Here is a 57,671-nt window from a genome sequence, read left to right on the forward strand (position 1 = left end):
TGGCTATTATCCGGCGTGATGCCGGCGGCGATAGCCGGATGAAGGGGATAAACGGCGGTAAGGTAAATTAAAAGATAACTCGTGGCCCTGACCAACGGGGTGCTGCGCTTATCCATCGTACTCTCTCTTTTCTTAAGTTAATCGGGCTTCGGTGATGAAACGGTAATCTTTCCATAGAAAATATTGATAATTTGATAGTGATATAAGCAAACTATTCTAATGTGTGATTAATTTATTGTCTGAATGGATAGTGCGAAATGTGATCAAGAACGAGTTATTTAATCCTGATAATGGGGAATGCGATGTATTAAATGCTAGGAAGTGGCGATAAGGATGGAAATACTCTTTTTTTACATCAATAACAATCCTTTTAATTTTTTAATGGTATTACATCCCAATCCAGCAGGTGTGGGGCATTCTGCTTATGTATTTGGAGATGTTTTTAAATGGGTTGGTCAGTATTCTTTGCGCTTTGATGTTTCATAGAGTGTGTTCTGTTGCAGATAGAAAACCTTTTAATATTCCCGGATGATGTTGGTTAGACGTCCATGTCTGGATTGGTATGAGATCAATAGCAATGACGTTTGCGGTTACACACCCTGTCATCACTTTGGTTGTTCCGGCCATACGATATCAGGAGCAATTGAGCAATCCACCCGACTGAGCAACACCCTGTATTTACGCCATTCAGTTAGTGTGGTTTGTTCTTTATCCGTAGCAATATCTAAATCAACGGCGTCCTGTAACGGTGCGATAGTATTTGTGGCCTGTGACATCAGATGCTGCTTCTTTCGTTCTGCCGAACGTTGCAGTTCTTTTTGAGATGGTGGCGGAATATCACCCCATGTGGGTAACCCATCAGAGCCGGCAATACGGCGCTTTCCTACCGGTGGACTATTCGACGCGAATTCTAAATAAATTTTCTCACTTATCTCAATACCATCTTCAGGCCATGAGTCAGAAGCCATATATCGTTGTTTTAGTTCAACCGGATAAAATGAATTTGATTTTGGGCTATAAATATACCTCATTTAATACCCCACAACATAAATCATAGGTCGATATTGACGATTATATGCACCAGTTGCAACTAATTGCAGCTCCACAGTGACTGATGCTTTATCCCAATCAATAACTTGCCAAAAACCGTCAGAATAGACGTCGTATTTAGGTATTTTGGTTGACACCTGAACATTTAAAATACCTGTTGGAAAAGTTATTGGTAACGGAACCTGCATTGAAAGTTCTGCTGTCGCGATTTCACCTGTCGTCCATGCCGTAATGACCCCTGTGTTATGATCTTGAATCCATCCCGCAGTTTCCAAAAGTGTTGAATCTCTAACCAATTGGCTAACCCACCCACCCCATGTGTTTCCCTTATCCCAAGATTGCCGAACGACTTCTTGTCCATGATGAGATGTGTAACGCTGGAAAATAACGTTACCTCCGTTCAATGCTTCCAAAATTCCATCTCCGTATAAATACCCTGTGGAAAGCAGCGGAAAATCTGGGACAGAAGACGGATTTGAAACAGTTACGTTATAGAATCCACTCAAGACATAATCACTAAACCGGTTACCGTTTCCAATGGTTCCCAAACTGGTAACATTCATTGCTCCGATGTCAGCAGCATTCAAAGAGACATCATTAGTCAGTGCTCTTCCATTAATTTTCCTGCTATCAGGCACCGAATTTTTCGCCAGTTCCACAGTTTCCCGTAACCCGAGATTCTTCACAAACTCCGCTTTATCAGGAACATCCGCCCCGTTCTGCTTTTTCTCCAAGAAATTAGAATTATTTTTGAGGGCGTTTTGATTAGCTGTATTTGCCAGATCATATGCTACTTTCACTGCTTTAGATGTTGCCGCATGAGTTTCACTATCACTAAAGACATCATTACTTAGAGTAACAAACCCTCTATCGTCCAATGTTGCGTAAGGGTGGTTCCTGCTTTGTACGTGCTCTTCAATCGCGCTTTTGATTGAATCTCTAACATATTCAGGTGTTGGTACTACTACTAAATTATCTTCTAAGGTTTTTATTTCAGTTTTTTTATCTTGAGTGCTCATATTTATTCCCTCATTTAATCAACAATACACATTGCTAAGTAACATGAAGGCGGGGGGATACTTCTCCGCCTGTAAACATCAATAAAATTGGTTTATCAACACTGGAGAGTACGACTTAACTAAATTTAGTTGGTTAACATTTGGTGAGCTGTATGTTTCGATAACAGAATGACATAAAATAACATATGGTCAAACATAATTTCTTATCTCAGTTTATTGATACACCTATCCGTTAAACTCATTCAACAGTGGTGCTTATGGACAAGTTAAGAGCAATCAACGAGTTTGAAGGCCATCTTAAAAGCCCCCTGATTAACCGAACGACCCGAAGCATGCATATAACCGCAAGCAGCAGGAATTATCATCATCAAGTGTGCAACATCCTGGACGAGCTTGAGCATGCTAACTTATCAGTTATGGAAACTTCTTACACTCTGACAGGCACGATAAAAGTGAGTATTCCAATATCTATAGGGTTAAAGGTATTAAATCCACTGATATGTTAGTTTATGCATGCTCACAAAGCCCTATCGGGCTTTTCACCTAAAAATAGAGGTTCCCCAAGGCTGATTAATAAAATAGGCCAACAAATAAAATTCTGACAAGCACCGTAACTTGATACACTTGAACGATGACTACTATTACTATTATCAAATTTTAAGGAATAACATGTCGTTATATCAGGACCACCAAGCTCTTGAGCAGCTTACACTCGGCAAAACTACTTTATATCGTGACCAATATGATGCCAGCTTATTACAAGCTATACCCCGTAATATGAACCGTGAACCACTGAAAATTTTCCCTGACAATTTGCCGTTTCACGGCGCTGATATCTGGACACTATATGAGCTGTCATGGCTGAATAGCCGTGGTCTGCCGCAAGTTGCTGTCGGGCATGTTAGTTTAAATGCAGTAAGTAAAAACCTGATTGAATCTAAAAGTTTTAAGCTCTATCTGAACAGTTTTAACCAGACTCGTTTTGAAAGCTGGCAAGCCGTCGAAGAAACACTACAGCGCGATCTGGCTGCTTGTGCTGAGGGCAAGGTGGAAGTGACACTTCATCATCTAGATCATTTTAATAACCAACCCATCGCCGCTTTTACCGGTGAATGTATTGATGATCAGGATATTGAAGTGACTGAATATAATTTCAACCGTCATTATCTGCAAGGTGCAGCACAAGGCCCGCAAGTGGAAGAAGTTTTGGTTAGCCATCTGCTGAAATCTAATTGCCTGATCACCCATCAACCTGACTGGGGATCTGTCCAGATCCACTACCAAGGGCCAAAAATCAATCGAGAAGCACTGTTACGTTACTTAATATCATTCCGGCATCACAATGAATTTCACGAGCAATGTGTCGAACGTATCTTCAACGATTTACAACAGTTATGTGCACCCGAAAAGCTCTCAGTCTACGCACGTTATACCCGTCGCGGGGGATTAGATATCAACCCGTGGCGTACAAATAGTGCAAACTTTGCTCCAGCAACAGGCAGATTGGCACGTCAATAAATCCGTTTTAAATCTGCTTTCCTAAGCGCAATTTGTGAAAAATAAGCTGAAATAGGGCATGTAATACATTCAGTTTAGTGATATTGATATGTAATCCATACACGGTATACAAGGAGTCATTCTTGATCACACATATCAACCCACTCGGCTCGATGGATTTATTATCTCAACTTGAAGTAGATATGCTAAAGAGTACCGCAAAAAGTGATCTGTATCGCCTGTTCCGTAATTGCTCACTGGCCGTACTCAATTCAGGTAGCCAAACCGATAATAGTAAAGAGCTGCTCTCTAAATACACCGATTTTGAGATTAACGTATTGCGCCGTGAGCGCGGGGTAAAACTGGAACTGGTGGATCCACCAGAAGACGCATTCGTTGATGGAAAAATTATTCATTCACTACAAGCTAACCTGTTCGCAGTGCTGCGGGATATCTTGTTTGTTCATACACAGATTACCGATCCAGGACAACAAGATTATTCCGATTCAGAGAATAGCGCACACATCACCAACAGAATATTCTCTATTCTGCGCCACGCCAGAGCGCTGCATACCGATGAAGATCTCAATATGATCGTCTGTTGGGGAGGCCACTCCATTACTAAACAAGAGTATCAATATGGCCGTAAAGTCGGTAATCAGCTTGGGTTACGTGGACTGAATATCTGTACCGGCTGTGGCCCCGGAGCAATGGAAGCACCGATGAAAGGTGCAGCTGTCGGCCATGCCCAACAGAATTATAAAAATAGCCGTTTTATTGGTATTACCGAACCATCAATCATTGCGGCTGAACCCCCAAATCCATTAGTGAACGAGCTGATTATCATGCCAGACATCGAAAAACGTCTGGAAGCTTTTGTTCGTATTGCTCATGGTATCGTTATTTTCCCAGGGGGTGTCGGTACAGCAGAAGAATTGCTTTATTTGCTAGGTATTCTGATGAATCCAGAAAATCAGGAGCAAATACTGCCGTTGATTCTTACCGGACCGAAGGAGAGTGAGAACTATTTCCAAGTTCTGGACGAATTTATTGTTCATACATTGGGCAAAGAGACACGACGCTATTATCACATCATCATTGATAATGCGCCTGAAGTTGCCAGAATAATGAAAAAAGCGATGCCATTAGTGAGAGATAACCGCCACAGTACCGGTGATGCATACAGTTTTAATTGGTCAATGAAGATCAATTATGATTTGCAACAACCGTTTGAACCATCACATGAAAACATGGCTAATCTCAATCTCTATCCTGATCAGTCATCTGAAAAACTGGCGGCGTCATTGCGCCGGGCTTTTTCCGGAATTGTTGCAGGCAATGTAAAAGAGGTGGGTATTCAATCGATTGAAAAACACGGCCCATTCAAAATCCACGGTGATGCTAAGATAATGCGCCATATGGATAAGCTACTGAAAGACTTTGTGGAACAGCACCGAATGAAACTACCAGGAGGTACTGCCTACGAACCTTGCTACGAAATCATCAAATAAAATTACCTGAAAAAATATCCACGCTCCACGGATGGAGCATTATGTTATTTAAAGTGATCCCATATGATACACCTTCTTATTGTTGATGCTCTTAACCTTATCCGACGCATTCATGCTGTGCAGAGCAGCCCATGCATTCCTGCTTGTGAACATGCGCTAAGGCAACTTATCCAACATTCTCATCCCACACATGCCGTCGCAGTATTCGATGAAGAGAATCGCAGTCACAGTTGGCGTCACCAGATATTACCTGACTACAAAGCTGGCCGTTCGCCCATGCCTGACAATCTGCAACAAGAAATGCCGCAAATCAGAGCATCATTTGAGCAACAAGGGGTCACCTGCTGGCATGCCAAAGGGCATGAAGCTGATGATCTGGCAGCAACACTAGCCGTAAAAGTGACTTCTGTTGGTCACAACGTAACGATTGTTTCTACTGATAAAGGTTATTGCCAATTACTTTCACCGAATATCCGTATCCGTGACTACTTCCAGAAACGCTGGTTGGATATGCCCTTTGTTCAACAAGAGTTTGGCGTTTTACCAAAGCAACTACCTGATTATTGGGGTCTGGCAGGGATAAGCAGCAGTAAAATCCCAGGAATTCAGGGGATCGGGCCTAAAACCGCCGCCACTTTACTGCAACAGGCCGGTACACTAGATAACCTCTTTCAGCACCTCGACCAACAACCCGATAAATGGCGCAATAAACTAGAGTCAAATCAAGAAATGGCATTTATCAGCCGGGAAGTTGCGTCATTACGTACCGATCTGGCTTTAAATGGTAATTTGCAACAACTCCGGCTGACAACAGCAACCTAACGAAAATACTTCGCTATCTTATCCAGATGTTCGCCTTTTAATTCTCCGGCCTCACTAAGCAGGCCGATCCAAGCCTTAATACAATTATATTTTGCTTGTGAGAGATCACGTCGAGCAGTATATAACTGCTGTTCAGCATTCAAGACATCCACATTAACCCGCTGCCCAAGCGCAACACTTTTACTGGTTGCGTCTACCTGCAAGCTAGCTGATTCAACCGCCATTTCATAAGCACTAATTCGTTTTTCACTATTTAAATACTGATTATAATTGCGGCGTAGCGCATTAAGGATTTCTCCAGCCTGAGCATCAAGATCATATTTAGTCCTGCCATAGTGGGCCGCCGCCTGACGTACAGAGGCCGACGTAGCACCACCATTATAGATATTCATGCTCATCCGCAAGCCAATGGTATCGGTTCGATACTTTTGATCTATGGTATTATCGCTGCTGGATTCGTTTTCAGAATGGGAAGCGTAGAACTCCAGCCTGGGTAAATGGCCCGCCCGATTACGTTGCACTTCATGGTACGCAGCTTTCACTTCCTGACGCGAAGCAGCCAAAACCGGATTGTTGGCTAATGCCAATGTTTCCCACGCCTCATAACGTTCAGGCGACAATCTCAATATCTGGAATCGCTTTTTATCTGATAACCGTTGCACCGGTAAATCAATAGGGAGAGGAGTACCCACAATTAGCTGTAAGCTTCGGATTGCCGCATCCAAATCGTCTTTGGCCGCTATCTCATCGGCAATCGCCTGACTGTAACGGGATTGTGTTTCCACCACATCAGTACGTGTCCCTTCACCAGAAGTAAACAATTTCTTATTCAGTTCCAGTTGCTTTTCATAAGCCATTTTCTGCCGTATGACTAAATCAATCTGATCCTGAGCATAAGCCACATCCACGTAAGCATTGACTACCCGAACAGCCAACTGCTGAAAATTCGCCCGAAAACGCTCATTGCTCATCAAAGTGTGAGCTTGGCTGGCTTTATAGCGAGCCCATATTTCAAAATCGATCAACGGCTGAGTCAACACAACAGCCGCGTTATAACTGCTATATTGGCGATCCCGGCTGCTAGTTGTCTTCCTACCCCAGAAGTCAGACCCAACAGATTCCATATGTTGCCAATTCCGTGGTGAATTTTGGTAAGACATTATTACTTTAGGTAACAAGTCTGCTCTGCCGATTTTTTCGTACTCCTCACCACCTTCCCGCTCTTTCACTGCGGCAAGGAAAGTAGGATCATTTTCCAATGCCAGCGCATAGGCTTCAGTCAAACTCAATGCCCATGTAGGAAAAGAGAACAGACCGACGCAGAAGAAAATCAGCAAACTCATTGATAAAGAAGCATTATTCAGTTTCATAATCACTCCTCTATCAACGATGTTGAAGCCCGATCCCACAATGGCTTAAACAGATAACTTAATAGAGAACGGGAGCCCGTTTTGACAAAGACCTCAACCGGCATCCCTGGCCTGATATCCAACCCTTTCAGTTTTTCCATTCCCTCTGGAGAGACAATCACTCTCATCTGATAATAAGGTTGGCTGGTTGCTGGATCGACCAACCTATCCGCGGAAATCACGGCAACTTTTCCTTCAACTTTTGGCGTTCGATTCTGGTTAAAAGCGGTGAACATCAGATCCACATTCAACCCTTTACTAATCTTATCCGCCAAATTAACCGCAACACGAGTTTCCACTTCAAGCGCCATCTGGTCCGGCAGAATTTCCATTAGTTTTTCGCCGGGAGCAACAACCCCACCTTGGGTAAAAATATTTAACCCCACAACAGTGCCATCAACCGGCGCAACAATTGAGGTATGAGTCAGTTCAAACTGGGCTGTATCTAGCTTATTTCTATATTCACTGGCAGAGACCTGTACCTCTGCTAATTGCGTGCGCACTTCCCGCTGATAGTCTGCTTTGCGCTGAATAATACGCTGCTGTGTTTCCTGTAATTGTTTTTCAAGCTGACCCGCTCGTCCTTCCATTTCCGCTATGCCGCTGTTGAGTTCAGCCTGTTCACGCAGAAGTTCCAGATAACGATTTCGCGGAAAATAGCCCTCATCCGCTAAAGATTTCAGATTAGTTATTTGCTCTTTAAGCGCCGCCTGCTGCATGCGTTTGCTGAAAAAAGAAGATTTCAGCCCTTTAATTTGGAAATTTATTCCTTCGACAGACTGCTCAAGCCCTCCCAAGTCGCTTCTCAGCACTTCACGGCGTGATACAAAAAGTTGTTTTTGCAGTTCGATTATCTCATTTACCCGTGGTTCAGATTGTAATTGCTGTAATATGTCGGGGAAAATTAACGCGTCATCACCATGCTGCTCAGCTAATAAACGGGCTTCCGTTGCCAGCGTGGTATACAGTTGATCCTGAAGTACATCGACCTGTGCTTTTGCCTGCACCTGACTGAGCTGGACGAGTATCTGACCCGCTTTTATTATTTCTCCTTCAACAACCTTAATCTGGCTGATGATACCGCTTGCCGGGGCCTGAACTGTTTTACGATTACCATCCACAACCACCACACCGGAAGATGCAACCCCTTTATCCAACGGTGCGAACGCGGCCCAAATGAGAAACCCCAGGATCCCCACACCAATCACTAACCATCCTAGTCGTAAAAAACGCCTTTCTTCCAAAGGCAACAATCCTTTTTCATCTCTTACCGGCGTAATCTGATCAGACATATCCACTCCCGGACAGAAATCTCCGTCTCAGCTATTTGATATTATTATAATTAAATGCACATTTACCTATGATGCCCGTGCGACTGCCTTAGTCGCAGAATGTTCCTGACTATCATTCCTTTGCGATAAAGCGGTCATCACTTGCTGAGATGAACCGAACATCTTCATTTTCCCCTGAACCAGCAGCAATATTTTGTTTGTCTGTGATAACAATGAGGTGCGATGAGTAATCACAATCACGGTCTTTCCTTGTGCCTTTAACTGAGAAATCGCCTCATTCAATGCTCTTTCTCCTGCCTCATCCAGGCTGGAATTAGGCTCATCCAACACGACCAATGACGGCTCGTCATATAGCGCACGAGCAAGGCCAATTCGCTGTTTCTGTCCACCAGATAATCCAACGCCTCCAGCACCAATCACGGTGTCATAGCCCTTATCAAGAGCTAATATCAGCTCATGAACGCCCGCTTTCTTCGCCGCCTGTACCACCTTTTCTGGCTCAACTTCATTAAAACGAGCAATATTTTCAGCGATAGTGCCACCAAACAACTCAATATCTTGCGGTAAATAACCGATTGAGGAGCCCAGTTCATCTTTATTCCACTGATAAATATCTGCATTATCCAGACGAACAACGCCTTCCTGTGTCGGCCATATTCCGACCAATAACCGGGCAAGAGTCGATTTCCCAGACGCACTGGGACCAATTAATCCCATCACCTCACCGGCATCCAACGAAAAGCTAATATCCTGTAAAACAACCTTACTGTTTCTTCCCGGAGGTGCCGCGGAAACTTTATCCACGGCTAAATTGCCTTTTGGCGCAGGCAATGACATGCCCGGTTTGCGTTCCGGTTGCTGTTCCAACAGGTTAGTTAACCGTTGCCATGACAAACGAGCACCACTCCAGCCTTTCCAGGCTTGAATCAGTTGTTCAATCGGTGAAAGCGCACGTCCCATCAAAATTGAAGCCGCAATCATCATGCCCGGCGTAATATGCCCACCAATCGCTAACCAGCCCCCTAATCCCAAGATCAGTGACTGCAAGGCCAAACGCACTGTTTTAGTGACTGAATTAATCACTGAAGCCCGCTCACTAGCAATGCGCTGGAAATCCAGGAAACGCTCATGTAATCCAAACCATCTCCGACGTAGCACTGGCAACATACCTAACGCCTCTATGACTTCGGCATTACGTAAATTAGTGCTAGCAAGACTTGCTGAACGTAGAGAGAGTTTACTGGCTTCGGATAACGGCTGATTTGATAACCACTGATTCAACACAGCCAAGGCAATCAATACCAGTGCACCTCCCAGTGACAACAGACCAAGCCAGGGGTTAAAAAGAAAAATAACGAGCAGATAGATTGGAAACCAAGGGGCATCAAAGAAGGCAAACAAGGCGTTACCCGTCAAGAACTGGCGGATATTTGCCAAGTCATTGAGCATCTGACCGGCATCAGTAGTGCCATTTTTTAGATTCGATTCATAAGATGCGGTATAAACCCGGTTATTCAGCTTCATATCAAGCTGGCTACCAATACGGATGACAATCATGCTACGGATATATTCCAGCATTCCCATCATGGTAAACATGCCGAGGGTAATCAGAGTCAACATCAGCAAAGTGATTTCATTGCCCGACGGCAATACTCTGTCATAAACCTGCAACATATAAACAGACGGAACTAACATCAGCAGGTTAATAAAGGCAGTGAACAGCCCGATAGTCCAGAATACCCGGCTACGAGCACGAATGACATCAGTAATTTCATCCTTCGGGAGCAGTAATTTCACACTATTTCCTTATTTTTATTTTTTTAAAAATATAACTATCTGATGTTAATGTTTCCTTTATTATTCATTTTTCTTATTAGTCTTATTGGGCTTCATCATTAATTCCCGACCATCGGCAAAGCGGGCAAACCAACCATCTGGCTCATGAGCAAAGAAAGCTAAACCACTCCCCTGTTCATCAGTAATCGTGAGGCCGTCAGGTGTTGGCCGCCAACCGGCAGGCACTTCGCCAAACATATACGCCAAACAATCGTTATCACCATTAAGTGACCAAATTGATCCCTCTGGTAAGGGGTGTTCGGTCAATGACACATCACATTGTTGATGTTTATCCGACAGTTGCCACACGCCTTTCAATTCACTAGCGTGTGGGAGATCAAGGCTACTTGCCATACTTCCTCCGATAATGCTGAATGTAAGAGCAACAAAGAATGCAAATTTCAGATACCTAACCGCAAAAACCATGCCGCCTCCAAACAAATAACCGCATCCAAGTTAGATGCGGTTGTGTTGTTGTGTTATGAAAGGATGAAATCAGACTCTAATATTGGCTCGCCAACAATCTTTACCCAAAAATCATCGTAGGAAAATTTATCGCCCAAATTAATGGCGAAATCATTCACCTTATCAACAGTGTTATAACGAAGCACAGCTTCTCCGACGGCACCGGTGAATTCCTCTACAAACTTAACGCCACCCTTCCCGGCTTCACCCAGATCGAACAGTGACACATCAATCTTGTCTTCACCGGAAACAAAGTCATGGATCCAATCACGCTCAAGAGGAGGTGATTCCTTGGCACTCAGGTAGACAAAGGTATCTTTGCCTTCCCCGCCCCAAAGATTATCTGCTCCCAAGCCACCGTAAATGATGTCATCACCCGCTCCACCCTTCAGAGTGTTGGCGGCATCATTCCCGATTAAAACATCATTACCACTGCCACCAATCGCATTTTCAATCGTGACACCACGGGCAATAGAGACGTTTCCTTTCAGCCCACCAACATCAGAGAAAGACGCTTCATTCAGATTGATACGTTGATCCTGAGTAAAACCAGAGAAATCAAACGTATCATTACCACCTGTATCCCAAGCGGTGAACAACAGTTTGCTGTTCTCATCTTTTGCGGTATAGAAGTCACGATCTGTGTTGGAATTAAAACCATATACTGTGTCATCGGCACGGATTGTATTATTCGCGCCATATACCGCCTGAATGGCAGCAATATCGTTAAGTAATGGTGCGGAAGAATAAATACCTTTAAAGTCCTGACCGGTATTTTTCTCACTAAAATAACTCATGACGGTATAAGCACGGCTATCTTCAAAATAAGTAGCGCTGTTCTTATAAGTTGGGCTTACATCGTCAGACGCATTATAATCAGCCGGATGTTGCAACCCCAGAGTATGGCCAATCTCATGAGTAAACGTTTGACGGCCATAACCATTCACGTCGATATCGTTGTTTGAGAAAGTACGGCTTTTTGCGTTATACCAAGTGCCTAACTGCGTCTTCTCTGGCCTTGGCAGATAAGCAAACGCATAACTCCCAGTCAAACTCACATCAAAGAACCCAAAGGTGACATTTGCCTCTTTGACATCAGTGGTTTCAACAAAATTAATATTAGCAACATCAGCCCAAGATTGTATTGACAGTTTTGCAGCAGCTTTTTGCTCATCATTAAATGCTGAAAATTCAGAAATATGCCACGGCATATTATCCGGCTTACTCTCCAGAAAAGTATACTTTAATTGGAAAGCTTTAGATTTATCGTCGTCCTGATGCCCCCAACGATAATCACCCCGGATTAATTCTTTAGCAGCGTCTTTACTGGGCTCATGCTCAACGACAATATTAGAATCCTTACCTGGTATATAAGCCTGTAACCATTTCAGCAACTCATTTGCTTTTTCTGAACCGCTAACGTCTTCCGAGTATGAAATTTTCTTCTTTAAAGACATATATTTCTCCATAAATTCAGGACTTAGATGTAAAATTCTTCTTATTTAATTAAATACAAGTCAATAAAACCTGAAAAACCTGAAAACAACAGACCGCCCCTGGTCATACAAATTAACAACTAAAATCCCTTTCACATAAACGTAACACTAAAGTTAATTATGTAAAAAGCAATTAACATATTTTTTTAATATAAACGTGATAAAAATAACATAAAACAAATAAACGATTGTTTTATATAACATAACTATTTAAGACGAAAAAAATACCGCTAATTTCTTAGTGGTATTTTCTTACGAATTAATTATCGATTATTTAACTATCTATGAAGTAAACTTTAAAAAATTTATAGCATTATTATTGATAATTTTAATCAGAAATTATCCCAAGCCGTTATATGAATAGACAAAATCAGAATAATCAAACCGCCTTAGACTGCAAGATTGAACGATATGACACATATGGAAAGGCTCTAAACCAGTAAACACCCCATATATTAATAACAACTTAATTAAATCAATAAAAAACATATATTATAGAATAGTTAATATTTATTTTATTCTAAAACACTCCGCACCAATATAATAAAATTATATTGGTAATTTTGAATATTAAAATAATAATATCAACATAGCTGATTAACTCACAAATATATTAAATCTAAAACAGCAATTTAAATCTATATAATATAAATATTACTCACATTTAATATCACAATTAAATTTCATTACTTAAAACCTTAATTAAACTAATTAAGAAAACAATCTCTTTCATTATTTCCATTTTATAATCTTAATTTATTGAATTATTTCACATTAATTTTACTTTTAATTAAACGATTATAATAATATATTTATTCTGCCATTTACCTTAAGTCAAGTACAAAGTCAACAATTTTACGACATAAATCATACAATATTCATTGTCACAGTAAATCATAATCACCTCACATGTAATACTTTCTTAGCTGAAAAAAACGCCTCAGAATATAGCTGAGGCGATTTAGGAAATCTTATTTTTTGCGTTATTCCAGCATGATGATGAACAACAGTGAATCAGTCATCATTCCGGCTAGCTGCATAAGCAGACCAAATACGACGAACATGAACCGTTATTTCTTCCCTGTCATGATAAAGGTGTTTTGCCTGAATTTGTGCATTTATACCACCCTCTTTTAATTGCAGGTTCATTTTCTGCAAATTATGAGCAACTTCTTCATAACGCTTTTTCATGGGTAATTTAAGATTAAAAATAGCTTCCCTGCACCAACCATTAACCAACCAATCTGCCATTAATTGCGTCACTTTTGCTGGTTTTTCCACCATGTCGCATACCAGCCAATAAATGTTTCTTGTCGAAGGCTCAAACTTAAAACCATCAACTTTATGATGCTTAACCTGACCGGTATCCATCAAGCTTTGCGCCATTGGTCCATTATCCACCGCATGAACCATCATACTACGTTTCACCAGTTGGTAAGTCCAACCACCAGGGCATGCACCTAAATCAACCGCATACAAACCGCTAGCCAACCGCTCTTCCCATTCGTCATATGGGATAAAAACATGAAAGGCTTCTTCCAGTTTTAATGTTGAACGACTTGGTGCATCCGAAGGAAATTTCAACCGAGGAATACCCATATAAAATGGCGAATTATTGTTACTGTAAGAATAACCGACATAACAGCAACCCGGAGCGATAAAGAAAACGTGTATCACCGGGCGGTTAACATTTTCCCGAATCTGCAAGATCTTTTCCTGACGCATGGCATTACGCAGCGGAACAGTAAATTTTCGACAGAATTTCAGTAACTCTTTACTTTCATTAGTATCAGGCACCTCAACCCGTAACTCACCTGCACGCTCAATGACACCATGCAGCATACCTACAATCGGGCTTATCCGATCTTCAGGAGGTAAATCTCGCAATAATTCACCCACGACCAGCATCTGGCGGGCAAAAATCAGCTCCCGAAATGGAATATCACGAATCAGCCGATCGGCATCTTCATATTGATAACACTCAAACAGGACATAACCACTGTTGTCTTTCACCCGGGCAAAACCGTAAATCTCTTTTTGACCCGCTTTATCGGTGATTTCTGCCGCACACTCTTTTTCAAAACCAGGGCGGCAATATAAAGCAATTTTATTCATGGCGAAGCGCCGATTTCCTTAGACGCAAAGCGCCAATTAATACTAAAAACCAGCCGATAAGAAAGCTGAACCCTCCAACTGGCGTAATATAAGCGAAGAATTTAATCTGTAATAAGGCCATACAATAGAGACTGCCACTAAACAACAAAATACCTACCGCAAAAAAGACGCCGCTCCAGTAAAACCAGAGCACAACTTTACGCATTAGCATGGCAGACATCGCCATCATTGCCAGAGTGTGAATACCCTGATATTGCAGACCGAGATCAATCCAACTTATCTGATATTTTTCCATCATCGGAGATAATAAATGTGACCCTACAGCACCAAACGCCACATAGAAAAACCCACTGAAACCAGCAAAGATAAGCATTAAGCGACTATTCACTGTTATCTTCCTTTTTCATATTCTATACCCGTCATCTTTCAAGTTGCCTCTTTGTTGGCTGCACTCACTCACCCCGGTCACATAGTTATCTATGCTCCCGGGGATTCGCTCCCTTGCCGTCGCGATGCATCTTGAAATCCATAGGGTATATCTGAGAGCTCTTATAGCTCGAATGCCTTATTCCGCTCTTACTCATTGGTAATAAAGCCCAATTTCTCCTGCTCACTCGCTGCCTGTGCCAAAACCCATTGTCTGAATGCGGCAATTTTCCCCAATTCAGCCTGATTGTCATGACAAACAAGGTAAAATGCATTCTTACTCACTAACACATCATTAAATGGGCAAACCAAGCGCCCCGCATCAATTTCAGTCCGAGCCATGACATTATTTGCCAATGCAATACCTTGCCCATGAACAGCGGCCTGGATCACCATTGCACTATGGCTAAATATCGGTCCTTGCTGAACGTTTATCTGCTGCTGCATATCAAGCTGGCGCACATACGCTTGCCAGTCACGACGAGAAGAATCGTGTAACAACGTATGACGCGCCAAATCCGCGGGGGTCTTCAAAGGATTTTCGCCAGTCAGTAACGAAGGAGAACAAACAGGAAGCAAATATTCCGCGTAAAGACGATCAGTGCGTAACCCCGGCCAATTTCCACGACCATAAAATATGGCAACATCGACATCATCAGCAAGCTTATCTTCTTCTCTGTCTACCGCCTGTATCCTGACATCAATGCCTGGATAAGCTAAATTAAAGCTGGACAGCCTTGGAACCAACCACTGGATAGCAAAACTAGGTGAAAGGCTAACCGTCAAAGCACCTTTGGCACTTCTAGCTTGAAGTTTACGTGTTGCTTCATTTATCGCCGTGAATATCTCTTTAATGTCCAGATAGTAGCTTTGACCTTCTTCAGTCAACAATAGTGATCGATTGCGACGACGAAACAGCTTCAACCCAAGAAAATCCTCCAGACTTTTCATCTGGTGGCTAACTGCGGCCTGCGTCACAAATAACTCTTCAGCCGCCTTAGTAAAACTTAAATGGCGCGCTGCGGCATCAAAAACCCGCAACGCATTAAGTGGAGGTAAACGTTTGGACATGTGAGCCCTTATGTAATGTTGGCGATACCGGTAACTCTTTATATTTAGTTATTAGTTTTTGTAATCCGAATCATTATAAATTGTCCCTTGAGGATACACCAGTAAATCCCTATAGTGGCGCCACTTCCTAAGCCGGAACGAAAAGTGAATCAGCTTAACGCTATGAAACTTTTGGCTTTGTGGTTGTGATGTTGTGTTTGCAAGTTGTCTGGGAAACCAGACCCTGTAGCTTAAGCTACTGCTTTTTTTTCACTTCCTGTACATTTACCCTGTCTGTCCATAGTGATTTTTTAATGCACCGCGGTTGCGGTGCTTTTTTTTGGCATAAGGACCGGAACATGGCAATATTATTCCATGTAATAACCTATCCATTTTCCGCCAAAACAATCGGATACATAACCATAAAACAAAATTAATATACTCATGAAAAAGTTCGAACCAGAACAGTTCCGCCAGCAATTTCCAGCGCTACAAAAATTTCCGACACAACACTTTCGGACACAACAACAGACGGTATTTCTGGACAGCGCAGCCACTGCACTCAAACCACAAGCCATGATAAAGGCAACTCAAGACTATTATCAAAACAGTGGCGCTACTGTACATCGTAGCCAACACCAAGCAGCTCTGGAAATCACATCCCGCTATGAACAGGCCCGGCAACGAGTTGCTGAATTCATCAACGCCCCAAAAGCTGAAAATATTATCTGGACAAAAGGAACAACAGAATCCCTCAATCTAGTTGTTCAAAGTTATTTCCGCACTCATCTCCAGCCCGGTGATGAAATCATCGTGAGTGAGCAGGAACACCATTCCAATCTGATCCCGTGGTTAATGTTAGCGGAGCAAATCGGGGCCAAGGTTATTAAATGGTCTTTAGGCAACGGCAAGTTGCCTGACATCAACATTCTGCCTGGACTGCTGAATAAACACAGCCGATTGATAGCCATCAGCCAAATGTCCAACGTGACTGGCGGAGCCGTTGATCTCGCTGCAATAACCGCAATAGCACACCAACATGGTTGTCTGGTCGTTGTGGATGGTGCCCAAGGTGTTGTTCACAATCCCATTGATGTTCAACAATTAGATATCGATTTCTACGCATTCTCTGCTCATAAACTCTATAGTTCGAACGGCGTTGGTGTACTTTACGGCAAAAGTGAGTTACTTGATGCCATGTCTCCCTGGCAAGGTGGCGGGAAAATGCTCTCCCACACTTCATTCAGCGGTTTTATACCAGAAGCGGTACCTTTCCGGTTTGAAGCAGGCACACCGAATGTTGCAGGTATTATTGGTTTTTCTGCCACGCTGGAATGGTTGAAAGATATTGATATTGCCAAAGCCGAGGCCCATGCAATCACACTTACTGATTATACCGAAGAACAACTCTCCGCTTTACCCGGATTTATCAGTTATCGCATTGCGGGTTCCAGCTTATTGGCTTTTAATTTTACCAACATTCATCACAGTGATTTGGCAGCCATTCTGGCAGAACAAAATATTGCCTTACGTTCCGGTCAGCACTGTGCTCAACCCCTGATCGAAGCATTAGCTATCAGCGGCTGTTTGCGTGCTTCCTTTATGCCTTACAACAACCAACAGGATGCCGATGCTTTAATTCAGGCAGTAAAATTTGGCCTTTCTCTATTACAGGATGAATGAATTACAGGATGAATGACATTATGACTCAAGCCGCTGAAAACCAGATTGCACCACACCCATTTGGCCGGGAAATCAGCCAACAACAGCTCATTGCAACCTTTGACCAATGCCGCCAATGGGAAGATCGTTATCGCCAGTTAATCTTACTGGCAAAGAAACTGCCTGCACTGCCTGAAAACTTAAAACAGCAAGACACTGAAATGTCCGGCTGTGAAAACCGGGTTTGGTTAGGGCATCAATTACTGCCAGATGGTCATCTGCATTTTTATGGTGACAGCGAAGGCCGCATTGTAAAAGGTCTACTGGCGGTGATCTTGACTGCCGTAGAAGGCAAAACACCGGAACAAGTTTTAGCAACTAACCTGTTGGCACTGTTCCACCAACTTGGGCTGGAACAACAGATAAGTGGCTCACGGTTGAACGGCGTCAAGTCACTGATTAATACCGTGCAAAACGCCGCGAAATCTTATATCAAAGATCACCCTGACGTTGCGCTTTAGCCACCATTTTTTTCAGGGCATGGGAAACTGCTACAAATCCAAATGTCGCCGTGACCATCGTTGCGGCACCAAAACCAGAAGCACAATCCATACGCTTAGTTCCCTCTGCGGTACTTTTCGCGGCACAAACAGAGCCATCACTCTGCGGATAAACTAATTGCTCGGTTGAAAACACACAATCAATACCCAATTTACCTTTACCATTCTTCACAACACGATAATCAGATTTCAGCCTTTCTCGCAGTTTAGCCGCTAAAGGATCCTGAACCGTTTTCGCCAAATCAACAACCTGGATCTGTGTTGGATCAAGCTGCCCACCTGCGCCACCAGTTGTGACCAATGGAATTTTATGGCGGCGGCAATAAGCCAACAGCGCCGCTTTTGGCCTGACACTATCGATAGCATCAATCACATAACTGAATCCAGCCGCCATCATCTCTTCAACATTATCGGGTGTGAGGAAATCATCAACACAAGTCACTTTGCACTCTGGATTAATTGCCAGAATACGCTCGGCAATCACCTCAGTCTTTGGTTGCCCAATATGCTGTTTTAACGCATGTAATTGACGGTTAGTATTGGTGATACAAACATCGTCCATATCAATCAAAGTGATCGCACCGATTCCTGTACGCGCTAAAGCCTCAGCCGCCCAAGAGCCCACACCACCGATACCTACAACACAAACATGAGAATGGCAAAACAAAGAAAGCGCTTTTTGACCATATAAACGGGCCGTCCCCGCAAAGCGCTGCATATATGCATCAGAAAGAGAAGTTTGCATTACTGAATATCAATCCTGAAAACCTGTTATAAAATTTATGAAGAGCCATCACTGATTTACCATCAACATGGTAGGCTGCGCTTTTCGTAACACCCAAACCCGGCCGTAGTGATTATAGAAACCTGCCGCTATACCCGCCGCATCACCAATACCATGATAGATATCGAAATGATGGCCCTTTATTGCCCCACCAACATCCAGTGCAACCATTAGGCGCATCTGGTACTGGCCAGTAAATTTACCCTCTTTATCCAACAAAGGTATCTCCGCCAACAGTGTTGTTCCTGGCGGAATAAGCATTTTATCCGCAGCCACGGAAGCTTTTGCAATTAAAGGAACACGACTCGCTCCCCGTACCAAGGCATAGTCTTCAGGTTTAAAGAAAACAAATGATGGGTTCTGCTCCAACAGTTCACGAACTTCTGCCTCACGGTGAGATTCCACCCATTTGCGAATCGCCAGTATAGAGATATCTTCCCGCGCAATTTCTCCGCGCTCAATCAGCAACTTGCCAATGCTCCGGTAAATGTGCCCATTCTTACCGGCATAACCCAAAAAAGTCAGTGGCCTACCATCACCAAAATCAACATAACCACTACCCTGTACTCCCATAATATAATTATCAATCAGTGAACGACTATAACCAATAATCAAACTCGGGCTAAGAGCGCCATTGTATATTGCAGTTCGACTTGGCAAACGATATTTACTCTTAGGCGGCATCCGGTACAGAGGATATTTAAATTCACCCTGTTTAATACGGCGAGCCTGTAACACTGGCGTATAATAACCGGTAAATTGGACGTTACCGTAATTATCCACACCTTCCATCTGATAAGCGCGTAAATTAAACAGATTCAACTTACTGGTTTCACCACCCGCTAACATCCAGTTTTGAACGGCGTCAAAAGTTAAGCTATTACGGTTATACAGACGAGGAGCAGACTGACTAATCAGCGCAACCTGCTCTGAAAAATCCTTTGCATTAACTGGCTTACCCTGCGCATTAGGTTGATTAACCAGCCGTAAATCCTGCGCGATATGACCATCTCTATATTGTTGGCCCTGTGCTGTTGGGCGAGAATGACATCCAACCAACAGTGAAATCACGGCTCCACACAGCAGATACTTACCCCAGTATTTCATTGTTGCCTTCTCTACACTGACCAACATGACCCGACGGCAAACCATACCAAACCAATAAAAATAATGAAACCTACCATAAAAAAATAACTTAACGAAACAACGACACAAACGAATAGAAAAACACCGATACGCAGAGTAACTAATCAAAAACGTAACGAAACAAACAATAATTAATAAAAAAACTTGCATCGGATATGATCCTGAGTATAGTGCCCGCATCGGACGCGGGGTGGAGCAGCCTGGTAGCTCGTCGGGCTCATAACCCGAAGGTCGTCGGTTCAAATCCGGCCCCCGCAACCAATACTATAAAATAGTTCAATATTTGCGAATGGAACCGATTCCAGCAGGCATTAGTGATGCAGGAAAACACAAGGTAGGTTCTAAACGGACGCGGGATGGAGCAGCTTGGTAGCTCGTCGGGCTCATAACCCGAAGGTCGTCGGTTCAAATCCGGCTCCCGCAACCAATTTTCGCTAATCAAAATATTAAAACGGACGCGGGGTGGAGCAGCTTGGTAGCTCGTCGGGCTCATAACCCGAAGGTCGTCGGTTCAAATCCGGCCCCCGCAACCAATTCTCTATGCGTTTCAGCGTAAAAATTCCCAAAACAAAGTTTCCTAATCGATTTACCACCACCATATCTGTTGCTCTGCGGCGACAACAAACGCAAGCAAGACGCGGACATAGCCAGAGCAAGTGAATACTGGCGTGACCAGCTCTATCGCACCTTGTCGGCCGAAGGCAACCCGGAAGTTAGAAGGCTAAATAGGGGAAGGAGTATAGGCTAAAGAAGATAGTCTCCTTTCCCTTTTTAACAGCAAAAATCACCCATAGCGGTAGGTTCAAATCGCCAAATTACCCCCATTCTTGAAATAAGCTTTGATGCCCGCAAAAATTGACTCTGCGATCTGCTGCTGGAAACGCGCAGTTTTCAGTTTTCGCTCCTCTTCCAGATTACTAATAAACGCAGTCTCTACCAGAATCGAGGGAATATCCGGTGCTTTCAGTACCGCAAATCCAGCCTGATCCACCCGATTTTTATGCAGTTTATTCACTTTGCCCATGCGTTTGAGCACTTCACTACCAAATTTAAGGCTGTCATTGATTGTCGCAGTTTGTAACAAATCAAACATCGTATGATCCAGATACTTATCACCACTTTTACTTACCCCACCAATCTGGTCAGCTTCATTTTGCGTCTGGGCCAGAAAACGTGCGGTATTACTGGTTGCACCTTTAGTCGAGAGTGCAAAAACCGAAGAACCACGGGCAACTCGGTTAGTAACGGCATCAGCATGAATAGAAACGAAGAGATCAGCTCGCATCTTACGCGCTTTTGCCACCCGGACTTTTAGCGGGATAAACACATCTTCATTGCGGGTCATATAAACTTTCATACCCGGTTCACGCTGAATAAGCGTTCTCAATCGACGAGCAATTTGCAGAACAACATCTTTTTCGCGGGTCTTATATTTGCCAATAGCACCAGGATCTTCCCCACCATGTCCTGGATCGAGCATGATAATGATTGGCCGGTCTTTACCTGCTTTGCCTGACTTTGGTCTTTCCACTGGCAGATCTTCTGCCAAATGACCTTTATTGTACTCTTCAAGCAGAGCAAGTAAGGGATCATCATCCGTATTCATTCCCGCAACCGGATACATATCCAACACCAGACGATGTTTAAATTTCGCCACTGGTTTCAAAGTAAACATATGTGGGCTGACCGATTGCTTAACTTCAAACACCAAGCGAACGGTTTTAGGATTAAACTGCCCTACCCTCACCAGTTTAAGATAAGGATCACGGGACTGAATCTGCTCCCCCATCCCGCTTAGAGTATGATTCAGTTGTACACCTTCAAGATCAACCACAATTCTATTTGGATTTTTTAGCACAAACTGGCGATATTTGAGTGGGATATTGGATTCAAGAGTCACACGGGTATAACTAGATGCCGGCCAAATACGTACTGCGATAATTTTTGCTGACGCTGCGTAACCCACCTGGCTAACGCTAAGCAACCACATTGCTGCGGCTCCCTGTAACAAACAACGTCGTGACAGATTATGATCTGAATGACTCATCTACTAATATTCCATTCATAAAATACAAACATTCAGGGTGATATTCACCAAGTGAAAAACACTAACCAATCAGCATTATGCTGTCGTCAATGAAAAGCATTTTATATTTTGCAAATTATTAACGTCTACATGTATATCAAAATGTTTTTACCTTAATTGCCTCTTGCCATTTTCTCTCAAAAGGAATAAAAAAGCATAAATTACGAATAAAAATTCAATCGAGAGCCTATTATGAAAGAACGAAGCACCGAGTTAGTTGAAGGATTTCGTCATTCTGTTCCGTACATCAATGCACACCGTGGTAAAACTTTTGTTATTATGCTTGGTGGAGAGGCTATTGCTCATGAAAATTTCCCTAATATCATCAACGATATAGGATTACTGCATAGTTTAGGCATCCGTCTGGTTGTCGTTTATGGCGCCAGACCTCAAATTGAACAAAACCTTGCAGACCATCATTACAAACCGGTTTACCACAAACATACCCGTGTAACCGATAATAAAACATTAGAATTAGTCAAACAATCTGCTGGTTTGCTGCAACTGGATATCACCGCACGTCTTTCTATGAACTTGAATAATACCCCGTTACAAGGCGCCAATATTAATGTCATTAGTGGTAATTTTATAATTGCTCAACCGCTTGGTGTTGATGATGGTGTGGATTATTGCCACAGCGGGAAAATTCGCCGTATCGATGAGCATGCCATAAATCGCCAATTAGACAATGGCGCAATCGTGCTAATGGGTCCTGTTGCGGTTTCGGTCACCGGAGAGAGTTTTAATCTGGCATTTGAAGATGTTGCTACTCAGTTAGCTATCACACTACAGGCTGAAAAACTGATTGGTTTCTGCTCTACTCAAGGTGTACAAGATGAAGACGGAAAAATCCTATCGGAAATTTTTCTTAATCAAGCACCGGAGCTGATTAAAAAGCTCGAAGTTAGAGGTGACTACTATTCAGGTACAGTCCGTTTTTTACGGAGTGCAGTAAAAGCTTGCCGTCGTGGCGTTCGTCGCAGCCATTTATTAAGTTATCAAGCTGATGGTTCTCTACTTCAAGAATTATTCTCCCGAGAGGGTATTGGTACTCAAATAGTGATGGAAAGTGCGGAACAAATACGCCGAGCTAATATCAATGATATTGGTGGTATTCTCGAGCTTATTCGCCCACTGGAACAACAAGGCATTTTGGTTCGCCGTTCAAGAGAACAACTTGAAAGAGAAATTGATAAATTCATCATTATCGAACGCGACAACCTGACTCTCGCCTGTGCTGCACTTTACCCTTATCCTGATGAGAAAATTGGCGAAATGGCTTGTTTAGCGGTTCACCCTAAATACCGCAGTTCTTTAAGAGGCGAAGTATTACTGAATCGCATTGCGGAACACGCCAAACAGTTCGGACTGGAAAAACTGTTTGTTCTGACTACCCGCAGTATTCATTGGTTCCAGGAACGGGGTTTTGAACCCGCAGAACTCTCAATGCTACCGATTCAGAAACAAGTGTTATACAACTATCAACGCCGCTCTAAGATTCTTATGTTAAGTTTGGAACCACAGTAATAAACGTATTCATGCCGAAAAAGCCGACTTTTGCGAAAAGAATATGCTGAATATATCAGCCGTTTTGACTGGAAACCGGGACTTTGGACTCATACATATTGTTTGATTACCGCAGACGGCGCTCTGATTGAGAGACTCAAAACAGGCATCAAGAAGCAAGAACACCCAGCGAAATGACAGTTCTTCGAGCTGTTTGCTCACCATCTCTCCCCTCATGCTAAAAGCGCGTTTTACTCGCAATTAGCATTCAGGAAGGAGAATTCCGCAAGTTTTGTTACACAGCGCGATTCACCTATTTATGAAGACCCGCGATAACCATCGCGGGTCTTGTTACCGATCAGTGCCAGTTGGCTGCCAGTACAGGTTGCAACCGCTGTTGTTCGACATCGCCGAGCATTGCGGTCGCAGGCGCTGGCGGCGCGAATGCAACCATCGCCTACCGGTGTAGTCCTTGTTAGCATCTTCACTGGCTAAAGCACCGAAACCATCTTTGAATTTTTTCTCGCCAGCAGCACCATCTATTCCGGCCTTACCACTGTAGTACTCGGAGAACATCTGGCTGACATCTTTTATCTGACCGCTACCATCATCGATCACCAGTATTCCGGTATTGCGATCGGCCCAGCCACTGCGCTTGAGCGTGCCACTGTTGTCCATGTCGAACAACACGCCGTCACGGATATCAGTCATGTGCACACCATTGCCGCTCAGATCCAATAACAACGGGTCAACATAAGTGTTAAACGTTGTCATCGCCGATAAGCCGTTCAACGTCACAGCATTGCGTAAGCCGAAGTCCAGTTGGTTAGTGTCTCCGGGTTGGTAGAAAGGCTTGTAGAACTCCGACAGATAGGTGTTGGGTTTAACATTGGGGTCAAGCTGCATTTCACCGGGACGAATACCACCGGTGGCAAGGCTTGCCATTTGGGTTGAAGTGAAGTCTGTTTTATTGAGCATATCCCCGAGGGCAGATATTTTGTGTGTCGCGGAATTTTGGATATAACCGTTGGCAACATCCTGCTGCGCTTTATTTTCTCCCTGAATATGTTTCTGCGGCTATGGGGAGGAATTGATATCAATGTTAATCAAATTTGTCCCCAGTGGGCGGGTACGCATATCCTCCGAGGTAAGCCATAAACATTGCATTCCACCTTTTTCTTCATAATACTCACCATGACGAGTCAGGTTGTCACGAATGATTTGAGCTCCATGCTTAGTAAACATCTTCTGCAAATCATCAACATTATTATTAGGCCACAGATCTCCTTGAAAATCTTTACGACTGTATCCAATAGTCTTTAATGAGAAATACACGAAATCTACACAACTGTTGTTGAGTAATCTGTAACGCGTAGCATCAAATTCTTCTAACTTTGGGTTTTCTGAAAAACCAGATAACTTGTTGTACTGATCTTCAGTCAAAGCTATGGTGATTTCATAAGAGGTCTGTTGGTAGGCGGTATTATCATGAGGAGTTACTTACCCTTCACCATACATTTGATCATACGCTGACTCGAAACCATAACTTTTTTCATTTCCGTTCCCGTCACTTAAAACATACCATATATGACCGCCGGATGAAGAATGTACATCTCCCGCTTTGTGCTCTCCCTTATCAGCCTGATAAATATATTTCGCCCCCATAGGAGCAACTTTATATGTTACGGTATAGTTCTTTGCCATCTTTGATATTTCCCTTGTTTATACTGATACCATTTTAAATCTTATTAAATCTTCGGATCGTAATAGGTGAACTCGACAAAACTCTCAATTCCATTAAAAGCAGGGACATCCTCCAGGGTGGTAATTACCGCAGAGTAGCATCCGGCGGGTAAAGAAAATGTCTTAATTTCTCGCACAGCCGTAGTTATACTTCTCCCTTCGAAATCAAAGCTACATCCCCAGCTACGTCCCCCTGCGCTTATTTTCTCGTCAAAAAAAACCTCGCCGTTTCTAACCAAATGAAGCGAAACGGGGGTTATAACTCCGTCCTTATCAATATAACCGAATAATTCAAGCCGCCTTTTCATTTCATCATCATCCCCTTTATCAAACAGCAGAGCAAACTGATAATCTCCAACCTTGCTGATTTCAAAATCAATTTTTACTGATTGACCAGACTTCGACACGTCAATCGGTTTGTATATATCAATGGGCTTAGAGCATGCCATTAATAAGGTGCAACTCATAAAAAAAATAATATTTCGCCAATTTTTTAACCTTTCATGTATACGTAATACTTTCATTTCGTCACTCCAAATTTTAATATTTCCTTTGTTTATACCGATGCCATTTTAAACCTTCTTAAATCTTCGGATCAAAATATATGAGCTGTATAAAACTCTGAATGTCATTAAAAGCAGTTACATCCTCTAGGGTGGTAATTACCGCAGAGTAACGTCCGGAGGGTAACGAAAGTGTTTTAATTTCTCTCACAGCCGTAGTTATATTTCTCTCTTTATAATAAAAGGATTGTGTTCCTTCATTCCCCACTGCGTTTATTTCCTCGTCAAAAAAAACCTTGCCGTCTTTAACCAGACGAAACGAAACGGGGGTTATAACCCCTCCCTTATAAATACTCCCAAACAACTCAAGCCGCCTTAGAATTTCTTGATAATCATTCCCTTTATCAAACAGCAGGGCAAACTGATAATCTCCAGCCTCGCTCTTGCTGAGTTCAAAATTAATCTCGACGGATTGACCAGAATACGACACATCAATCGGCTTATATATAGTATCAATGTGCTTAGAGCAGGCCATTAGTAAGGTGCAGCTCATAAAAACAATAATATTTCGCCAATTTTTAAATCTTTCATATACCTGTAATATTTTCATTTCATCACTCCAAATTTTGATATTTCCTTTGTTTATACTGATACCATTTTAAATCGCCTTAAATCTTCGGATTAAAATACGCAAACTCAACAAAACTCTCGATGTCATTAAAAGCAGGGACATCCTCCAGGGTAGTAATTACCGCAGAGTAACGTCCGGGGGGTAACGAAAATGTCTTAATTTCTCGCACAGCCGTATTTACCCTTCTCTCTTCGTAATAGAAGGACTGCCCCCCATCGTATCCCCCGGCGTTTATTTTTTCATCAAAAAAAACCTCGCCGTTTCTAACCAGATGAAGAGAAACGGGAGTTGTCACCCCGTCATCATCAATACTCCCAAATAACTCATCTCTCCTGTTCATTTCATCATGACCATCTCCTCTAGCAAACAGCAGGACAAACTGATAATTTCCTCCCTTGCTGATTTCAAAATCAATTTTGACTGACTGACCAGACTGCGTCACATCAATCGGTTTGTATATATCAATGAACTTAGAGCAAGCCATTAATAATGTACAGCTCATAAAAATAATAATATTTCGCCAATTTTTAAACCTTTCATGTACCCGTAATATCTTCATCACGTCACTCCAAATTTTGATATTTCCTTTGTTTATACCGATACCATTTTAAATCTTCGGATTAAAATAGATGAGCTCTACAAAACTCTCAATGCCATTAAAAGCGGGGACATCCTCCAAGGTGGTAATGACAGCAGAATAACGCCCAGGGGGTAACGAAAGTGTTTTAATTTCTCGCACAGCCGTATTTATCCTTCTCTCTTCATAATAGAAGGCTTCCACACCATCAAACCTCACTACGTTTATTTCCTTGTCAAAAAAAATCTTACCATCTTTAACTAGACGGAACGAAATGGGGATTGCAACCCCATCATGATCAATATTCCCGAACAACTTAAATCTCCTGTCCATTTCATCATAATCATCCGTGGTAGCAAACAGCAGAGCAAACTGATAATCTCCAGCCTGTCTCTTGCTGAGTTCAAAATTAATCTCGACGGATTGACCAGAATGCGACACATCAATCGGTTTGCGTATAGTCTCAATGTGCTTAGAGCATGCCATTAATAAGGTGCAGCTCATAAAAATAATAATGTTGCGCCAGTTTTTAAACCTTTCATAAACCTGTAATAATTTCATCACGTCACTCCCAATTTTGATATTTTCTTTGTTTATATTAATACCCGTTTAAATCTTAGGATTAAAATAAGTGAGCTCTACAAAACTCTCAATGCTATTAAAATCGGGGACATCCTCCAGGGTGGTAATGACAGCAGAGTAACGTCCGGGGGGTAACGAAAATGTTTTAATTTCTCGCACAGCCGTAGTTATACTTCTCCCTTCGTAATCGAAGCTACGTCCCCCTGCGTTTATTTTCTCGTCAAAAAAACCTCGCCGTTTCTAACCAAATGAAGCGAAACGGGGGTTATCACTCCGTCCTTATCAATACTACCGAATAATTCAAGCCGCCTTTTCATTTCATCATCATCCCCTTTATCAAACAGCAGAGCAAACTGATAATCCCCAGCCTTTCGCTTACTGAGTTCAAAATTAATCTCAACGGATTGCCCAAAATGCGGCACATCAATCGGTTTGTATATAGTATCAATGTACTTAGAACATGCCATTAATAATGTACAGCTCATAAAAACAATAATATTTCGCCAATTTTTAAATCTTTCATATACCTGTAATATTTTCATTTCATCACTCCAAATTTTAATATTTCCTTTGTTTATACCGATACCATTTTAAATCTTCTTAAATCTTAGGATTAAAATAGGTGAGCTCTACAAAACTCTCAATGCCATTAAAATCAGGGACATCCTCCAGGGTGGTAATTACCGCAGAGTAACGTCCGGGGGGTAACGAAAATGTTTTAATTTCTCGCACAACCGTATTTACCCTTCTCTCTTCGTAATAGAAAGCGTGCCCCCAAGCATATCCCCCTGCGTTTATTTTCTTGTCAAAGAAAACCTGGCCGTTTCTAACCAAATGAAGCGAAACGGGAGTTGTCATCCCGTCATCATCAATACTCCCAAATAACTCATCTCGCCTGTTCATTTCATCATGACCATGCCCTCTAGCAAACAGCAGGGCAAACTGATAATCTCCTTTCTTTCTGATTTCAAAATCAATTTTGACTGACTGACCAGACTTCGACACGTCAATCGGTCTGTATATATTGATGGGCTCAGAACATGCCACTAACCAGGCACAACTTAAAAAAATCATAATATTGCGCCAGTTTTTTAACCTTTCATGTACCCGTAATACTTTCATCACGTCACTCCCAATTTTGATATTTTCTTTGTTTATACTGATACCATTTTAAATCTTATTAAATCTTCGGATCGTAATGGGTGAGCTCGACAAAACTCTCAATACCATTAAAAACAGGTACATCCTCCAGGGTGGTAATTACCGCAGAGTAGCGTCCGGGAGATAACGAAAATGTTTTAATTTCTCGCACCGCCGTGGTTATACTCCTTTCTTCGTAATCGAAGGTACGTCCCCAGCCATATCCCCCAGCGTTTATTTTCTCATCAAAGAAAACCTTTCCATCTTTAACTATCTGAAGTGAAACAGGGGTTATTATCCCGTTCCTATCAATATCTCCAAACAACTCAAGCCGCCTTTTCATTTCCTCATAGTCATCCCCTTTATCAAACAACAGGGCAAACTGATAATTTCCTTTCTTGCTGATTTCAAAATCAATTTTGATTGATTGACCAGACCTCGTTACATCAATCGGTCTGTATATATCAATGGGCTTAGAACATGCCATTAATAAGTGCAACGCTATTAATCTGTTTTTAATTCCACACTGACTGACATACTTGGCGATTAAATAAATGGTTATTTTGTATTTTCCATTCATATTAAATGATGAAAGCGCGCCCCAAAAGTTAGACATTTTGCCTGTCGAAAGACAGAAATCCTCATATGGGGCACTTACATTTAAACGACGCGATTCACCTATTTATGAAGACCCGCGATAACCATCGCGGGCCTTGTTACCGATCAGTGCCAGTTGGCGGCCAGTACAGGTTGCAGCCGCTGTTGTTCGACATCGCCGAGCATTGCGGTCGCAGGCGCTGGCGGCGCGAATGCAGCCATAGCCTGAACAAGGTGTTCGACATCACTGTCCATCAACCGATGACCGTTACCGGCCATGATACTACCTGGTCGTTCGGGGTGACTGGAATACCAATTATGCAGCGTTACCTCCTGCTTGCTGCCAATGACCGAAATTTGCAGATCCTGCCCTTCATGCTGGAACCACAGACGCTCAGGGCTGATATCCTTTCCGAACACCAAGTTCCCCATCTCACCACTAAATTCCAAATCGTTGTCCCCATGCCCGACTTCTACCGTCGACATAGTGCCACTAGTCACAATATTGTTATGACCATCCCCGACTTTCACTTTCAACATCATACCGCTGGTCACGATATGGTTATCACCATTCCCTACGTCTACCGTCGACATCTCACCTTTGGTCACGATATGGTTATGACCATCCCCGACTTTTACTTTCGTGAAGGTTCCCGACGCTTTAATGGTATTGTTGCCATGTCCGACTGTGAGTTTGTCGACATTGCCGACAATGACATTGTTACCATTACCTAGCGTGATATTGGACATCCGTCCCGTCACATTAACCTTGTTATCACCGCTGCCGGCAACCACTTTGCCACCTATAGCTTCCACATTGATAGTCTTGCTCTCGTCCCCCAAAGTAACCTCGCCAAAGGGGACTTCGACCGTAATGGAATTAGGATCAGTAGTCACTGGTGTAGGTTCCACCGCTGGCTCGATTTTCGGAACGCGGGGCATTAGGTGTAGTTCAAAAGGAGGGATACTGATCGCTTCCCGCTCAGGGGTAACAGCCCGTTCAAACTTAGACATATCAATCGGTTCAACTTTAGGAAAAGTGAACGGTTCAAACTTAATCGGTTCCCACTGAGGAATAGTGATCGGTGTTAATGCGTCCGGGAAAGTCACCGTCGGTTTATCAGGAGATTGCGTCACCACGGGTCCGACTGTTGGCACCAAATCCGGCGAAGGCTCCGCAAAGAGAAAATCGGCCGCATCGACCTGCGAAATATCCAGGGTATCGAGATACAGCAACTTCACGTTTGAATCACTACCGCTGGCCCCATTAAAGGTAACGTCAACGCCATGAATTTGTGACAGGCCGTTGATCGTGCCACGATGACTCTTAGCGATGGTGAGTTGGCTGAAATCAGTGATTCCGGTTTGACGCAAATCAATTTTATCAATGCCGTGACGGAATCCACGTAATGCATTCTGGTAGTTCTTAACGCCCGGTTGGGCAGCCACTACGAAAACATCTGACGCCGCACTGTCATGACTATAGATTGTCCCATTCAGGCTAAATTTCATCTGACCCTGAGCATCGCTAGTAAGCATGACGCCCTTACCGCCGCCCTTGAGGATCACGGTTCCCAAACCTTCTTGTGGCTGGAGCGTTGAGGCGTCACTACTCGTGTAAGCCATCGGGGCGATAAAGGTGTTCTGGAACTTGAAGTTCGCCGCACCGATCCCGGCGAGTGTCTGATTTTTCAGGACAATACTCTGCCCCTTATCCAGATCGACCTTAACATCCGCCCCCTGCTGCGTCAGCAACAGATCGGCAAATGTTTTGCCTCCAAATCCGACCAGATCGATGATTTCGCCACGAGCGGCCTCGAAGTTGCTGATGATATCGCTGCCTGTCTCACGGCGGTGGACCACAAAGAAGTCCTTACCCGCACCGCCTGCCAGTGTGTTGTTTCCACGCCCGCCATCAAGCAATGCATCGGCATTACCCGCAACCAGCATATCGTTGCCATCGCCGGTGATAATGTTCTGAATGCCCGACGGATCCTTTATCGTCAACGCTGCGCCGCCAATACTGGCAACACCGGTTAGCAAGTTGACTGAGGTATCCCGCGAAACAGCCGCCGCATTGAGGGTATTACGCCCACCCGCTACGCCATTGACCGCGTCATCCAACACCGCGCGGTTGGCCTGACCGACCACCGACTGGATATATTCGTCGGTGTAAAAGTAAGTGTCATCCGGGGTGCTCTTACTGCCGTACAAACGTAGCGACCAGCCATTTAATGTAACCGGCAGGCCGGAATTCGCATCGGTCACTTGGAGGGTCCAGTTGCCAGCCGAGCGTTCGCCAAAATCATGGGTCGACATAAAGCTGTACTTGAACGTCCCCGACTGGCTACTACCCAGATCGCTCGCACTCGCGCCCGGCATGCCGTCTGGAACCTTACCTTGACGATTGAGCAATAGGCTCTGAGTGCCATCGGGAGAGATCAGTTTGAGCGTTAGATCGCCAAGACGGCCTACTTGGGCGTCAAAATCGATCTCGACATGCTCGACATTCAGACCGGCATTCATGGCGATAGACGACGTCAGCGTCCCACCCGCAGCCAAGGTTTTCCCCAGAGGGCCGCTGGATGCGCTATAGACGTACTCGTTGGCAGCGGTGCTTTGAGTCATCCAAGACTCGGCCAAACGAACAGCGGCTCGCGCATCGACTTGACCAAAACCGTAATCGTTGCTGGTATGCATGCCGCCGCCATTCCAGCTATGGCTGTTATTATCGTTCCATTTGGTAGATGGGTCATTGATCTTGCGAGCGGATAGAGCAAGGATCTGCTGCACATCCCGATAACCTAAGTTCGGGTTGGCCTCAAGCATCAGCGCAACAACACCGGAAATTATCGGAGCGGCAAAGCTGGTGCCTTGCATGCTGGTGTAGTCATTGCCGAAAGTTGAGCCACGTTCGGTTTTCAGCATATGGCTGGTAGACACGACATTGCTGCCCGGCGCCGAAACCAACAGGCTAGCTCCCGGATTGGAGAATGGTGAGGAACCAATCTGCAAAGTCGATAAATCGCCCTGTGCGTTAATTGCACCGACTTCCACCGAAAAGCGGTTGTTATTGGTCAGCGACCCTTGGGCATTGCCGCCTTCTGCACGATTGTTGCCGCCCGCCGTCACGATAACGGTACCCAATCCGCCACGACCATTAGCCGCTGCGTACTGCGCATTCATACTCAGCGACGCGGCGGTATTTATAGAGCCATCCTGAAAGCTGCTGAGCGCGAAATCGTTGGTAAATCCCCAGCTATTGTTAGCAACGTCAAAACTGACCATATGCCCCAGTCCCGCAAGATCAGCACCGTCATTAGCCAGATAATAGCCGCCCAACGTAGCATCATGGGCAACCCCGACGCCGCCTGTACTATTCTTTGCCGCGACCATCACACCCGCCACCATTGTCGCGTGGTTGGAGACCACGTCCGGCAAGGCGCCATTGGTTTGTTGAGTCTGCAACCAAGCTTTATCGACATTCGCCGCAAGGTCAGGGTGATTGATATCAAAGATTTCAGGCGCGGTGGCAAACTTACCGCCCGGCTCGAACTGACCAATGCGTACCCCCTTGCCGGTGTAGTCCTTCCAGACCGGCAGAATGTTGGCATCGCTCAGATACCATTGCTGAGCAGCCAATGGATCGAGAGGAACTTCCGGGGTCAGTAATGTGACAGGAGCACGCATCGGCGCAGTCTCCCCGCTGTTCAGGTCTACTACCGATGCCGAAGGATTACCGGCCGCATCAGTGACACCGTATTTGAAGCTGATCAGGCCAGTGTAACGCGGGTCCGGCGTAAACAAGACATCGCCTTGGGCTGTGAGTTTGACCGTACCACCTATCGCATCACCAACATTGGCAATGCGCAAGGCTCCCTGACTGTTAAGGTGTTGATCGTTAGCCAACAGACTTTCTGCGGAAATCAGATGTGGCTGAGTACGATCAAAAATCTTGCCGTCCTTGTCGTGGGTAAGGACATCCTCGACAGGCATAGCATCAGGTATTTGTAAATCAACAGCCGAAATATCTGAAAAATTAAGTTTCTGGATATTTTTCAGCGTTACCGTGCCGTCACGTCCGGCGACCTTGTCGGCCACGATATATCCGCTGTCAGTACGGGTGATGCGATAGTCGCCGTGATTACCGTGCAGGCTGACGATGTTGATCCCACCATCCCCATCAATCGTAGCATTGCCGTGCCCCACTTCGATCACGTCGTCACCAAAGCCTCCAAAAATCTTATCATCGCCGCCGCCAGCGTGAATAATGCTGCCGCCTTCGGAAGCATAGATTGTGTCACCCTGAGGACCGGCATAAATAACCGACTTGCCACTGCCACCAATGATAGTGTTGTGCCCGCTGCCGCCGACTAGGACGTCGTTACCCATGCCACCGACCAGCACCGAATCACCAGAACCGCCCTTGATAAAGACACCATTGGCTCCACCGCTTCTGATGACATCACTGCCGCTCCCGCCTTGAGCCATAGTTAAACCGGCTTGAGCCATGTTCAGCTCCACGCCTTTTTTGCCGACAATGATCGCCGTATCGTGCCCGCCATTGCCGTGAATGTTTTTCGTATCGTCAGAAGCGCTGATGACAAAAACGTCATCGCCGACACCACCGACATAGGTATTGTTCCCTGCGCCCCCGACCAGCCAGCTACCAGTTTTTGCCGCAATCAACGTATCATTGCCGCTGCCACCATACAGATTGCTTACTCCCAGTTGCTCAGCATTTAGGGTTTCATCTGTTTCACTCTGGCTGGCGTAAGCCGTGGTAGTGATATCGTTGGTGGTGGAAGTCACTTTCGTACCAGCCCCCTGAGTGCTCAGGGTGTTGCTAACGGTATCACCAAGAAAATCAACGGCTAGCATTTCCTGAGTTTTACCATTGATAGTAAACGACCCACTGGCAACAACTTTATTCCCATCACGGACTTCCGTTTTGTTCGAAGCCCGGACGTTTATCTGGGTAATACCCAATTCCGCCAGTGTCTTGAGTTCGCCTACACCGACTTTCGCATCGCGGGTACTATCGACCCAAACCCGCAGCTTGCTCCAGATCGGGTCAGTCTGATCAATCACTCCGTCTTTATTGGCATCTTCACTGGCTAAAGCACCGAAACCCTCCTTGAATTTTTTTTCGCCCGCGGCACCGTTTATTCCGGCCTTACCACCGTAGTATTCGGAGAACATCTGGCTGGCATTTTTTATCTGACCGCTACCATCGTCGATCACCAATATCCCGGTATTGCGATCCGCCCAGCCGCTGCGCTTAAGCGTGCCGCTGTTATCCATGTCGAACAGCACGCCGTCACGAATGTCGGTCATGTGCACACCATTGCCGCTCAGATCCAATAACAGCGGGTCAACATAAGTGTTAAACGTTGTCATCGCCGACAAGCCGTTCAACGTCACAGCGTTGCGCAGGCTGGTATCCTGTTTATTGCTGTTCAAGGTCAGGTCGAGGTAGAACTGCGATAAATAGGCGTTGGGCCGGACATTAGGGTCGAGCTGCATTTCACCAGGACGAATGCCGCCTGTGGCAAGGCTAGCCATCTGTGTTGAAGCGAAATCGGTTTTATTGAGAATGCCCGCGAGGGTGAATATTTTATGGGTCGCTGAATTTTGGATATAACCGTTGGTGACATCCTGCTGAGCCTTACTTTCTCCCTGAATCTGCCGCTGGGGTTGTGGAGAGGGCTTGATATCAATGTTAATCAAATTTGTCGATGGTGGGCGAGTATGTATGTCGTCTACTCCAAGCCATAAACATTGCATGCCGCCTTTTTCTTCATAATACTCACCATGACGAGTCAGGTTGTCACGAATGATTTGAGCTCCATGCTTAGTAAACATCTTCTGCAAATCATCAACATTATTATTAGGCCACAGATCTCCTTGAAAATCTTTACGACTGAATCCAAAAAAATCTTTACGACTGTATCCAATGACCTTTAATGATGCAAACACGAAATCCACGCAACTGTTGGTGAGCAACCTGTAACGCTCAACATCAAATTCTTCTGGCTTTGGATTTTGTGAAAATTTGCTTAACTTGTTGTACTGATCTTCAGTTAAGGCTACGGTAACTTCATAAGAAGTTTGTTGGTAGGCAGCATTATCAAAATTGGTTATCTTCCCTTCGCCAGACATTTCATCATACACTGACTCGAAACCAACACTCTTTTTATTTCCGTCCCCGTCATTTAAAACATACCACATATGACCGCCGGATGAAGAATGTACGTCTCCCGCCTTGTGCTTTCCCTTATCAGCCTGATAAATATATTTCGCCCCCATCGGAGCAACCTTATATGTTACAGTATAGTTCTTTGCCACTGTTGATATTTCCTTTGTTTATATTAATACCATTTTAAATCTTCGGATTAAAATATGTGAGCTGTACAAAACCCTGAATGCCATTAAAAGCAGAGACATCTTCCAATGTAGTAATTACCGCAGAATAACGTCCGGAGGGTAACGAAAGTGTTTTAATTTCTCGCACAGCCGTATTTATCCTTCTCTCTTCATAATAGAAGGCTTGCACACCATCAAGCCTCACTACGTTTATTTCCTTGTCAAAAAAAATATTACCATCTTTAACTAGACGGAACGAAATGGGGATTGCAACCCCATCATGATCAATATTCCCGAACAACTTAAATCTCCTTTTCATTTCATCATAATCATCCGTGGTAGCAAACAGCAGGGCAAACTGATAATCTCCAGCCTGTCTCTTGCTGAGTTCAAAATTAATCTCGACGGTTCGACCAGAATGCGACACATCAATCGGTTTGCGTATAGTCTCAATGTGCTTAGAGCAGGCCATTAATAAGGTGCAACTCATAAAAACAATAATATTTCGCCAGTTTTTTAACCTTTCGTGTACTTGTAATATTTTCATTTCTTCACTCAAAATTTTGATATTTTCTTTGTTTATATTAATACCCGTTTAAATCTTCGGCTTGAAATAAGTGAGCTCTACAAAACTCTCAATGCCATTAAAAGCGGGGACATCCTCCAAGGTGGTAATGACAGCAGAATAACGCCCAGGAGGTAACGAAAGTGTTTTAATTTCTCGCACAGCCGTAGTTATCCTTCTCCCTTCGAAATCAAAGCTACGTCCCCAGCTACGTCCCCCTGCGTTTATTTTCTCGTCAAAAAAAACCTCTCCGTTTCTAACCAAATGAAGCGAAACGGGGGTTATAACTCCGTCCTTATCAATATAACCGAATAATTCAAGCCGCCTTTTCATTTCATCATCATCCCCTTTATCAAACAGCAGAGCAAACTGATAATCTCCAACCTTGCTGATTTCAAAATCAATTTTTACTGATTGACCAGACTTCGATACGTCAATTGGTCTGTATATATCAATGAACTTAGAGCATGCCATTAATAAGGTACAGCTCATAAAAATAATAATATTTCGCCAGTTTTTTAACCTTTCGTGTACCTGTAATACTTTCATTTCATCACTCCAAATTTTAATATTTCCTTTGTTTATACCGATACCATTTTAAATCTTCTTAAATTTTCGGATTGTAATAAGTGAACTCGACAAAACTCTCAATTCCATTAAAAGCAGGGACATCCTCCAGGGTGGTAATTACCGCAGAGTAACGTCCGGGGGGTAACGAAAATGTTTTAATTTCTCTCACCGCCGTATTTACCAATCTCATTTCGTAATAGAAAGATTTCCACCCATCAAGCCCCACCGCATTTATTTTCTCGTCAAGAAAAACCTTGCCGTCCTTAACCAGACGAAGCGAAACAGGAATTGCCACTCCATCATGATCAATATTTCCAAACAACTTACGTAGTCGTTCCCTTTCATCATGACTACGGCCAGTGGAAAACAGCAGGGCAAACTGATAATCTCCAGCCTTTCTCTTGCTGAGTTCAAAATTAACCTCGACGGATTGACCAGAATGCGACACATCAATTGGTTTGCGTATAGTCTCAATGTGCTTAGAGCAGGCCATTAATAATGTACAGCTCATAAAAACAATAATATTTCGCCAATTTTTAAATCTTTCATATACCTGTAACATTTTCATTTCATCACTCCAAATTTTGATATTTCCTTTGTTTATATTAATACCCGTTTAAATCTTAGGATTAAAATAAGTGAACTCGACAAAACTCTCAATTCCATTAAAAGCAGGGACATCCTCCAGGGTGGTAATTACCACAGAGTAACGTCCAGGGGGTAATATAAGTGTTTTAATATCACGCACCGTCGTATTTACCCTTCTCTCGTTGTAATAAAAGGATCGTATTCCTTCGCTTCCCACCGTATTTATTTCCTTATCAAAAAAAACCTTGCCGTCTTTAACCAGACGAAGCGAAACGGGGACGGAAACCCCATCCTTATCAATATTTCCGAACAACTTATCTCGCCTTTGCATTTCATAGAAACCATCCCCATTAGCAAACAGCAAGGCAAACTGATAATTTCCAGCTTTGCGCTTGCTGAGTTCAAAATTAATCTCAACGGATTGCCCAAAATGCGGCACATCAATCGGTTTGTATATAGTATCAATGTACTTAGAACATGCCATTAATAAGGTGCAGATCATAAAAATAATAATATTTCGCCAGTTTTTTAACCTTTCGTGTACCTGTAATACTTTCATTTCATCACTCCCAATTTTGATATTTCCTTTGTTTATACCGATACCATTTTAAACCTTCTTAAATCTTCGGATTAAAATACGCAAGCTCTAAAAAACTCTCAATGCCATTAAAAGCGGGGACATCCTCCAGGGTAGTAATTACCGCAGAGTAACGTCCGGGAGGTAACTCCAGTATTTTAATGTTTCGCACCGTCGTATTTACCCTTCTCTCTTTGTAATAGACTGTACTCCCCCAACCGCTTCCCACAGCATTTATTTTCTCGTCAAGAAAAACCTTGCCGTCCTTAACCAGACGAAGCGAAACGGGGATTGCAATCCCGTCCTTATCAATACTCCCAAACAACTTATCCCGCCTTCTCATTTCATCAAGACCACGCCCAGTAGCAAACAGCAAGGCAAACTGATAATCTCCAGCCTTTCTCTTGCTGAGTTCAAAATTAACCTCGACGGATTGACCCAAATGCGACACATCAATCGGTCTGTATATATTGATGGGCTCAGAACATGCCACTAACCAGGCACAACTTAAAAAAATCATAATATTGCGCCAGTTTTTTAACCTTTCATTTACCCGTAATATTTTCATCACGTCACTCCAAATTTTAATATTTTCTTTGTTTATACTTATCGTGCTTCAATAAGCATTATTAAATCGGTGGTAGTTTATATCTGCTTATGCGCCTACTGAAGGCGCATAATTACTGAATTTAGAATCGGTCAAAATCTCCACCGGATTAATATTATCTACTCTCAACGCTGGGAATAGAGCTGCTATAACAGATTGTAGAACTGACCATTTAATACACTATCCGTAACATGTACAAAGCTCTCAATGCCATTAACTGAATACACTATCCGTAATATGTACAAAGCTCTCAATGCCATTAAAAGCTGGCACATCTTCCAGAGTGGTAATTACCATCGAGTAATGTCCGGGAGTGAACTGAAATATGTCAATAGTACGTACCGCCGTATCTATCTTTTTCTCTTTATAATGGACGGTATGCACCAGCGTTGCACCCACTGTGTTTATTTCCTCGTCAAAAAGAACTTTGCCGTCTTTAACCAGACGAAAAGTAATAGGTATGGCAACTCCATCAACATGAGCACGAAATAACTCAGATCGCCTTTCTTTTTCCTCCTGACTATCCCCAATCGCAAATAACAGAGAAACCCGATATTCTCTAATCTTGCTGATTTCAAAATCAATTTTGATTGATTGACCAGACCGCGTTACATCAATCGGTTTATATATATCAATGGGCTTAGAACAGGCCATTAATAAGGTGCAACTCATGAAAATAATAATATTGCGCCAGTGTTTGAACCTTTCGTGTACCCGTAATACTTTCATCAAGTCACTCCAAACAAAGTAAGACTGCGAAAAACCCTTTGACCATTAACAATAACTTATCTCAAACACGGAAAACGGTGAGTATAGCGAACCGGGTTCACAGAGCTGCCCCCACGAGCCGCCGTTCTCTTACCGTTCTCTCAGGCTTTCATCCAGATGCTGCTGCAATGGGCTTAAGAAGTAATCGATCACTCGACGTTGATCGGTTTTTATTTCTGCCGTGATCGACATGCCCGGAGACAGCGCGACTCGCTGACCATTGACCAGCACGTGATCAGACTTCAAGCGAATACGGCTGCTATAGATAAGCCCACGTTTTTCATCCTCGATAGCGTCGTTCGATACGTTGAGCACTTCGCCGTCAACAGTGCCGTACTTGGTAAAAGTGAAGGTTTCCACTTTGACAGTGACCGGTTGACCAACGTGGACGAAACCCACATCCTTGTTTTCCAGCATGGCTTCCACTTCTACCGGTTGGTCTGCGGGAACAATAACCATCAGCGGCTGTGCCGGTGTTACCACACCACCGACGGTATGGATAGCAAGTTGTTGAACTGTGCCAGCCACCGGGGCTTTGAGGCTGGTCAGGGTTTCATGGTAACGGGCCTTCGCCAGCTCCTGAACCAAGGTTGCTGCTTTTTTGTTGGCTTCCTGTTGCAGGTCGAGCATGGCGCGGCGATTTTGCGCAACAACAGCCTCACGCCGACGTCGCGCTTCGTCCCGAGCGGCGGTGTGCTGCAAGACACTGGCCTGCTGTACGCTTAACTGGCGTTGCAGATCCAATCGCGTCTGCTCTTTTTCCAGATATGCATGCCGCGATACATACTGTTTTGTTAATAACCGTTGGTAATCCTCAGCCAATCGCGTAGCAATCGGTAACGTTTTTCGCAGGCTAGCCACCTGAGACTGGGCAGACTGAATTTCGGCGCTGCGTTGGAGGATTTCTGCGTCCACCAACTCTAGGTTGCTGCGGTATTCCTGGTATTGTCCTTGAAGCCAGCGCTGAGCACTGAGCACCTGCTCAGGGTTGGCGTTGGCAATCGTCCCTACCAGCGACGCCGGCGACTGTTGCTGATTGATAGCATCAAGCATAGCGGCACTCCGCGCACTGTCGATACGAGCAGCCAGCAGCTCACTCTGGACCCGGCTGACGTCGGCGCTCGCCGCCGTCGGGTCGAGTTCGACCAACAACTCGCCGACTTTCACCGTTTGACCGTCATTGACGTGGATCGCTCTGACCACCGCCGTTTCGCTGGATTGAATCAACTTGGTCTTGCCATTGGGAACGACCTTTCCCGGGGCAATAGCCACTACCTCGATTTTGCCAATGTAGGCCCAGAGCAACGCCAATACAGCGAAACCCATAATGCTCCAGGTGAAAATTCTCGGTGCTGGGTGAACCGGTGTTTCCTGCAACTCCAAAGCCGTCGGTAAAAACTGTAATTCATGAGCGAGTCGCGGCGACACGTCCATGCTTTTACGTTGGCGCCAAGACTGACTCCACGCGTGACGATAACGCTGCAATAAAGAGAGGGTGGCGCTCATGCGAAATTATTTTCCTTGAATCGGAGTATATTTATCTTGATCACTTCTGCCTCTGACTGTGTTATTAGCCATTGATTGTGTTATTAACCGTTGATTGTGTTATTAGCCGTTTTCATCGCACTTTCCGGGAAATGGAAGCCTCTTAGCCTTGCTGCATTTGATACAACCGTGAATAGTGGCCGTCCTGACGCGCCAGTAACTCGGCGTGGGCCCCCTGTTCAACGATCTGCCCGCGATCCATCACAAGGATACGATGCGCGTCGCGTACAGCGGACAACCGATGAGCGATAATGATGACCGTGCGCCCCTTGCAAATGCTTTGCATGTTCTGCTGCACCACTCGTTCAGACTCGTAGTCCAGCGCACTGGTCGCCTCGTCGAAAATCAAAATGCGAGGATTGCCGATCAAAGCTCGGGCAATGGCTACCCGTTGCCGTTGACCGCCCGAAAGTGACGCTCCGTGCTCACCCACAATGGTGTCGTAACCTTCGGGCAGTTCAAGGATGAATTCATGGGCTCCAGCCATACGGGCGGCATGCATGACCACGTCGAGCGGCGCACCCGGATCGCTCAAGGCAATGTTTTCACGAATGCTGCGGTTGAATAGCATATTGTCCTGCAACACCACACCAATCTGCCGACGCAGCGAGGACACATCAGCCAATGCCAAGTCCATGCCATCGACCATGACCCGTCCACGCTCAGGAACATAAAGCCGCTGCAACAAGCGGGTCAGGGTGCTTTTACCGGAACCGGAGCGGCCCACCACACCAATGATTTCTCCCGCGCCAATGGCCAAGTTGATTCCGCGCAACACCTCAGAACCATCAGCCCGATAACGAAAATGCACCTGTTCGAACTCTATCCGCCCCTTGAGCGGCGGTACCGTGCTACGTGTAGCCTGAGACAATTCAGTACGGGAATTAAGGATGTCTCCCAGACGCTGCACTGAGACCCCAGTCTGCTGGAAGCTGGTCCACAGTTGCGCCAGACGCATGATAGGGCCGCTGACACGACCGGCCAGCATATTGAATGCGATCAATTCCCCCACCGATAGCTGCCCCTCTATCACGAGACGCGCACCGAGCCAGAGTGTGGCGACCGTCACTAACTTGCCAATAAGCGAGACGCTTTCATTGGCGATAGTGGATAAGGTCTGTGTTTTGAAACCTGCGGCAACATAAGCCGCCAGTTGGTTGTCCCACTTGCGGATGGCCTGCGGTTCAACCGCCATTGATTTTAGGGTATCGATGCCATTTACCGTTTCGACAAGGAATGCCTGATTCTCGGCGTTACGTGTGAAGCTATCCTGTAATCGCTTACGCAAGAGAGGTGTAACCACCCCCGAAACGAGTGCATAGAGCGGCAATGATAACACCACAACGAGGGTCAACCAGCCGCTGTAATAGAACATCACAAGGATGAACACTAGAGAAAAAAGCACGTCGAGCATCAGGGTAATGGCGTTGCCAGTGAGGAAGCTGCGGATGTTTTCCAGTTCGCGTACACGCGCCACAGAATCACCGACTCTCCTGGCCTGGAAGTAAGCCAGCGGCAGATTAATCAAGTGCCGAAACAGATTCGATCCCAACTCCACATCAATACGGCTGGTCGTATGGGTAAACACGTAGCTACGCAGACCGCTCAGGGCCGACTCGAACAGCATGATACCCAGCAATCCCGTCGCGATAACATCCAGTGTGGTTAGGCCGTGGTGCACCAGTACTTTGTCCATGACCACCTGAAAGAACAACGGAGTCACCAGAGCAAATAGCTGCAAGGCAAAAGACCCCAGCAAAACTTCACCCAACAACTTGCGGTATTTGACGATAGCCGGGATAAACCAAGTGAAGTCAAAGCGTGAAGTCTCGCCGGACAGACTGTTACTGGAACGCACCAGCACCAGTTGCCCTGTCCAACGCTGCTCAAGCCCCTCGAAGCTGATAACTTCTGGGCGCGCCGAACGTGGGTCCTGAATCAGAGCCTGTTCTTTATCCAGCTTAGCCAAAATAAAAAACTTCCCATCTTTGTCAATGGCAATGGCGGGCAATGGAGTATGTTCAAGTCTGGCAAGTGTTGTGTGTACAGCCTTGGCTTTCAGCCCTGAATGACGAGCAGCCAGCAGCAGCTCCTTCAAGGTAAGACCTTGGTTGGAAGTAGAAAATTCGTGTGAAAGTTGTTCAATCGATATAGCTATGTTGTGAAACCTGGCCAACATGGCCAAGCAAATCAGGCCGGTATCCAGCTCCGGGGAAGAGTGGGGTGACTCAGTACTCATTTCATTATCTTGCATCAGACAACTTAATCCTTAAATCAAAAATCTGGATATTCATCTCACCCCTAGCAAGCTATCCAGACATATCCGTAATCCGTTTAGTAAACAAATCACAATTCATATAATTAGGCGTTTATATCATCAAATAATAATAAATTTCATTTAATATATTCACAAACTGTGACATTAACCACACAATAATATTAAAATTTATTAAATTTATAATTTTGTTGTTTACATTGATAACAAAATATAAACATCAACAATTTGATTCAGTAATTGTAACGACTCTTGAATCGGTGAAATTAAGATATCGATCAGTATATAGCCATCACGATGAAACTACTCGGTATTGCTGACTGAACGATTACGACTCACAATCAATCAACATGAAGGACTAAGAAAAGATATTTCAATTGGAAAATAACCAAAATTTGGCATAGGTAGGTTTAAGATACATTTATCTTGAATAGGTCAATATAATCGCTAGATCACTGCACAAGAATTTTTCAATCACCCAATTGAGAACTTTTTACAAAAACAAAAGACATGTTTACCGAAGTCAGTACGGCAAATCAGGAAGTTCATTAAAGGTATTAATGACCTGCTTGTCGGGCTTAAAAATTCCAATCCAAAAATTGCACGAATAACGTTCAAAAAACGTCAGATAAGATATGACCACATCATTAATATATAAATTTTTTTGCACAAGCCCGTCTATCAGAGCAAGCACTAATCCGCCTGTAAGCTAAGCCGCTCTGCTAACCCGCTTCGCCTTTGAGTTGGCGTCTGAATTGCCTGACGCAATACCGCTTCATGTGCATAAAGAGTCAGTTTTTCTCTGGCACGGGTTATCGCTGTGTAGACCAATTCACGGCTAACAACCGGTACAAACTGCGTTGGCAATACCAAAGCTGTATGGTCAAATTCTGATCCCTGCGATTTGTGTACGGTCATCACATACGCCGTTTCATGTTGTGGTAAACGACTTGGCTGGATTCCTTTAATCTCCCCATCAGGCAACTGAAAATAAGCACGCAGTTCATTATTTTCGTCTCTGAGCATAATACCGATATCACCATTAAACAGACCTAGCGTGCTGTCATTACGCGATATCATGATGGGTCGACCTGCATAACCACGGCTGAAAATCCCGACTGGGCGACGAATAAGCCCCTGACGATGTAATAGCTGTTCTATGCGCTCATTAAGCCCACTGACACCAAACGGCCCTTCTCTAAGTGCACACAACAAACGATATCGGTTAAATTCATCTAAAATCGCTTTGGCCGGTGCCTGCTTTGTTACCAGTTGCAAATAAGCGTGATAACCCGATACCGTTTCTGCTAGCAATCGCTGATAATCTTCATCGTCAGACAACGGGTAAAAGCTGATATCCTTCAACGGTTGCTGCAAAATAGAGAGCGCTTGCCGACTCTTCCCTTGATTAACTGCCATAGCCAACTGACCAATGCCAGAATCTACATTAAAACGGTAACTTTTGCGTAAAAGACACAAACGATCACGAACCTCTGGGATATCTTGCTGCTCACCTGCAACTAACTGGTATCCAGTCAACCGACTTAACTGCTGTGCCCTCGCTACGCTGTATCCCAGTTCAGCAAAACGGCAAATATCACCCAACACCGCGCCTGCTTCCACTGACGCCAATTGATCACGGTCACCAAGCAGAACAATTTTCGCTTTCGGTGGTAATGCATCAATCAACCTGGCCATCATGGGTAAATCCACCATTGACGCTTCATCCACCACCAGCACATCCAAACTCAGTGGATTATCTCGATCATAACGTAATCGCTGGCTATCAGGCTGTGCTCCTAGCAAGCGATGAATCGTCTGCGCTTGATCTGGCATGTATGCAAACTGTTTCTCCGTCAGAGGCAATTTTCTGACCGCACTGTTAAGAGATTCGGTCAATCTCGCAGCCGCCTTTCCGGTCGGAGCCGCCAGTTGAATAACCCGCTTTTTATCAGGTTCAAGTTTAATTAAGGCTGCCAACAACTTAGCAACGGTGGTAGTTTTCCCGGTTCCCGGTCCACCAGAGATAACCGAAATTCTGCTAGTTACCGCAACAGCCGCCGCCACTTTTTGCCAGTCCACCGCCTCTTCAGATAGTACGAATAATTCATCCAGAATGGCTTTCAGTTGCTGTTCCTGAATATGATCGGTTGGTTGATTGCCTGAAAAGAAAGCCGCCACCTGACACTCACTTTGCCACATTCTCTGCAAATAGAGTCGGTCATGGGAAAGCACAACCGGCGTTGGTTGAAGTCCATCACTAACAGCAGCACAATTTTCCAGCGCTATCAGCAAACTCTGTTCATCAGGTTTTCCCGCAACCTGCCATAACTGTTCGGCAAATTCACGATGTCGCCCATCAAAAAAATATTCAGGCATTATCCGATTAACCGGCAGGCAAACATGCCCGGTACCCGTTTCAGCGCTTAACAGCGCCATCACCAATAACAAAACAGGATCTTTATCTTCAATCAATGCATGAGCAAACTGTAAATCCAATGAACGCAAAAGCCTGAGGTTTACTGCCTGTTGTAATAACGAAATCATTAATTTTTCTCTTTTTCAGACTGTTCATTACCACTGAAAAACATATCCAAAGCATCAACAAATTCAGCCGATGGCCGACAACTGAAAATACCATTCCCCGGTTGTTGTTTATCTATCCCCCTCAGAAACAGATAAATCACGCCGCCGAAATGTTGTTGGTAATCATAATTAACTAACCTGTGACGCAAGTAGCGATGCAGCGCCAGTGTATAAAGCTGATATTGCAGATCATAGCGATGCTCAATCATGGCGGTTTCCATTGCCTGATGGGTATAAGCCTGACTCTCCGCTCCCAACCAGTTTGATTTGTAATCCAGCACGTAGAACCTGCCTTGCCAACAGAAAACCAAATCAATAAACCCTTTCAGCATCCCTTTCACCTGCTGAAATTCCAGTTGGGGACAACAAGCGGAAACCGGGTCATAACGACGCATTACCGTATCCAATTCCTGAGATCGCAAAAGTTGCTCAACCGGCAGATAAAATTGCATTTCATTCTGTTGATGATGCAGTGGAATTTTTGCAAGTTGCAGACCTTCATCATTCAATGGAATGGTAAAAATATCGGCCATCCATTGCTGTAATATCCCACCCCAGCATTCATCAAATCCGGCTGATTGCAGTTGTTCTGCCAACCAGTTCTCATCGGGTAATTGGCTGAAATTAAGTTCTTCCAAAATAGCGTGTAAAAAAGTCCCTGCGGAGGCTCCTCGTGGGAATGTATGGGGCGTCATTTCAGGTTGTTCCACTGACTGCTTTTCACCACTGGCATCAATATCAAGTTTTGGCGCAATAGACTGAACAATCACGTCAATAGATTCTTCTCCAGCAAAATAAGCCGCAGCACTGCCACGATGAACCACCGAGTTTCGTAAACCAGAATAACTGGTAATACGCCAATCATCCTGAACTCTGCGTTTAAATTGCCTAGCCGAAAGTACCAAATCATTTTTACTTTGCGATTGCCAAGGATGATCGTCAGTATCATTAATTAACGATACAACAATGCCATCCCCGCTTAATTCTTTAAGTGATGTTGCCAGAAAATTAGCATCCCCTTTCACTCCCTTTTGCAACAGATAGCCCAGAGCACACTGATGCAGATCAGTATCCCCGACCTTTTTCTTATTGCCTTTTATCAGCGGAGCCACACCGACACTGCAATGGTAAACAGAACGCGTCAATGCGACATAGAGTAAACGCAAATCCTCCGCCAATCGCTCTTGTTCCGCCAGCTCAATCGTCTCGTCATCAGGAAAGATATCAAGGCAAGCATTAAAGCTTGTACGATCATGATATATCGCCCGCTTCTGCTCCCTGAAATTACAGATAAATGGCAACCATACCAGCGGATATTCCAGTCCTTTAGATTTATGGATAGTACAAATTTGTACCAAATGACGATCGCTTTCCAGCCGCATCTGCTGATTTTCAGATTGTGGATCAGGATGAGAGATCTGCTGAGCCAACCAGCGGGTGACTGCATGTTCACTGTCAAGTTGTAAAGATATCTCCTGCAACAGCTCACCAATATGCATCACATCCGTCAAACGCCGTTCACCGTCATAACTGGCAAGCAAATTCTCAGCAATATGATGGTTGGCGATTACCGCTCGTAACATAGGTAACACACCACGGCGTTGCCACAGACGAAAGTAGCCATCAAATTCATCAACTAACTGGTCCCATGCTTTCTCATCATGATTTAGTTTGTCTATCTGTCGAGCGGTCAAGCCAAATAAACCACTGGCAAGCGCACTTCTCAAGACTCGTTCTTTCTCTGGTGATAACACCGCTTGCAACAGCCAGAGAATATCCTTGGCTTCCGCAGTATCAAATACACTTTCTCGGTTAGAAAGAAATACGGAAGGGATAGATAACAGATTAAGTGCATTACGGATCAGTATGGCTTCCTTTCTGCTACGCACCAGAACCGTAATGTCAGCCGCCGTCACAGGCCGAACTTCCTCACTTTTATGTAACAAAGCCCGCCCTTCGCTCCCCGCCTGCAACCAATCACGAATTTGCGCGGCACAGAGCCGTGACATCGTTTGCTCATAATCTCCGGTGGAAACCCCTTCTCCTGATTGTAACCAGAAATTCAATGCGGCCTGTTCTTCACCATAATAACTAAAAGAGAGTTCCCGGTTTTTCTCTGCCGCAGAAACCTCGATAAAAGGGATTTGCTCAAACAAAAATGGATTTTCTGAACGCATAAACAGTTTGTTTACTGCCTGTACCATTGAGTAGGCAGAGCGCCAGTTTGTTTCCAGAGTATAGTGAGCACTTACCTGAGAACGGGCACGAATATAAGTGAAAATATCTGCGCCCCGAAATGCATAAATAGCTTGTTTAGGATCGCCGATAAACAGCAATCCATTTTCAGGCTGACTGCCATAGATGGTATGAAAAATCCGATATTGCTGTGGGTCGGTATCCTGAAATTCGTCAATCAAAGCAACCGGATAGCGCCGACGGACAGTTTCAGCAAGCAAATCACTGCCTGGGCCTTTCAGAGCATCATCAAGACGGGTAAGTAAATCATCAAACCCCATCTGACCACGTGTTAACTTTTCCTGACGGATTGATTGGCGAATCTCAATAATAGCCCTGGAGATAATCAAATCACGTAAAGTAAGTGGTTGCTGATACAAATCATCTATCGCCACAAAAAGTGAATGTTCAGGTACCTCACCTTTCTTTGTCTTTTCTGCCAATACTGACTGCCGGAATTTCTCCAGTGCTTTTGGCAACTGATAATCCTCTGTAGGCGCCTGGGCCCAATCCATGACACTATTCAGCCAATTTGGTAAGTGCTTACTACTGTAACTTCTTTTATCTACGCCAGAGCCCGCAATTAAATCGTGCAACTCTCCGGCAACTTCATTCCACTGGTATTTAACATCGCTGATCAACTGGGTAATTTTTTCATGGCGACTTAACAACGTTTCATCACTGTCCGGCGCATTAACCATATATGGCATATCCCCTTGTAAATAAGGGTGTAATTCAGCCAACAGAGCTTCCGGCCCACTCCACTCCTGGCTGATTACCTGTGCCATTGATAACGGCAATGGATAACAATGGCGCCGCCAGAAATCGGCACACCCCTGCCGTTCTAATGGCTGTTGATCCTGAATTAATGTCTGTTCAAACAAGATCCCAGATTCAAAAGCATTATGTGCCAACATCCTCTGACAAAAACCATGAATGGTATAAATCGCCGCTTCATCCATTTGCCGCTCTGCGGCCAGTAACCAGATAGCCGCCTGCCCTTTATCCGGGATCTCATCCAATAGCTGTTGATAGGCAGGTTCTGCGCCTTCTACTTCGTTTCGAATACAAGCAAGGCGAAGTTTATGAATATTTTCACGGATACGCCCACGTAACTCATTTGTTGCGGCCTCAGTAAACGTAACCACCAGAATTTCTTCCACGCTTAAAGGTCGTGAAAAAGCGGCATCTTTCCCTATTCCAAGTAGGAGACGCAGATATAAAATGCCGATGGTGTAGGTTTTACCCGTCCCGGCTGACGCTTCGATCAACCGCTGACCATTCAGCGGCAGAGTTAATACATTAAGCCTGTGGACAGATATCTCTGTGATCACTGAGTTCTTACCTCAACAGGTAGCCGTTTCTGAAATTCAGTCACATTCTGATAGGTTTTCCAATCTTTCAATTTCGCATATCCATCCAAGTTTCCTGATTTACCAATCACTTGTGAAATCAATGACAGCCCCCGGTGTTTGATTACCGCATTCTGATAGAAATCAATCAATTGTTTCTGTGTGGTTTTCCTCAGTATCTCAAGCATTTTATCTCTACTATCAAAACTAAAGTTATTGCGGCTAAAATCACTGGAGAAACGAGCAACTTCGGCATAGAAAGTTTGCGGCGGTTGCTGCTTTTCATTAATCAGTGCATTCTTGTACTGTTCAAAATCAGCTTGAGACATGGTTTTCAATTTATTACCCGCGTTTTGATAGAAATCTTGATAACGCTGATTCAAATACTTGGGTTGCTTACTATTACTTTGTAGCAGGAAACTCAATCCCCACTGCTCCCCCACACTGGTATTGAAAGCAAACACCGCATACCCCAGTTGCTCCGTTGTTCTTAGCTGCTCATAGAACCACGAATGAAGCATATTGCTCAACAAACTGGAATAAACATAACCTTCTATACGGTTATAACCCGTCGGAATATAAACCTCCGCCAAAGCGCCATCTGTGCTGCTGCCAACACGCTGGAAATTAACCGGGTAATTTTTATCAATCACCACCTTATCCCCAATCCACCAGTCATTTCCTTGATTTGCTAGTTGGTTATGAGCGGATTCGGCAATCACTTTGCTCTGCTGTTCGGTCAAGTTTCCAATGATCATCATCTGCAAAGCAGCATTTTTTATCATTTCATGACGATACGTAACAATATCCTGAACCGTGATAGTTTCTAGCGCTTTCAGACGAGTGGACTGTTCCGTGTATGGCACCACAGAAAGGCGCTTCAACGGCTGCATAGCCATTTCATACGCTTTAGCGTTATTGGAAACTTCTATCTGTTCACGATACCAAGACTTAGCTTGCTCCAGTTGACTCTCGGTTGGCGTAAACGCCATGTAATTACTGATTAAAGAGGTTAAAAGTTCCGGCAAATTTTGCGTGTAACCACTTACTCCTAGTTGCATTCCCTGTGATGAACTCGTAAAAATATTCATTCCAGCAACAGAAGCCTGATAACTAAGCTGGTCGAGGGAAAGCCCTGCCAAATAATCAAGCAAAGAGGAAGTGGCCTGCTCACGGGCACTATCCAAACTTTTTGCATTACGTAAATCTAACGTAATGCTGGCCTTAGGCTCATCAGCAAAATATTGACTCGGCATATAGAACAGGCGAACACTCTGGTGTTCAAGAATCATCTCTGGATGTTTTTGACTCTTATCTGCTTTTATCAGCTTCAAATCATCAGGAATATAAGAATTTGGCGCGGGCAGAGAAAAACTCATTTGCTCCTCTAATTGCTGCCATTTAACTCGTTGCTGCAATGTAATTCGATCAACCTGATAAGGTGCCTGAACAAAATAAGCCTGTTTATTATGCGACTCTTTTGGGCTGATATACCAGATACGCGCATTTTCAGGAGTCAACTCATCAAGTCGGCTAGCAATTGCTTTCGGGTTATAATCATCAGCCAGATAACTGGCATTAAGTACATTGGAAACAGGAACTCGCAACATAGCATCCGATAACCATTCGATATAATGCATATTACGAACAATAGAGCCATACTGGAACGATAGATTCAAAACCTTCGCAATCTCATCAAAATAACTTTTCTGGATGCCTTTTTGTTTTAATAAATTAATATAAGCAAAAATAGCCGCAACAACCTGATCCCGTTGTGCAAGCCCTTTGTCTGTCAACGTCACATAAATAAAAAAGATACCTTTGTTACGATCAACCATAGGTTCCGCACCGGCACTGATACTTTCTGCCAACCCTTGAGTTTGCAGCCAATCTGATAATGTATTCAGGCTACGGTTGCCTATCATATAACTGAGATATTCATCGGTTTTACTGCGGAAATCAGCGCTGTTATTGTCAATGCTGAACTCCAATTGCAATGCCTTTTGCGGTTGAGCAGGAACATAATGGATGATAATCCCTTTCTCTTTTTCCGTTACTGCCGGAACAGTAATTGGCGGTACGCTCGCTTTTTTGTCAGGTATCCGACCAAAAGTATCAACAGCAATTTGAGTCAGTTTATCGAGAGGCTGATTACCGTAAATGACACCTTTCATTAGATTGGCCGAATAATAGCGCTGATAGAAACCCACCAGTTCTGTCTGTAATTTACTCCCCGGTTTATCTTTCAATGTTTCTAGATTACCACCAGAAAAACGGGCATTGGGATGCTTAGGATTCAAGGTTTCTGCCCGTATTTGAGCAACCCGCATCCCATCACGAGAACGCGCCATTGTCATCTCTGCATTAACGGCGTTTCGCTCCCGATCTGCATTCACTGGGCCAAGTAACGGCTCAGCCAGTGCATCAGCCAGACGATCTGTGGCTTGAGCTAACGCCTCATTTTCTACTTCAAGGTAAAAAGCCGTGCGGTAAGAAGCCGTGCTGGCATTATAGCTACCACCATGTTTTTGCAAAAATTCAGATAAATCACCTGATTGTGGATAACGTTCAGATCCCATCAGAACCATATGTTCCAGATAATGTGCAAGCCCGAGCTGGCTGTCAGGGTTTTCCATGCTGCCAACCGGAATCGCTACCGCTGCCAAAGATTTGGTTGCTTTCTCATCAGATACCAGCAAAACCGTCATATTGTTTGCCAATTTGATTCCCTGATACTGACGGTGATCATTTTCGCTTTTATAAATTGTCTCTTGCAGTGGTTGCCACTGTAGTTGTGGTGTTTGCGCATAACTCGTCGTTCCCCAAAAAAGCAGGAACATCGCAGCTATCATGCGAACAAGATGTTTATACATTATCGGATATTCTCCCTTGTATTCTGATATCGCGCTATCGGTAACAAATAACTGAGCGCTTCCTGTTTAAGTTTTGCCAAAAATGATTTACCAGCTTGCCTGAAAGCCCGCTGAATATAAGGATCATCCCCTTCGCCTCTGCGTCCTTGATCCCCAAGCCATGTTTTCAATAACTGGCTTTCAGCTTTTGATTGAATTTCATCACTATTATCAATCTCACCTGTCTCTTTATTCATACATGTTGAAAGCCACGCCCAACCACTTTTGCAAAACAGCGGTAAAGGCGCTGATATTCCTCGTTGATAACCGTCAATCAATTGATTCAGATAATCTTTCGCTTGTTCTGAAGGCATAGGAGCAAAACACCATTCACTGCCATCACGTCCATATCCATAACTGCGGCTTTCCCCCTGACCACCAGTCAGACAATAAGCCAGATGCTCAATCCACAATTGCATGCCATCATTGGCGGTCAAACTGGCTGGCCGCCAACGTAGCAAACCATCCGGTTGCACCTTATTAATTTGCCCTGTCAGCATCACCTGGCCTAAATCATGATGTAAATCAACAGATAATGTTTCCATTTGTTGTTCACGAATTTTATCCGCCAAAGGCTGCATCTCTTTTTGCTGTTTCAACCAATAAACCTCACCGAAAGCGCCAAAAGGCAATCCTCCAGCAGCACGTAGCCGATTGAAAAGTGGTTCAGGCGATTGCTGTTCAATTAACGCATTCAACAATAGCTGATTAAACTGATAACGTTGAAGATTATCTAAAACGAAAGGTTCTTCCTCTGGCAATTCCGTTTCTTCAATAACGAAATTTACTTTCAGGCAGCGTTGGAAAAAAAACCGAACAGGATGACGGTAAAAGCGGATTAAATCATCAAGTGTAATTTCTTGGATTTGCGCCATTTCAATAGATTGACAAAATTCAGCATATGCTGAGCCTTGTTCAGTTGCCGCCGGTAACCACTCTCCGGCATAGCTTTGCTGATAACTGCTCGGTATAAAATTTTCCGGTGCAAATGGAACCCGGGTATGAAGAGACAACAGATGTTTTCTGATATTAGCGGCGCTTTCATCAACATTCAGTTTTTCATTGCCTGGCAAACAGAAACTCTGGCAAACATAATCCAGCAATTCATTAACCAGCACTGAAGGGTTGCATTCCGTATCATCACGAATGGATTTACCAATATAGCTGATATAAAGAAACTGTTCAGCGGATATCAAGGCTTCAAGGAATAGATAACGGTCATCATCCCGTCGTTTTCTGTCTCCTCTTTGGCTTTTTTCCGCCATCAGGTCAAACCCAAGCGGTGGAATTGAACGGGGATAAACACCATCATTCATTCCCAATAAACAGACAACCTTAAAGGGGATAGAACGCATTGGCATCAAGGTGCAAAAGTTGACAGACCCTGCGAGAAAACGCTGACTGATTTTTTCATTATCAAACCGAAGCGCTAATTCATCTCGCAACAGAACCAATGGCACACTTTCCTGATAACGCGCGTTCAGTCCATTATCTATGACTTTCTGCCATTGCTGTTCCATCATTGCCAGTACTAATTCAGTCTCATTATCTGATACAAAAAATGTTTCCAGCAACTGCTGGCAGACAGGTAACCAGCCCGTTAATGTCCGGCTCTCGGCAAGAATTTTGCGCCAATAGCTTAATTGCATTAAAAACTCAGCCAATTGGCCGACAAGCTCCGCGGCTAAACCACTGGATTCATCATAAGGCAATACCTCTTTCCAAGGGCCCGACCGGCTATCCATTGCATAACCCAATAACATTCGGGTCAGTCCAAAACGCCATGTATGCTGGCCTGTTACCGGCAAAGATAGCTGTTCCACATTATCGTCATCCAGCCCCCAACGAACGCCTGATTCTTCAACCCAACGCCTTAATAAACGCAAACCATCTTCATGTATGTCAAATTTATTCGCCAGCGCGGGTACTTCCAACAATGCTAAAACCTGTTCTGTCGTAAAACGGCTTTGAGGTAAATCAAGCAGTGTGATAAATGCCTGTAAAATCGAATGTGCCTGACGGGCCTTACGATCAGAAATGGCAAATGGAATATAGCGTTCAATAGAGACATTACCAAATACCGCCTGAACATAGGGAGTATAACTGTCAATATCCGCGACCATCACAATAATATCCCTTGGCGTCAGCGATGGATTATCTTCCAATAATCTCAATAGCTGATCCTGTAAAACTTCCACTTCACGCTGAGGACTATGGCAAACATGGAAAGATAAAGCACGATCCAACGGATCAAGTACTCTTTTTTTCAAGCTATTTTCAAATGTTTCTTTTGTTGAACCAATTTGGGCATGATCTTCCAGATAGAGAATATCCCTTTGCAATTGATGTAATAGATTATCCTGTTCTAATTCAACGAAAGCGTGAACTTCCGAACTCTGCTCAAGCTGCGACAATAAATAGAGATTATCACGGCCCAACCGTCCCCATGATGCCAACAAGGGATTACTTACATCTTGTTCACCGTCATCGTTAAACAGTGATTGAGCATTACCAGGATCTTTAAAATATTCCAGCTCCTGTTCACTGTTATAATGACGTGGTTTACGACTGCTCAGTTTTGCCAGAAAAGCATAATTCTGAATATCTCCCCAATAATATTTACATGGATTGGTAAACATCAGGTGAATATCAATATGCTGTCCCAGTGCCTGTAAGGCTTGTAAATAAACAGGCGGCAAAGCAGAAATACCACAAATAAATACCCGTTTCGGTAAACAAGCTGAAAGTTCAGCACTGTTTTCCAATATCGAAATAAAACGGCGATACAAGTTAGCCCGATGCCATTGAGGTTGTTGTAGCTGGTGGGTATATTCTGTTAATTCCAGCCACAATCTTTTCTGCCACAACTGATTATCACTCAAACCATCAATAAGCTGCCCTTGCTGCCAACTTTCCAGCCATTGCGGGCGATAAACAAGATATTGGTCAAACAGGTCAGCAACCCGCCCGGCCAATTGATGAATTTTCCGTTTATCAAAATCCTGATCAAGATAGTGCCTAAGTGCGACAAATTCCGCTTCTGGCAATAATTGAGGCAATAACGCCATCAATTTCCATGTCATGGCATCTTTACTAAAAGCGCTTTCTTTCGGGATATCAGGCAATACTTTGGTAAACATATCCCAGATAAAAGTAGCTGGAAGTGGAAACGAAATATTGGCTGATATCCCTATTCTTTCAGCCAGTTGGATTTGCAGCCACTGTGACATTCCTGGGCTTTGTACCAGAATGACTTCCTGCTCAAACGGATCAGTCAGTGGATTATCTCCGATAAGTATGGTTATCAGCTCTTTAAGAAGATCCAACTGATTAGAATGATAAACCTTGAACATCAGGACTCCCATTTGAACAAATCCACCGGCTTGCTTTACTTTGCTGATTATAAGGCGTTGTTACTATAACTGTAAGCTGATAGCAATCAGATAACTGATATGTCGTCTGAAATTCAGCGTGCCATCCCGGTGGCGGTGTTAATTCTGATAAAGCACTTTGACCTGCAATTAATTCATATTGTTCCAGGTATCCATAAGATAATTTGTCCGCCTTTGATTGTTGCCAATGTTGCTGAAACCCAAACAATAGCGCCTGATGATAACGCATTAATCCCAGTAAAGAGACAGAAAAGACCATAACGGCAACCATAACTTCGGGCAAACTCATCCCAGATTGATGAGCATGAAAAAGATTTGGTTTCATAAACAAAACCCCGTATCTGCCTCGGGACAGAAATCCAACCAACCGCTTTCTACCGGAATAAGGGAATCACTACCATCAGAAGAGATTAATTTCATCCATTGATATAATCCGACAGATTGCCCGGATGCCACTTCCGCCACACCTTTCAGCAGAAAAAAATTACTTGAGTACCTTTTTAAACAGCTTGTCAAATGGAACTCCTGCTGTTGCAGGCAATACCACTCTTCTGTTTTATCACTATAAAGTAGCCATGATTGCGCCATTCCCCATGCCAATGAAGATTCTGCTTGTTGCAAAGCTTTTAAATATCTGCGTTCATCAACCATCATGATTAATGCGTTATCCAGATGATGATGTAAAGCTTTCAGCATCATAAGGCTCACAGCCAGCAACATCAGCACAGAAATTAACAATACATTTCCTTGCTGAAATTGCAGGCAGACATTTGGAGAATGCTCAGTCACGGTACTTATCCCCTGATATTGCGCAAACGTATTACTGCCTGATATTGGTAGTTTATTGATGGATGTTTAAACCAATGTGCAATAAGCGTCAATTTGATAAAAACTAAGCCATCTTTTGTTGGTAATTTTTCTGCTTTAAATGAATCTACCACTATCTCATTTGGGTCAAATAGCCTTTCCCAGCCATTGTCCTGACAGTTACCCGCACCTCTTTTCCATTCCACTGACTTATTACTAAAACGATAACCAAAGAATTCCGATTCACTATGTTCTGGTGGCTCCCATTGGTTATTTACATTAAGATCATATGCAATAATCAGGCATGAATCCTCACTTTCATCATTTCTATTATTGATTAATATTGGCTTTCCATCGCAATAATGCTGGCAATATCCTGCACGACGAATATCTTTCTCTATAATATACAATGTTTGTTTAACAAAATATCCTAAACGATATCTCTGATATAACTCCATTATTTGTCTGGTTAAAACCGGGTAACTTTTGGCAATCGCCAGTAAAATAATAGTGCCAATAGCCATTGCCACAATCACTTCTAACAATGTCATTCCAGATTGGTTTTTATGTTTCATCATTACAATAGAGTATCACTTATTTTATAAGAAAAAAATAATTAACCACAAGCCGGAATACTATTAAACTTATTATTACTACATGATCTTACTCTTCCTCGTGAAGAAAAAATAACTGATATTTCACCTGCGGAATTAGCCAAGATAAAACTCGCGGGCATCATCGTGTTTCTTATTCCATGAAACTCTATCTGCTCCTTAGTTGCTGAGCTTATAACAACATCCTGATAGGATGATTTTATACCCTCAACATTCTCTAAATCACAATCAGCAAGTGCAGATCTAGAAAGCGCTATACACCACTCTTCTCCCGTTTTCAGCCACAATATCACCTCTTTATTCAGATAATTTGCCATAGATTGCTGCCTGGTGATAAATGTTAATATTTTCTGGGCTGATTCCTGTAACCTGACTCTTTCCTGATGATCACCCCATTCTTGTATCCC

Annotated in this window: 46 protein-coding genes, 3 tRNA genes and 2 pseudogenes (1 of these 51 running past the window's edge); 11 read left to right on the top strand and 40 right to left on the bottom strand. The window is 43.9% G+C overall.

The genetic code is table 11. From position 1 onward, the window contains the following. Positions 1 to 333 precede the first annotated feature (333 nt). Positions 334 to 486, top strand: coding sequence for a hypothetical protein (locus tag D3222_RS25055; protein WP_157975322.1), 153 nt, complete (start codon positions 334 to 336; stop codon positions 484 to 486). Positions 487 to 605: 119 nt separating this feature from the next. Here D3222_RS25055 and D3222_RS12750 read toward each other — a convergent pair whose 3' ends face one another. Together D3222_RS12750 and D3222_RS12755 are read right to left on the bottom strand one after the other, a co-directional pair. Further along, positions 606 to 1,031: a tail fiber assembly protein gene (locus D3222_RS12750; RefSeq protein ID WP_118986513.1), complete on the bottom strand. Its 426-nt coding sequence runs from the start codon at positions 1,029 to 1,031 to the stop codon at positions 606 to 608. Continuing rightward, on the bottom strand, positions 1,032 to 2,069 hold the full coding sequence (locus tag D3222_RS12755) for a tail fiber protein (RefSeq protein ID WP_118986514.1): 1,038 nt from the start codon (positions 2,067 to 2,069) through the stop codon (positions 1,032 to 1,034). 669 nt (positions 2,070 to 2,738) lie between these two features. Here D3222_RS12755 and queF point away from each other — a divergent pair. The 3 genes from queF (at position 2,739) to xni (ending at position 5,899) form a co-directional block, all read left to right on the top strand. After that, a complete protein-coding gene (gene queF / locus D3222_RS12765) occupies positions 2,739 to 3,587 on the top strand; it encodes an NADPH-dependent 7-cyano-7-deazaguanine reductase QueF (RefSeq protein ID WP_118986515.1) in 849 nt (282 codons plus the stop codon). 122 nt (positions 3,588 to 3,709) lie between these two features. Further along, the gene (gene ppnN, locus D3222_RS12770) at positions 3,710 to 5,077 is read left to right on the top strand and encodes a nucleotide 5'-monophosphate nucleosidase PpnN (RefSeq protein ID WP_118986516.1); all 1,368 of its coding nucleotides are present in this window, start codon (positions 3,710 to 3,712) and stop codon (positions 5,075 to 5,077) included. A 63-nt stretch (positions 5,078 to 5,140) separates the two neighbouring features. Further along, a complete protein-coding gene (xni, locus tag D3222_RS12775; RefSeq protein WP_118986517.1) occupies positions 5,141 to 5,899 on the top strand; it encodes a flap endonuclease Xni in 759 nt (252 codons plus the stop codon). Here the strand turns inward: xni and D3222_RS12780 are convergent. The 8 genes from D3222_RS12780 to D3222_RS12815 form a co-directional block, all read right to left on the bottom strand. Further along, the gene (locus D3222_RS12780) at positions 5,896 to 7,269 is read right to left on the bottom strand and encodes a TolC family outer membrane protein (RefSeq protein ID WP_118986518.1); all 1,374 of its coding nucleotides are present in this window, start codon (positions 7,267 to 7,269) and stop codon (positions 5,896 to 5,898) included. The genes xni and D3222_RS12780 overlap by 4 nt on opposite strands. A gap of 2 nt (positions 7,270 to 7,271) precedes the next feature. Continuing rightward, complete coding sequence (locus D3222_RS12785) at positions 7,272 to 8,600, bottom strand: HlyD family type I secretion periplasmic adaptor subunit (protein WP_198672804.1); 1,329 nt, start codon at positions 8,598 to 8,600, stop codon at positions 7,272 to 7,274. Between the two features lie 66 nt (positions 8,601 to 8,666). Beyond that, entirely contained in the window at positions 8,667 to 10,397 is a 1,731-nt protein-coding gene (locus D3222_RS12790; protein ID WP_118986520.1) for a type I secretion system permease/ATPase, read from the bottom strand. A 60-nt stretch (positions 10,398 to 10,457) separates the two neighbouring features. Continuing rightward, complete coding sequence (locus D3222_RS12795; protein WP_198672805.1) at positions 10,458 to 10,862, bottom strand: AprI/Inh family metalloprotease inhibitor; 405 nt, start codon at positions 10,860 to 10,862, stop codon at positions 10,458 to 10,460. Positions 10,863 to 10,915: 53 nt separating this feature from the next. Beyond that, on the bottom strand, positions 10,916 to 12,370 hold the full coding sequence (gene prtA, locus D3222_RS12800) for a serralysin (RefSeq protein ID WP_304598672.1): 1,455 nt from the start codon (positions 12,368 to 12,370) through the stop codon (positions 10,916 to 10,918). Positions 12,371 to 13,411: 1,041 nt separating this feature from the next. After that, on the bottom strand, positions 13,412 to 14,512 hold the full coding sequence (gene rlmM, locus D3222_RS12805) for a 23S rRNA (cytidine(2498)-2'-O)-methyltransferase RlmM (RefSeq protein ID WP_118986522.1): 1,101 nt from the start codon (positions 14,510 to 14,512) through the stop codon (positions 13,412 to 13,414). Then, a complete protein-coding gene (locus D3222_RS12810) occupies positions 14,505 to 14,900 on the bottom strand; it encodes a DUF423 domain-containing protein (RefSeq protein WP_118986523.1) in 396 nt (131 codons plus the stop codon). Before D3222_RS12810 ends, rlmM begins: the two co-directional genes overlap by 8 nt. A 188-nt stretch (positions 14,901 to 15,088) precedes the next feature. Then, entirely contained in the window at positions 15,089 to 16,009 is a 921-nt protein-coding gene (locus tag D3222_RS12815) for a transcriptional regulator GcvA (RefSeq protein ID WP_112876495.1), read from the bottom strand. Between the two features lie 423 nt (positions 16,010 to 16,432). On the opposite strand from D3222_RS12815, the gene csdA reads away from it, so the two are divergent. Together csdA and csdE are read left to right on the top strand one after the other, a co-directional pair. Continuing rightward, a complete protein-coding gene (csdA, locus tag D3222_RS12825; protein WP_118986525.1) occupies positions 16,433 to 17,671 on the top strand; it encodes a cysteine desulfurase CsdA in 1,239 nt (412 codons plus the stop codon). A gap of 20 nt (positions 17,672 to 17,691) precedes the next feature. After that, a complete protein-coding gene (gene csdE / locus D3222_RS12830) occupies positions 17,692 to 18,171 on the top strand; it encodes a cysteine desulfurase sulfur acceptor subunit CsdE (RefSeq protein WP_118986572.1) in 480 nt (159 codons plus the stop codon). Here csdE and tcdA read toward each other — a convergent pair. After that, complete coding sequence (gene tcdA, locus D3222_RS12835; RefSeq protein WP_036781567.1) at positions 18,143 to 18,955, bottom strand: tRNA cyclic N6-threonylcarbamoyladenosine(37) synthase TcdA; 813 nt, start codon at positions 18,953 to 18,955, stop codon at positions 18,143 to 18,145. The two genes, csdE and tcdA, sit on opposite strands and share 29 nt — an antisense overlap. A gap of 48 nt (positions 18,956 to 19,003) precedes the next feature. Beyond that, a complete protein-coding gene (gene mltA, locus D3222_RS12840; RefSeq protein WP_118986573.1) occupies positions 19,004 to 20,101 on the bottom strand; it encodes a murein transglycosylase A in 1,098 nt (365 codons plus the stop codon). A gap of 223 nt (positions 20,102 to 20,324) precedes the next feature. On the opposite strand from mltA, the gene D3222_RS12845 reads away from it, so the two are divergent. From D3222_RS12845 to D3222_RS12855, 3 genes are all read left to right on the top strand, one after another. Then, positions 20,325 to 20,401 (top strand) — tRNA-Met (locus tag D3222_RS12845). An 89-nt stretch (positions 20,402 to 20,490) separates the two neighbouring features. Next, positions 20,491 to 20,567: transfer RNA gene (locus D3222_RS12850), tRNA-Met, on the top strand. Between the two features lie 29 nt (positions 20,568 to 20,596). After that, positions 20,597 to 20,673: transfer RNA gene (locus D3222_RS12855), tRNA-Met, on the top strand. A gap of 269 nt (positions 20,674 to 20,942) precedes the next feature. Here the strand turns inward: D3222_RS12855 and amiC are convergent. Next, on the bottom strand, positions 20,943 to 22,187 hold the full coding sequence (gene amiC, locus D3222_RS12860; protein WP_118986526.1) for an N-acetylmuramoyl-L-alanine amidase AmiC: 1,245 nt from the start codon (positions 22,185 to 22,187) through the stop codon (positions 20,943 to 20,945). Positions 22,188 to 22,418: 231 nt separating this feature from the next. Here amiC and argA point away from each other — a divergent pair, with 231 nt between their 5' ends. After that, a complete protein-coding gene (argA, locus tag D3222_RS12865; protein WP_118986527.1) occupies positions 22,419 to 23,753 on the top strand; it encodes an amino-acid N-acetyltransferase in 1,335 nt (444 codons plus the stop codon). Positions 23,754 to 23,780: 27 nt separating this feature from the next. Then, positions 23,781 to 23,930: pseudogene (locus D3222_RS26730) on the top strand (IS200/IS605 family transposase); the annotation flags it as partial. 153 nt (positions 23,931 to 24,083) lie between these two features. Here the strand turns inward: D3222_RS26730 and D3222_RS12875 are convergent. The 27 genes and pseudogenes from D3222_RS12875 to D3222_RS13005 form a co-directional block, all read right to left on the bottom strand. After that, a complete protein-coding gene (locus D3222_RS12875; RefSeq protein WP_198672806.1) occupies positions 24,084 to 24,710 on the bottom strand; it encodes a hypothetical protein in 627 nt (208 codons plus the stop codon). A gap of 99 nt (positions 24,711 to 24,809) precedes the next feature. Continuing rightward, positions 24,810 to 25,175: a hypothetical protein gene (locus D3222_RS12880; RefSeq protein WP_118986529.1), complete on the bottom strand. Its 366-nt coding sequence runs from the start codon at positions 25,173 to 25,175 to the stop codon at positions 24,810 to 24,812. Between the two features lie 57 nt (positions 25,176 to 25,232). Then, positions 25,233 to 25,436, bottom strand: coding sequence for a hypothetical protein (locus tag D3222_RS12885; protein WP_118986530.1), 204 nt, complete (start codon positions 25,434 to 25,436; stop codon positions 25,233 to 25,235). Positions 25,437 to 25,480: 44 nt separating this feature from the next. Further along, positions 25,481 to 25,999 carry a DUF5625 family protein gene (locus tag D3222_RS12890; RefSeq protein WP_118986531.1) on the bottom strand — a complete coding sequence of 173 codons (519 nt, stop codon included), beginning with the start codon at positions 25,997 to 25,999 and terminating at the stop codon, positions 25,481 to 25,483. Between the two features lie 58 nt (positions 26,000 to 26,057). Then, complete coding sequence (locus tag D3222_RS12895) at positions 26,058 to 26,588, bottom strand: DUF5625 family protein (RefSeq protein WP_118986532.1); 531 nt, start codon at positions 26,586 to 26,588, stop codon at positions 26,058 to 26,060. Positions 26,589 to 26,646: 58 nt separating this feature from the next. After that, positions 26,647 to 27,168 carry a DUF5625 family protein gene (locus tag D3222_RS12900; protein ID WP_118986533.1) on the bottom strand — a complete coding sequence of 174 codons (522 nt, stop codon included), beginning with the start codon at positions 27,166 to 27,168 and terminating at the stop codon, positions 26,647 to 26,649. A 48-nt stretch (positions 27,169 to 27,216) separates the two neighbouring features. After that, the gene (locus D3222_RS12905) at positions 27,217 to 27,747 is read right to left on the bottom strand and encodes a DUF5625 family protein (protein WP_118986534.1); all 531 of its coding nucleotides are present in this window, start codon (positions 27,745 to 27,747) and stop codon (positions 27,217 to 27,219) included. A gap of 48 nt (positions 27,748 to 27,795) precedes the next feature. Then, a pseudogene (locus D3222_RS12910) lies at positions 27,796 to 28,310 on the bottom strand (DUF5625 family protein). 58 nt (positions 28,311 to 28,368) lie between these two features. Further along, complete coding sequence (locus D3222_RS12915; protein ID WP_118986535.1) at positions 28,369 to 28,890, bottom strand: DUF5625 family protein; 522 nt, start codon at positions 28,888 to 28,890, stop codon at positions 28,369 to 28,371. A 58-nt stretch (positions 28,891 to 28,948) separates the two neighbouring features. Beyond that, a complete protein-coding gene (locus D3222_RS12920; protein ID WP_232832507.1) occupies positions 28,949 to 29,524 on the bottom strand; it encodes a DUF5625 family protein in 576 nt (191 codons plus the stop codon). A gap of 107 nt (positions 29,525 to 29,631) precedes the next feature. Then, positions 29,632 to 35,853 carry a S8 family serine peptidase gene (locus tag D3222_RS12925; RefSeq protein ID WP_118986536.1) on the bottom strand — a complete coding sequence of 2,074 codons (6,222 nt, stop codon included), beginning with the start codon at positions 35,851 to 35,853 and terminating at the stop codon, positions 29,632 to 29,634. A 34-nt stretch (positions 35,854 to 35,887) separates the two neighbouring features. Beyond that, the gene (locus D3222_RS12930) at positions 35,888 to 36,418 is read right to left on the bottom strand and encodes a DUF5625 family protein (RefSeq protein ID WP_118986537.1); all 531 of its coding nucleotides are present in this window, start codon (positions 36,416 to 36,418) and stop codon (positions 35,888 to 35,890) included. A gap of 48 nt (positions 36,419 to 36,466) precedes the next feature. Continuing rightward, entirely contained in the window at positions 36,467 to 36,985 is a 519-nt protein-coding gene (locus D3222_RS12935) for a DUF5625 family protein (protein ID WP_118986538.1), read from the bottom strand. A 58-nt stretch (positions 36,986 to 37,043) separates the two neighbouring features. Beyond that, entirely contained in the window at positions 37,044 to 37,574 is a 531-nt protein-coding gene (locus tag D3222_RS12940; RefSeq protein ID WP_118986539.1) for a DUF5625 family protein, read from the bottom strand. A gap of 48 nt (positions 37,575 to 37,622) precedes the next feature. Next, positions 37,623 to 38,153: a DUF5625 family protein gene (locus tag D3222_RS12945; RefSeq protein WP_118986540.1), complete on the bottom strand. Its 531-nt coding sequence runs from the start codon at positions 38,151 to 38,153 to the stop codon at positions 37,623 to 37,625. 58 nt (positions 38,154 to 38,211) lie between these two features. Beyond that, the gene (locus tag D3222_RS12950; protein WP_118986541.1) at positions 38,212 to 38,739 is read right to left on the bottom strand and encodes a DUF5625 family protein; all 528 of its coding nucleotides are present in this window, start codon (positions 38,737 to 38,739) and stop codon (positions 38,212 to 38,214) included. Positions 38,740 to 38,991: 252 nt separating this feature from the next. Beyond that, on the bottom strand, positions 38,992 to 39,507 hold the full coding sequence (locus tag D3222_RS12955) for a DUF5625 family protein (protein WP_118986542.1): 516 nt from the start codon (positions 39,505 to 39,507) through the stop codon (positions 38,992 to 38,994). Positions 39,508 to 39,636: 129 nt separating this feature from the next. Beyond that, positions 39,637 to 41,052: an HlyD family type I secretion periplasmic adaptor subunit gene (locus tag D3222_RS12960; RefSeq protein ID WP_118986543.1), complete on the bottom strand. Its 1,416-nt coding sequence runs from the start codon at positions 41,050 to 41,052 to the stop codon at positions 39,637 to 39,639. Between the two features lie 142 nt (positions 41,053 to 41,194). Beyond that, a complete protein-coding gene (locus D3222_RS12965) occupies positions 41,195 to 43,330 on the bottom strand; it encodes a type I secretion system permease/ATPase (protein ID WP_198672808.1) in 2,136 nt (711 codons plus the stop codon). A gap of 729 nt (positions 43,331 to 44,059) precedes the next feature. Further along, positions 44,060 to 45,913: an exodeoxyribonuclease V subunit alpha gene (gene recD, locus D3222_RS12970; protein WP_118986545.1), complete on the bottom strand. Its 1,854-nt coding sequence runs from the start codon at positions 45,911 to 45,913 to the stop codon at positions 44,060 to 44,062. Further along, positions 45,913 to 49,518: an exodeoxyribonuclease V subunit beta gene (recB, locus tag D3222_RS12975; RefSeq protein WP_198672809.1), complete on the bottom strand. Its 3,606-nt coding sequence runs from the start codon at positions 49,516 to 49,518 to the stop codon at positions 45,913 to 45,915. The genes recD and recB overlap by 1 nt, the downstream gene beginning before the upstream one ends. Continuing rightward, positions 49,518 to 52,412, bottom strand: coding sequence for a pitrilysin (gene ptrA / locus D3222_RS12980; protein WP_118986547.1), 2,895 nt, complete (start codon positions 52,410 to 52,412; stop codon positions 49,518 to 49,520). The genes recB and ptrA overlap by 1 nt, the downstream gene beginning before the upstream one ends. Then, positions 52,412 to 55,804 carry an exodeoxyribonuclease V subunit gamma gene (gene recC, locus D3222_RS12985; RefSeq protein WP_118986548.1) on the bottom strand — a complete coding sequence of 1,131 codons (3,393 nt, stop codon included), beginning with the start codon at positions 55,802 to 55,804 and terminating at the stop codon, positions 52,412 to 52,414. Before recC ends, ptrA begins: the two co-directional genes overlap by 1 nt. Then, the gene (locus tag D3222_RS12990; protein WP_118986549.1) at positions 55,782 to 56,168 is read right to left on the bottom strand and encodes a prepilin-type N-terminal cleavage/methylation domain-containing protein; all 387 of its coding nucleotides are present in this window, start codon (positions 56,166 to 56,168) and stop codon (positions 55,782 to 55,784) included. The genes recC and D3222_RS12990 overlap by 23 nt, the downstream gene beginning before the upstream one ends. Then, a complete protein-coding gene (locus D3222_RS12995; protein WP_198672807.1) occupies positions 56,165 to 56,632 on the bottom strand; it encodes a YgdB family protein in 468 nt (155 codons plus the stop codon). Before D3222_RS12995 ends, D3222_RS12990 begins: the two co-directional genes overlap by 4 nt. A 5-nt stretch (positions 56,633 to 56,637) precedes the next feature. After that, positions 56,638 to 57,228 (bottom strand): prepilin peptidase-dependent protein, encoded by a 591-nt coding sequence (locus D3222_RS13000; protein WP_232832508.1) that lies wholly within the window; start codon positions 57,226 to 57,228, stop codon positions 56,638 to 56,640. A 38-nt stretch (positions 57,229 to 57,266) separates the two neighbouring features. Next, positions 57,267 to 57,671: the 3' portion of a prepilin peptidase-dependent protein gene (locus tag D3222_RS13005; RefSeq protein ID WP_118986550.1), read on the bottom strand. The gene runs 111 nt beyond the window's last position; the window shows 405 of its 516 coding nt (coding positions 112-516); its start codon lies beyond the right edge, outside the window; its stop codon occupies positions 57,267 to 57,269.

Source organism: Photorhabdus sp. CRCIA-P01, from assembly GCF_003545805.1.
GTDB classification, from domain to species: domain Bacteria; phylum Pseudomonadota; class Gammaproteobacteria; order Enterobacterales; family Enterobacteriaceae; genus Photorhabdus; species Photorhabdus antumapuensis.

Coding starts and splice junctions, on each gene's coding strand:
- queF (WP_118986515.1), top strand. CDS start 2,739: ATGTCGTTATATCAGGACCACCAAGCTCTTGAGCAGCTTACACTCGGC.
- D3222_RS12990 (WP_118986549.1), bottom strand. CDS start 56,168: ATGAAACCAAATCTTTTTCATGCTCATCAATCTGGGATGAGTTTGCCC.
- recD (WP_118986545.1), bottom strand. CDS start 45,913: ATGATTTCGTTATTACAACAGGCAGTAAACCTCAGGCTTTTGCGTTCA.
- D3222_RS12920 (WP_232832507.1), bottom strand. CDS start 29,524: ATGTCTAACTTTTGGGGCGCGCTTTCATCATTTAATATGAATGGAAAA.
- D3222_RS25055 (WP_157975322.1), top strand. CDS start 334: ATGGAAATACTCTTTTTTTACATCAATAACAATCCTTTTAATTTTTTA.
- D3222_RS12890 (WP_118986531.1), bottom strand. CDS start 25,999: ATGAAAGTATTACGTATACATGAAAGGTTAAAAAATTGGCGAAATATT.
- D3222_RS12950 (WP_118986541.1), bottom strand. CDS start 38,739: ATGAAAATATTACGGGTAAATGAAAGGTTAAAAAACTGGCGCAATATT.
- ptrA (WP_118986547.1), bottom strand. CDS start 52,412: ATGTATAAACATCTTGTTCGCATGATAGCTGCGATGTTCCTGCTTTTT.
- mltA (WP_118986573.1), bottom strand. CDS start 20,101: ATGAAATACTGGGGTAAGTATCTGCTGTGTGGAGCCGTGATTTCACTG.
- prtA (WP_304598672.1), bottom strand. CDS start 12,370: ATGGAGAAATATATGTCTTTAAAGAAGAAAATTTCATACTCGGAAGAC.
- D3222_RS12875 (WP_198672806.1), bottom strand. CDS start 24,710: ATGCTCAATAAAACAGACTTCACTTCAACCCAAATGGCAAGCCTTGCC.
- D3222_RS12965 (WP_198672808.1), bottom strand. CDS start 43,330: ATGAGTACTGAGTCACCCCACTCTTCCCCGGAGCTGGATACCGGCCTG.
- D3222_RS12915 (WP_118986535.1), bottom strand. CDS start 28,890: ATGAAAGTATTACGGGTACATGAAAGGTTAAAAAACTGGCGCAATATT.
- D3222_RS12955 (WP_118986542.1), bottom strand. CDS start 39,507: ATGAAAGTATTACGGGTACACGAAAGGTTCAAACACTGGCGCAATATT.
- D3222_RS12755 (WP_118986514.1), bottom strand. CDS start 2,069: ATGAGCACTCAAGATAAAAAAACTGAAATAAAAACCTTAGAAGATAAT.
- recC (WP_118986548.1), bottom strand. CDS start 55,804: ATGTTCAAGGTTTATCATTCTAATCAGTTGGATCTTCTTAAAGAGCTG.
- tcdA (WP_036781567.1), bottom strand. CDS start 18,955: ATGCAAACTTCTCTTTCTGATGCATATATGCAGCGCTTTGCGGGGACG.
- D3222_RS12935 (WP_118986538.1), bottom strand. CDS start 36,985: ATGAAAGTATTACAGGTACACGAAAGGTTAAAAAACTGGCGAAATATT.
- D3222_RS12785 (WP_198672804.1), bottom strand. CDS start 8,600: ATGTCTGATCAGATTACGCCGGTAAGAGATGAAAAAGGATTGTTGCCT.
- D3222_RS12750 (WP_118986513.1), bottom strand. CDS start 1,031: ATGAGGTATATTTATAGCCCAAAATCAAATTCATTTTATCCGGTTGAA.
- csdE (WP_118986572.1), top strand. CDS start 17,692: ATGACTCAAGCCGCTGAAAACCAGATTGCACCACACCCATTTGGCCGG.
- csdA (WP_118986525.1), top strand. CDS start 16,433: ATGAAAAAGTTCGAACCAGAACAGTTCCGCCAGCAATTTCCAGCGCTA.
- D3222_RS12960 (WP_118986543.1), bottom strand. CDS start 41,052: ATGAGCGCCACCCTCTCTTTATTGCAGCGTTATCGTCACGCGTGGAGT.
- D3222_RS12940 (WP_118986539.1), bottom strand. CDS start 37,574: ATGAAAATGTTACAGGTATATGAAAGATTTAAAAATTGGCGAAATATT.
- D3222_RS12930 (WP_118986537.1), bottom strand. CDS start 36,418: ATGAAAATATTACAAGTACACGAAAGGTTAAAAAACTGGCGAAATATT.
- D3222_RS12945 (WP_118986540.1), bottom strand. CDS start 38,153: ATGAAAGTATTACAGGTACACGAAAGGTTAAAAAACTGGCGAAATATT.
- D3222_RS12885 (WP_118986530.1), bottom strand. CDS start 25,436: ATGGCAAAGAACTATACCGTAACATATAAAGTTGCTCCTATGGGGGCG.
- D3222_RS12895 (WP_118986532.1), bottom strand. CDS start 26,588: ATGAAAATATTACAGGTATATGAAAGATTTAAAAATTGGCGAAATATT.
- D3222_RS12905 (WP_118986534.1), bottom strand. CDS start 27,747: ATGAAATTATTACAGGTTTATGAAAGGTTTAAAAACTGGCGCAACATT.
- argA (WP_118986527.1), top strand. CDS start 22,419: ATGAAAGAACGAAGCACCGAGTTAGTTGAAGGATTTCGTCATTCTGTT.
- D3222_RS12900 (WP_118986533.1), bottom strand. CDS start 27,168: ATGAAGATATTACGGGTACATGAAAGGTTTAAAAATTGGCGAAATATT.
- rlmM (WP_118986522.1), bottom strand. CDS start 14,512: ATGAATAAAATTGCTTTATATTGCCGCCCTGGTTTTGAAAAAGAGTGT.
- D3222_RS12780 (WP_118986518.1), bottom strand. CDS start 7,269: ATGAAACTGAATAATGCTTCTTTATCAATGAGTTTGCTGATTTTCTTC.
- D3222_RS13000 (WP_232832508.1), bottom strand. CDS start 57,228: ATGATGAAACATAAAAACCAATCTGGAATGACATTGTTAGAAGTGATT.
- amiC (WP_118986526.1), bottom strand. CDS start 22,187: ATGAGTCATTCAGATCATAATCTGTCACGACGTTGTTTGTTACAGGGA.
- xni (WP_118986517.1), top strand. CDS start 5,141: ATGATACACCTTCTTATTGTTGATGCTCTTAACCTTATCCGACGCATT.
- D3222_RS12795 (WP_198672805.1), bottom strand. CDS start 10,862: ATGGTTTTTGCGGTTAGGTATCTGAAATTTGCATTCTTTGTTGCTCTT.
- D3222_RS12815 (WP_112876495.1), bottom strand. CDS start 16,009: ATGTCCAAACGTTTACCTCCACTTAATGCGTTGCGGGTTTTTGATGCC.